Here is a 57,671-nt window from a genome sequence, read left to right on the forward strand (position 1 = left end):
CCCTGCGCGCCCTGCTGGAACACGAAGGCGCGGGTGGTCACCCCATCAAGGGGCATGCCCTTGAATGGCTTTCGCGCGACATCCAGCACCGTGTGCCCAAGGCCGCCAAAATGGCATCTCTGGGCCAGAAGATGCAAAACAAGTTTCTTGGTTTTGTGCCTGAAATGTGGAAGCGGCGCATAAAGAGCCCGCTGTTCTCCGGGCGTGGCCCCAAGATGGGCTATACCAACCTGTACGAAGCCCTCAAGCTGCACAGGGGTTCCATCTTTGCGCCTGCCGAGCCCACGCCCGGCATGCCCTGCGTGCTCTACTTCCCCGGTTGCGGCGGTGCGCTGTTCTATGACCGCATCGGTGTTTCGTCTGTCATGCTGCTGCTCAAGGCGGGCTTTGCCGTTGCCGTACCGCCCAGGCACCTGTGCTGCGGCTTCCCCCTGCTGGCGGCTGGCATGGATACGGCCTTTGAAGACAACATGGCCCAGAACCGCCAGTATCTGGCCTCCATGCTGCGCAATCTCGCCAAGCAGGGCTTTGACTGCAAGCACATGGTCACTGCCTGCGGCTCGTGCCGTGATGGCCTTGAACGCCTGCACATGGAAACGCAGTTCCCGCAGCTTACCCTGCGCGATGTGGGCCAGCTTACCCTGCCCCTGCTCGACAAGGATGCCCTCAAGGCTCCTCTGGCGGAGGGATCGCAGGTTGTGTACCACGGCGCCTGCCACTGTGAATGGGCCGACGTGCACAAGATCAAGGGCCAGAAGCAGATCATCAAGGCGCTGGGCGACTTCAGCGGAGCAAAAATCTCCCTCAACCCCGGTTGCTGCGGCGAATCAGGCATGGGCGCCATGACCTCGCCCGACATCTACAACCTGCTGCGTTCGCGCAAGCAGCAGCGCCTTGGCGAAGCCTTTGAACAGGCCAACGACGCGCCGGTTATCGTGGGTTGCCCCTCGTGCAAGATCGGCATCGGGCGCTGCCTTATCAACATGCACGACAAGCGCCCCGTGATGCATGTGGTGGAATGGCTGGCCGGACAGGTTGACGGCGAAGACCGCCGCCAGAGCTTCCGCAGAAAGGCCAACGACGTGCGCGGCGAAATCCGCGTTGTAGACGTAAAGTAAGCTTACGGTTTAACACTGCCCCGCCCAACGCTCGTCCAAGAGCACACCGGGGCCGCAGCCTGCCCACTTCTGGCAGGCAACCAGCATACCGACATAACGCGCGGGGGGCTCCCAAGGGGGTCTCCCGCGCAAACACAAGGTCTGTCAGCACATGGCGCAGCCTGCCAACACTGCCGCGTCACAAGGCGACGCTTCTCCGGCCTTTTCTTCCTCCGACCGTCCTGTTTTGCCCGCTCCCGGCTGGGTGTGGTGGGTGCTGCTGCTGGCCCTGCTGCTGCCCTTTGCCTACGCCTTTGGCTTTCTGTTTCCACGTGGAGACGACTTTGATGAAGTCACACGGGCCATGTTCCCCTTTGACCTGCCCGGCGGCCTGTACGAAATAGTGCGCGAATGGCTCACTTGGAGCGGGCGCTACACCTATCATTTTCTGGCTGTTTTTCTTGGCAAGGCCGGTGAACTGCGCCTGCTTTACGGCCTCGTGTGTGCCGGGGTGGCAGCCCTGTACGGCTTCGCCTTTTACGGTCTTGCGCGCGTCGTGCAGGTGGGGCGCGGTGCGGCGGCGTTTTGCGGTGCATTGACAGTGCTTGTGGTACTTGCCGGCCATCTGAGCCTGCCCAATCTCTACCTGCTGACCGATGCCCTGACCATGGGCCTTTTGCAGGCCATGACCCTGGTATTTTTGTGGGCGCTCTGCCGCCTGTGGCATGCTCCCGCAGCGCAGGCCCCCAGGGCGCGCAAGCTGGCAATCATTGCAGGCGTGCTGACCGTAGGCGTATTTGAGCATTCTGCGCTGGCGGCATTGACGATCTGCACGGTGGCCGTGATTCTGGCCCTTGTGGACAGATTTCCGGCGCGCGAAACAGAGCCCGACGCCTCGCAAAATGCCCGCACCCGGCTGCGGCACATGGGCATTTTGTGGGTGTGGATTCTGGGCGCGGTGCTTGTGTCGTTCCTGGCGTTGGGCAATCAGGTGCGCCGGGCCACGCGTCATATTGATGCAGAGGTGCAGATGCGGCAGCTGGCCGCCGCATTTGACGAATGGTGGCAGGTAGCTTTCTGGTTTTTTGACAGCTTGTGGCCATGGGCTGTGCTGCTGCTTGTGCTCTTGCTGCGCGGCCTGCGCGGTCAAACCCCGCTGCTGACTCGCGCCAAAACTGCCCGCACCGGCCTGCTGCTGGCATGCATGGCCATTGCCGCCTATCTTGGGCTCTCTGCCCTGCTCACCGTACTGCACGCCCTGAGCGACGTGACCATCAGCTCTACGGGCAAACTGCCCGCGGGACTGGCTGTTTTTGCGGCCTATGCCTTTGGCTTTGCCTTGTGGGGTATGCTGGATGCCTGCCCCATGGCAGAGCGCACCCTGGCCCGCCTGCCCGGGCAGGCCACGATGATTTTGCTGCTCGTGCCCCTGTTTGTCATGCTTGCCAGCAGCGCCAACTGGCGCAGCACGGCGGCAAATGCCGCCAATGGCAGCATTGTGCAGCTTGGGCTGCAATTGCAGGAACGTTACGACACTCTGCGCACCATCGGGCAGAGCGCACAACCGCAGGATGCTCCACCGCGCTTTGGCCTGCTGGGCGAGATATACCGCCCCGGAGCGCGCAAAAGGACCGTTGATGCCAGCCTGCCCCAGCCAGTGGTACAGCGCAGCATCCCGGATACGGTCTTTCCCGTGCAAACAGGCGAAGCCCTGCCCGCGCAGCCGGAAACCTGGCCCAACCTGTGGGTAGCCTGGATGTTTGGCCTGGGCAGCGTACACAGCGCACAGCCCCATGCGGGTGCGGCTGTTGCAGCCCTGCTGGCCCCCGTAGAAGCTTCTGCCCAAAGGCCCTTGCGGCTGGTAACGCCAGAGACACTGCGCGCTGTGGGAATTGACGGCGCATGGCTTGTGCGCGCCAGCGGTGTGCCCGCCAAGGCCCCACCGGCCAGCGCAGCAACCTTCAGCAACCTTTGGCTGGTGTTACACGGGCAGGACATGGCACAAATCAAGCGCATTGCGGTTCTACGGATCAACAGGCAAGACTGGCGCAGGCTCATGCCCGTGTTTCTGCAAAAGCAGGCCGCCGATCTTGCGCTGACCTTGCCGCAGCTGGATCTGAACCGCAAGGCACCGCGCCAGCAGGCCGATGTCTATGGCCGAACCCTTGCCGCCCTGGCAGGCGAGATGCTGCACTTTGAGGCTGCCCCGTGGATGCAGGGAGAATACGTAGCCGTACCGGTAAGCCAGGCCGTCAGTGCCCCACTGGGACTTTTTGTGGGGATAAACGATGGGGCAATGGCCAGGCTTGACCTGTCAAATCCCTGACCGTTATGGCCGGGGGCAGCCTCGCGGCCTTATGCGTAATGCGCCCACGGGACAGCCTGCAACACCGTGGTCACACTGCGAAAAAAGGCCTGCGCGTCGGCTGCAGAAGGTTGGGCTGGCAGCGGGTAGCGCTCGCTGTACCACGACAGGGTGAGCCGCAACGCAGCCTGCAAACATTCCTGCCCCGGTTGCAGCACATGCAAGGGTCGCGTCTGGGTGGGGTCTTCGCCCCGCGCGCAAGGCGTCTCGAACACGATGAACCGCCTGCACGCCATGGGGCGCACAGGATACGCTGCGCATCGGCCTTCATGCAGAAATGGGCAAGCTGCCCCAAGAGTTGCCGCATCGCCCAGGAACTGTGCAAAGCCCGCAGCCAGGGCTTGCCGCACGGCTGATGCCGGTGCAAGTTCCTGCTGCACAAACATGCGCAGGCCCAGAATTTCCAGCGGTGTCACCGGTATGGGCTGTATGCAGCACTGGTAGCAGTTTGGCCCGCAGGCAGGGGCCTGGCTCCTGTGGGCAATGGCCTGTGCCACGCCGCAATCCACAACCGCAAAGGCGTCAAGCAACAGATCCAGGCCTGGCAGCGCCCGCTCCAGACGACGGTTATGATACCTGTGAGCCTTTGTGTCTGCAGCCACGTCGCCAGCCATCACTCTGCCCCTTCGGGGCGTCTGCTTGCACCTGTTCTCACCCTGACAATTCAGCGGCCCCGCAGCAAAATGCCTTTTGGCATTCCGTTGCGGGGCCGGATTTTTCTTACTTGAGTCGCCGCGTCCACTCGGTCATGGCCTGCATGACCGCTGCGGCCTGTTTTACAAGGGCCTCATCCTGTACATCGCCGTTGTCGGCAAAGGCCGGGGTAAAGGCATTGGAGAACAGTTCCGGCTTGTTCAGCACGTGCAGGTTCAGGTACACGCATACCTGACGCAGATGGTACTGCGCACGCGACGTGCCCATGCCGCCGCCTGCGCCCACAATGCAGGCAGTTTTGCCCGTAAGGGGAGCAAGGTCGGGCTCACGCGAAAGCCAGTCCAGCGCGTTCTTCAGCGCCGGAGCCAGCGAGTAGTTGTATTCGGGGCAGGCCAGAACCAGCCCGTCTGCCGCGCTGACCTGATCAACGAGCCGCTGCACCACAGCGGGCTTTTCCATATCTGCATTATAGAAAGGCAAGGCGGAGATATCCACGATTTCCAGGCTCACGCCCTGTGGTAGATTCGCCGCGCAGCACCGCAAAAGTCCGGAATTACGCGAGGCCTTGCGCAGGCTGCCCGATATGCCGACAAAGGTAATGTTTCCCATACAAAGCTCCTTAAAGTTGTACAGACACTAGCAGTTTACTGTGTTTTTATTCAAAAGCCCACAGGTAAACAGCAGGGTCAATGGGTACGGATATCAGCTGCCGGGGCAAAGCCCTGATGGATTACACGCTGCCAGACCCGAGGAACTTGCAGGCAGCGACTTGAAAAATTGGCAGGCCAAAACAGGGAGTATGCACACCGGGCTGCCGGACAGACGATTACGCCTGCCCCTTGGCTCTGGCCCTGCTTTCAAACTTTTCCCTGTCCACCACCACGCGCTCGTGCGTACCTTCGCCGATGAGGCCAGCCTCGTCATAGGCGGCAACATTGAAACTCAATCCTTTGCCGTTGGCAGAAACTGCCGTGAGCTCGGCGCAAAACCGCACCTTCATACCCAGTGGCGTTGCGGCCACATGGGTCACACTTATACCGGTTCCAACGGTTGTCAGCCCTTTATCCAGCACGGCCTGGGCTACCTCCACGGCTGTGGCTTCCATCCATGCCACCATCATGGCCGTGGAAAAAACACAAACCTTGCCGCTGCCCACGCTGCTTGCCAGCATGGATTCGCTAACCGTTGTTTCCTGCGTACCCTTCATGCCTGGCTGTAACATAGTGCTCATTGTGCCTCTCTGCCGAATGGATGCTGATGGTGTGAAACGCCGCTGCGACGCTGCCGGTGAAGTAACCGCAATACAGCGGCACGATCATGCAAGGACGATAAATGACATATCGAGCGCTTTCAATAGCCCTAGAAGTACGCCGAAAGGAACATGGAGGCAGAAAATGAAAAAGCCCTCTCAGGAGGGCCGTTTCATGTGGAGGTTGCGTTTGCCCGCGCACAAGCGCCAGCATCGGCTATATGGAAATATCAGGCATTGGCTGCCTTAAGCATTTCTTCGACCATGGAGAGCGAAGGGGTCGCGCCAGAATCAAGCCCGCACAGGCCGCGCACGGCCAACATGAGCATGTCGAACTGGAGAGCCATTTCGGTAACTCCGTTGTGGATCACGCAAACATCACCGCGCATGAACAGCTTGTAGGCGTGGCGGCTGCGTTCCTGACCGCTGGAACGAACAATGTAATAAACCTGTTCGTTATTTTCGGTCACATAGAGTTTTTGGCGGGTCAGTGTACCCTGCGATTCATCGTACCATGAGCATTCTGAAAAAAGACGGCCGCTAAAGGCAAAATCGCAGCCATTGTCCTGCTTCAGGCAAATGTCTTCCATGGTTTTCTGCGCGTTCATTCAATATCCTCCGCAGGGTCTGACCAGACAGTGGTCGCAAAATCCCCAAGCAACGTTGGGGAAAATTAGCACTGCATCAGAAGCGTTGTCAATAAAGCGCATCCAATGAACAACAAAATCGCATGCGCAAACAGCAAACAAAATTTGTAATATTCTAATTTTATTAATTAAAAAAGATGCGTTTTCTTTTGCGGTTTGTCGTTTGACGAGGCTGATGCGGGCAGAGCTGCAGCCTCGCCCCAGCCCCGCTACCCTGCATTTTTGAGCGCGGGCAAGCACCCGGGCGGATTTGGCGCATTGCGGTTGTGTGCAGCCCGGAAGATACATTTAACTTACTGTAATTTTTATTTTTGCTGCCTCTGGCGAGCAAAACGGGCATATGCGCGCGCAACGGGCGAGCATGGATCCATAGCTTCAAGGTAGAGGCCATGCGCCTTGGGCGGTTCCGGATTCGGCCTGGGGGCACGAGCAGGCGCGGCAACACGAACTGCAGTTTTATCCAGTCCGGCCTTGCCCATGAGCAGGCTGACCTTTATGGCGCTGAAAAATTCCTGCTCCATAAAAGCGTTAACCCGCTCAAGTATTTCGTCTGCCATAAGGTGCAGCTCCTGCGCCAGCATGGCATCCTCTGCGCCGATAAGCAAAAGATCACGGTGATGCCCCATGGGGCGGGCCAGAGGAGCCAGATCAGGCCCCATGACCATAGCCCAGTTGAGCCAAAGCTGCTGCAAACGCGCCCTGCCCTCTCCCTGGCCGGGGGTCGCGCCAAGCCCTGCCAGCACAGAGGCCATAACCTCCACGGCTGGTACGGGCTGCGCATCCTTCTGGCGCTTGCGGAATACTGCCATCACGGCTCCAGGGCTGGTAGGGGCTGTTGGGTGCGGCTGGGCTCGCCCCAACGGGGCCGCCAGACAGGACAAAATGGACTCATTGACTATATGTAGATATATTGATACTTACATCAATCAAATTTGATTTAAGGGAAGCCATGGCACTTTTATTTTTCAAGGCTCTTTCAGACGAAACACGTCTGCGGCTAGTGCACATCTTGCTGCATTACGAACTTTCGGTCAACGAGCTGGTCAGCATACTCGATATGGGGCAGTCGCGCGTTTCGCGCCACCTCAAGATTCTTACCGAGGCAGGGCTGCTCACATCGCGGCGCGACGGACTGTGGGTTTTTTACGCCACCCCGCGCTCTGGCGAAGAGCGCGAGTTTTTGCGCGCCATCACGCCCTTTGTGCACCCAGATGCGGCCATGCGCGCCGACCTCAACATGGCCGCCCAGATTCTAGAAGAGCGCGCCCTCAAGACACGTCAGTTTTTCAACGCCATTGCGGAAGACTGGGACGAACTGAATCGTGAAGTACTTGGATCGTTTGATCTTTCTGAAGCTGTTTGCGAAGCGGTGCCCGAAGGCTGCGGAACAGCCGTGGATCTTGGTTGCGGAACGGGGGCGGTGTTGGCCCGCATGCTGCCCAAGGTGCAGGGGATCATCGGTGTGGATGGCTCTGCCCGCATGCTCGAGATATGCCGCCGCCGCTTCACGCCCGAAGATCTGGCCGCTGGCCGGGTTTCGCTGCGTATCGGCGAACTGAGCCACCTGCCCCTGCGTGACCACGAGGCGGACTTTGCCTGCATCAACCTTGTGCTGCACCACCTTTCCGACCCGGCAGAAGGCCTGCGCGAAATACGCCGCATCATGACCGTGGGCGGCAGACTGTTTGTGGCCGATTTTCAGCGTCATGCGGATGAGACCATGCGCAGCCGCTACGGCGACCGCTGGCTTGGCTTTGACGAACATCAGCTTGGCATTGATCTGGGAGCTGCGGGCTTCAGGGTATTGCACTGCAAGCACATGCCTGTCGACCGCAACATGACCCTGCTGCTGCTGAGTGCAGAGGCCTGCTAGAAATACCGAGTTCCAAGCCAGCACAACCGCTGGCACAGATACATACTTTTTACAGACAACGATAACAAAATTGCGGATAGGAGAACACCATGATCAAACCTCTTGACCTCAGCCTGGAATACAAGGTTGCCGACATGTCGCTGGCCGACTTTGGCAAAAAAGAAATGCAGCTTTCCGAGCGCGAAACCCCCGGCCTGATGGAATGCATCAAAAAATACGGCCCCACCAAGCCCCTCAAGGGCCTCAAGGTTACCGGCTCGCTGCACATGACCATTCAGACTGCCATGCTCATCAAGACCCTGCACGCCCTTGGCGCAGACATCCGCTGGGCTTCGTGCAACATCTTCTCCACCCAGGATCATGCCGCCGCCGCCATCGCAGAAACCGGCATGGCCAAGGTTTTTGCCTGGAAGGGCGAAACCCTTGAAGACTACTGGTGGTGCACCGAAATGGCCCTTACCTGGCCCGACGGCAGCGGCCCTGACCTTATCGTGGACGACGGCGGTGACGCCACCCTGCTGATCCACAAGGGTTTTGAGGCAGAAGACGACCCCTCCATCCTTGATCAGCCAACCGACAACAAGGAATTTCAGTGCATTCTTGACCGCCTCAAGCTGCGCCTCAAGGAAGACCCCCAGCACTGGCACAAGGTTGCCGCCAAGGTAAAGGGCGTTTCGGAAGAAACCACCACCGGTGTGCACCGCCTGTACCAGCTTGAAGCCGCCGGAACCCTGCTGTTCCCCGCCATCAACGTCAACGACTCGGTCACCAAGTCCAAGTTCGACAACCTGTACGGCTGCCGCGAATCGCTGGCCGACGGCATCAAGCGCGCCACCGACATCATGGTGGCTGGCAAGGTCGTTGTGGTTGTGGGCTACGGCGATGTGGGCAAGGGCTGCGCCCAGTCCATGCGCGGCTTTGGCGCTCGCGTGCTGGTTACGGAAATCGACCCCATCTGCGCCCTTCAGGCCGCCATGGAAGGTTATGAAGTCACCACGGTTGAAAACGCCCTGCCCCAGGGTGACATCTATGTGACATGCACCGGCAACTACCACGTCATCACCGGCGCCCATATGGAAGCCATGAAGGACGAGGCTATTGTGTGCAACATCGGCCACTTCGACAGCGAAATCGAAATGTCCTACCTCGAAAACACCTCCGGCATCACCCGCCTGAATATCAAGCCGCAGGTGGATAAATGGACGCTCAAGTCTGGCCGCAGCATCATCGTACTGGCCGAAGGCCGCCTGGTAAACCTTGGCTGCGCCACCGGACACGCCAGCTTTGTCATGTCCAACAGCTTCACCAACCAGACCCTTGCCCAGCTCAAGCTGGCCTCTGAGCCGCTTGAAAACAAGGTGTACACCCTGCCCAAGGAACTGGACGAAGAAGTGGCCCGTCTGCATCTCGACCGCCTGGGCGTCAAACTTACCAAGCTTACCCCCGAGCAGGCCGAATACATTGGCGTAAAGGCCGAGGGGCCCTACAAGCCCTCCCACTACCGCTATTAGGCCATACGTAACAACATATCAAAAAGCCGGGGTAAACCATTGCGGTTTACCCCGGCTTTTTGATTTTACGCACGCAGCACTGCACGGATGGCAGCTTGCGGTCTTGCCGATTTTTTATTGCGGGCAAACCTGTACCCACAGATCTGCCTGATCCCGCACACGCCCCGCGGGCGGGGGGGGGCTACGCCTGGTCCGGCACCCTTTCTGCTCTCCACAGGGTCAGCACCCTGTTTTTTTATTCGTTACGGCATGTCGGCAACGACCAAATCAGCAAGCTCCATAAGGCCCTGATGAGTCGTTTAGGCTATATCTAGCCCCAAGACCTGTGGGCCAGGAAAAACAAAAGGGCGACAAACGGCCAAATACTTACACAAACCTAGATAGCACCTCGGCATTTTATGTGGCCATCTGTGACTGCCACAGTTATACAAATAATTTTAGGCAAATATTTTTGTGACGAAAGCACACCCTGAAGACTAAACGTCAATTCCTTGTTGAAAATTGAAAGTGGTTCACTACACTTAATAAATGCATTACCAAATTTTGTATTACAAATTTTGGGCTGAAAATATTTTTTGTATTGCAAACATACGCATTACAATCGATTAAAAAACATTATGCTATATTAATAATCGAGAATGCAATTCCATTTCAAAGAATTAACGACACAATACAACGCTTCAGTTAATGACAAGCAATCATAAAATTAAATCACATGTTCTATTGAAAAACACTATAGTGCCGATAATCATTAAGTCACATCGAGCAAATTGAAAAGCCTTCAGTAATTTTAAACTATTTGGATATGGCACCGGTGTACTGCTGGATAGATATAAGAAAAAATTTTAACGGAAAAAGCATCTAGTGGAGAGGAATCATGAAATTGAGTGTAAAGTTATCTCTGATGGCCGGGTTCTTAATGCTGCTTACAGTTGCAGTTGGCTTGTTCAGTCTTCTGCAGATGGCAAAAATGAATTCTGGAACGGAAGAAATAAACAGCAACTGGCTCCCCTCCACAAGATATGTACTGAGTATGAGCGTAAATACTTCTGATTATCGTGCATTACAGGTTCAGCTTGCCAGCAGCACCTCTGCCGATGACTTCTCGCGCTTCAAGAGCCGTATGGACACCGAGCTCAAGGAATTTGAAAGCAACAAGTCCAAGTACGCACCGCTTGCTTCTACGCCAGAAGAAAAAACGACCTACGAATCGTTTCTGCGCGAATGGCAAGGCTACATGGATGCTTCCAAAAGTGTGGGGCAGCTGGCGGCAGACGGAAAGAACGAAGAAGCTCTCAACCTTTTACGCGGCAACACGCGCGCTCTTTTTGACAAGAGCAGCGATCTGCTTGAAGAACTTGTGCGCATTAATACCAAAGGCAGTCAGCAGGCAGGCAAGAGCTGTGAAGAGCTGTACACCTCGGCCAAGCTGCTAGTTACGTGTATGCTGGCTGCGGCGCTGCTTGCGGGCATAACCATTGCCGTGATTATTCTGCGAGGAACCCACAAACAGCTTGGCAAAGACCCCGGAGAACTCAACACCATTGCCCTGCGCGTTGTGGATGGCGACTACAACATAGACGACGGCAGCCCCAAGGTTGGCGTGTACGAATCCATTGTTGCCATGGTGCAGGCGCTCAAGGGACATATAGACCACGCCAAGGAAGAATCGAGCAAAGCCCAGCTGGCGGCAGAGCAGGCCCGCCAGGCCCAACTGGTCGCCGAGGAGGCAACTGCGCGTGCGGAATCGGCCCGCAGGGAAGGACTGCTTGATGCCGCCGCCCAGCTTGAGGGCGTGGTTACCGTCGTAGCTTCCGCGTCAGAAGAGCTCTCTGCCCAGATCGAGCAGTCTTCTCGCGGCGCAGACCAGCAGGCGCACCGCATTGCAGATACGGCAACCGCAGTAGAAGAAATGAACGCCACTGTCATTGAAGTGGCCAAAAATGCGGGTGCTGGTGCCAACCTTTCTGCCTCTGCCCAGAACAAGGCGCGCGAGGGTGAACAGATCACCGCCAGGTGTCGCCAGGCCATGGACGATGTACAGTCTGAAACCATGGGGCTCAAATCGAGCATGGACGCGCTGTCTGACCATGCGCAGGCCATCAATGAGATTATGACCGTTATCTCGGATATCGCCGACCAGACCAACCTGTTGGCCCTCAACGCAGCCATTGAAGCGGCGCGGGCTGGTGAAGCCGGGCGCGGCTTTGCGGTTGTGGCTGACGAAGTGCGCAAACTGGCAGAAAAAACCATGGCCTCGACCCAGGATGTGGGCAAGGCAATCCAGGCCATTCAGAGCAGCACCAAGGAAGGTGTCAAGCGCATGGACATGGCCGTGGACAAGGTAAATCTGGCGGCAGGACTGGCCGCCGACAGCGGCAACGCCCTCACCGAAATTCTGGACCTCTCAGAGCAGACCGCTGATCAGGTGCGCAGCATCGCCACCGCCAGCGAAGAACAGTCTGCCTCGTCGGAGGAAATCGCCCGCTCGGTGGAGCACGTCAACACCATCGCGTCAGAGACGTCCCAGGCCATGGGTGAGGCCAACAAGGCAGTTTCAGAGCTTGCGGCCCAGGCGCAAAACCTGTCGAGAATCATCGACCAGCTCAAAAATTCCTAGGCACGACAGCACGCCTTTATCTTTGCACGGGCCGGTTCTGCATTGCAGGACCGGCTTTTGCTTTTGCGGCCCCCTGCAACGGCAGCGCATTGCCCAGCGGGGCGTTGACGTGTATGCTCGCCGCACGCCGTAAAAGCTGCGGCAGGAACAAGTGCAAAGGAACCCAATGCAAAAAGTGACCATCCATACTGACGGCTCGTGCCTTGGCAATCCCGGCCCCGGCGGCTGGGCCGCAGTGCTCAAACTTGACGGACAGGACTACCGCAAGGAATTTGCCGGTGGCTACAAGCTGACCACCAACAATCGCATGGAAATTCTGGCCGTAGTGGAAGCCCTGAGCCAGCTGCAAAACCCCTGCGAGGTAGAGCTGTACTCTGACTCAAAGTACGTGTGCGACAGCATCGAAAAACGCTGGGTCTGGGGCTGGCAAAAAAAAGGCTGGATCAAGAGCGACAAAAAACCCGCCCTCAACGTAGACCTGTGGCAGCGGCTGCTGCCCCTGCTTGCCAAGCACAAGGTGCGCATGCTCTGGCTCAAGGGCCATGCGGGGCACCCGGAAAACGAACGTTGCGACGTTCTGGCCCGTGCCGAGGCTGGCCGCAGAGACCTGCCCCCCGACACAGGCTACAAGCCCTAGGGGCGCAAGCTCCGTACCGTCTGCCCTTGCGGACACATCCGCAGGGGCGCGCAAGCCCCCGGCGTTTCCCCTTTTTTTCAGCTTTTCAGGCCAGCTGCCAGAACCACCCGCATGACACCAACTACCCCGGACACCGCACTTTCTCTTGCCACTCTCTGGCATTCGCTTGGCTGGCCGCTGCTGCGTCTGTTGCTGGGTCTGGCTGTGGGCCTGCTGGTGGCAAACCTGCTGGAAGCCCTGCGCTGGACACGCCATCTGGCCCGTCTGGCCGCACCGCTGGCGCGGACCGCCCACCTGCGTGATGTGGCGGGCGCGAGCTTTTCACTGGCGTTCATCTCGCCCGCAGCCGCCAACGGTCTGCTTTCTGACAGCCACAACATCGGCGAACTCTCAAACACCGAGCTCATGCTGGCAAACCTGTTCAACAGCCTGCCCGCCTATCTTGTACACACGCCCACCATTTTTCTGCTCACGTGGCCAGTGCTGGGAACCCCCGCCCTGGTGTACGTGGCCCTGACCCTTGTGGCGGCTGCCGGGCGCACGGGCTTTACCATTCTGCTGTCGCGCCAACTTTTGCCACCACCACCGGCGGGCTGTATTGCCTGCAAGAGCCTCAAGGAGCAGGGTACTTCGTGGGGCGATGCCCTTCGCAAGGCATGGCAGCGCTTTTTACGCCGCCTGCCCAAGCTGGTGTACTTCACAGTGCCCATCTACGTGCTTATGTTCTATTTGCAGCGGTATGGCTATTTTGCCCTGGCCGAGGCATGGCTGGCCGACCACATGGGCTGGCTCTCCTTTTTGAAGCCGCAGGCCATGGGCATTATTGTGCTGCATCTGGCGGCAGAACTGGGAGCGGCCCTTGGTGCTGCTGGCAGTGTGCTGCAAACCGGCGGGCTTTCGCCGCGTGACGTGGTGCTGGCCCTCATGGTGGGCAATATTCTCTCCACGCCCATGCGCGCAATACGGCACCAGTTTCCGTCGTACTCGGGATTTTTCCGGCCCGCACTGGCACTGAGGCTCATTCTGGCCAATCAGGGACTGCGGGCCGCAAGCATGGCCGTTGTTACCGTTGCCTATTACTTTTGCTCGTAAGGATGGGGAGATGAGCCAGACACCAGAGCTTGAGGAAGTGCAGGAGAATTTCAACATGGGCATAATCTGCGCCCAGCAGGTGCTGGCCCATTTTGCCGACCGGCTTAACCTGCCTGAAGAAACCGCCCTCCGCGTGGCATCTGCCTTTGGCGCAGGCATGGGCAAGGCCGAAGTATGCGGCTGTGTTTCGGGCGCGCTCATGGTGCTGGGCCTCATGCACGGGCCAAGCGGCCCCTGCCCCCGCCCGCAGAAAGAAACCTTTTACGCCCGGCGCGACGCCTTTACCGAGGCATTTGCCAAGGCTCACGGCAGCATGCAGTGCCGGGGCATTCTGGGGCACGACCTCACCACGCCCGAGGGCATGGCCGCCGTGCGCAAGGAAAACCTGTTCATAAAAACATGCGCGCCCATTGTTTGCGCAACCTGCGCGCTGCTTGAAGAATACCTTTAGGAGCATCACAATGACCGACACCACCGCCATGGCTGCCGAAACCCCGGCCACCGAACCAGTCGCCCCCGTGGCAGCCGCCACGTACGCCCCCCATATTCAGGTTATCAAACCCGAACACACTGGCGCACGCGTCACCGTGCTGGTGCAGCCGGAAGAAAAGCATCTTTCCATGCCCCGCCCCAAAACCTCGCGCCAGCTGCTTGCAGCCCTTGGCCTGGCAGAGGAAACAGCCCTTGTGGCCCGCGAAGGCCAGCTGCTTACCCCTGACCGCCATATATGGCCTGGCGACAACCTGCTTGTGCGCAAGGTGGCCTCTTCTGGCTAGCTCTGCCTTGCCGCCACAAGCGGAAAATGGTAACCGCAATATATGCTAAACCTAGATATTTCTCAGGTGCTGAGCACCCTGGCTGTGGCCGCTGTACCCGCTTTGCTGGGCATCATCCTGCACGAGGTGGCCCACGGTTGGGTGGCCTATCGCTGTGGCGACCCCACGGCCAAGTTCATGGGACGCCTGACCCTGAACCCCCTGCCGCACATCGACCCCATGGGGCTGCTGGCCTTTGTGCTCACCAGCCTTTCCGGGGCCTTTGTCTTTGGCTGGGCCAAGCCCGTGCCAGTCAACCCCCGCTACTTCCGCAATCCCGCAAAAGAGATGATGCTGGTGGCACTTGCCGGACCACTCACAAACTTTTTGCTGGCAACACTTTTTGGTCTTTTGCTGTGGGCGGTGATTCACATTTTCCCACCACAGCAATGGCTTCACAGCAGCAGCTACGTTTTTGCCCTCAAGACCATACAGACCGGCGTTATCATTAATTTTGGTCTGGGCTGGCTGAATCTGATTCCCATTCCTCCACTGGACGGCAGCAAGGTCGTGGCCTATTTTTTGCCCCCAAACGCCTCATATCGTTACCTGAGCATTGAGCGTTACGGCTTTGTCATTCTTTTGTTGTTGCTGTTTACCGGTGCGCTTGGTCTGGTGCTGGGGCCGCTGGTCAGTGGAAGCGCCGTAGGTCTGCTCTCGCTTTTGGGCATAATCTAGGCCACCACTCCATGAACGGTACTGACGTGCACTTTTTCCAGCAACACGCGCAATTGCGCGCATAAGAGGCCTGCAGTGAAATTCGTTGGCGTAGACTACGGCCTGGCCCGCACCGGGCTTGCCGTATCCGACCCGGAAGGACGGCTGGCCTTTCCCCTGATGACCTTGCGGCTCGAGGATTTTTCTGACCGCAAAGCCTTTCTGGCAGCTCTGGCCGAGCGCATTGTCGAAGCCGGAGCCGAGGCTGTTGTGGTGGGCCTGCCCCTTACCCTTGATGGCGAGGAAAGCCTCACCACCCGCCAGATCCGCAATGTTACCGAGCGCCTAAAGCGCCGGGTATCTCTGCCTTTTTTCTTTATGATGGAAGCGCTGAGCTCTCAGGAGGCGTGGTCAGACCTGCGTGATGCCGGTCTGAAAGTGCGCAAACGCAAGGCCGTGCTTGACCAGCAGGCCGCCGTGCGCATTCTTTCCTCCTTTCTTTCGCTTGCGCCGCAAGACCGGAGACCCGCATGAAAATACTGATGCGCACGCTTGGGCTGCTCTTTGTGCTGGCCCTGGCAGGTGGGGGCTGGGTGGCCTATGAGGCCCACACCTTCCTCAACACCGCGCCCGAAACCCCTGGCCGCGACGTTTTTTATGATGTTCCCGCCGGGGCACGACTGGCGCAGGTGAGTGCCGGGCTCGCCAAGCTGGGTGTGGTAACCGATGCCCGCAAACTTGACCTGCTGGCCCGCTATAAAAAGTGGGAGAACCGCCTTCAGGCTGGCCGTTTTGCGCTCAATACCGGCTGGCTGCCCGAAAAAGTGCTGGACGAGCTGGTCAACGGGCACCCGGTGCTTTACCGCGTTACCGTGCCAGAGGGTCTGTCCTGGTGGCAGACAGGCAAGGTGCTTGAAGAAGCCGGACTTGTCGTTTTTGAAGATTTCCGCAAGGTTGTGACCGACCCGGACTTTTTGCGCCATTACGGCATACCCTTTGCCACGGCTGAGGGTTTTTTGATGCCCGACACGTATCTGCTCAAAAAAAATGAAGTTATCGACATGGCTCAGGCCAGGGCCGTGGCCGGACGCATGGTGGACAACTTCTGGCGCAAGACGGCGGCCGTATGGCCCGATGGCAAAAAACCGGGGCCGGGACAGGCAGACCAGCTCAAAACGTGGATGATTCTTGCTTCCATAGTCGAAAAGGAAACCGGCATTGATGCCGAGCGCGCCCGCGTGGCGGGCGTGTACCAGAACCGCATCAACAAGGGCATGCTGCTTCAGGCCGACCCCACGGTGGTCTACGGGCTTGGCCCGGCATTTGACGGCAACTTGCGCCGCCGCGATCTGGACGACGCCAACAACCTGTACAATACCTATCAGCGCCCCGGCCTGCCGCCGGGGCCCATCTGCTCGTTCGGAGCGGCCGCGCTGGCGGCAGCCGTGCGCCCCGAGGCGCACAACTATCTGTATTTTGTGGCTAAATTTGATGGTGGCGAGCACGTATTTTCCACCAACCTCACCGACCACAACAAGGCTGTGCGGCAGTACCTGCAAAACCGCCGTAGCGCCAAGCCCGCCGCGCCCGACGCGCGCTGAGGAGGCTCCTGTGAAGTACCTCATCGTTGAAGATTTTTCCGGTCAGGAAGTCCCCTTTATCTTTCCCCGCCGTGTAGACCACAGCGACATGCGCGAACAGCTGCCCTACAGCCGCGTGGTCTCCGCCGGTTTTGTGGAGCTGGGTCCCTCCGGCTTTGCCTGCACGGGTGGCAACCCCGAGTTGCAACTCAAGGCCAGACCGCAAGAGGACGCGGCCATCATAGCCGAGGCCCTGCGACAACGCTGACCAGCTGACCGCCCGGTCATCTGACAGCAAGCACCATTGGCCGAACCTGCACGGAGAGCACCATGCCCAAGCCGCAGCCGAGCATGCCCGGCCTTGTCATAGGCGGCACGGGCAGCAATTCCGGCAAAACCACACTTACCCTGGCCCTGCTCTGCGCCCTGCATGAGCGGGGTCTTGTGGCGCGGGCTGCCAAAACAGGGCCAGACTACATTGACGCGGCTTTTCACGCCAACCTCACCGGCCAGCCCGCCGCCAACCTCGACACGTGGATGTGCCGCGAATCAGCGCCCTCACCCGCAGAGAGGCCTCTGGGTGGTGGTCGTAGTTCATCAACCGGGCTGCCTGCCGGTTTGAAGCGCATTTTTGCGCGCATGGCAACGCCAATCCAACCGCAGACAGTCCCCTTTGCTCTGGGCACGCCCGATGTTCTCGTTGTTGAAGGGGCCATGGGTCTGTTTGACGGCGGACACAAGGGCGTGGGCAGCACGGCCCATCTGGCTGCCCTGCTGGGCCTGCCCATACTGCTGGTACTCAATGCCGGAGGTATGGGGCAATCTGTTGCCGCGCTGGCCGAGGGCTTTCTGCACCACCGCCCCGCCTGGGCGAGAGTACGCCCCATGCGCTTTCTTGGCATGGTCTGCACCCATGTGGGCAGCACTCGCCACGCCGAACTGTTGCGGCAGTCACTGGCCCCACTAAACAAAAGCAGCGGGGTTCCTCTGCTGGGGCTTATGCCACGGCAGGGCGCACCCACCCTGCCCGCCCGCCATCTTGGACTGGTTGAAGCCCGCGAGGTATTGCCCGGCGTAGACAGAAAAGCCCTGGCCCAATGGGCGGAAGACAACTGTGATATCGACCTGTTGCTGCGCAGGGCTGGCGCAGCTGCGCTGCGACGGATTCCGCCCGTAAAGGTCGTCACACCTGTTTCCCTGCCCCAAAAACAGCCTGAAATGCCGCCAGCCAACAGCCCCGCGGCCCGGTTCTTTCCCGCCAGCACTGGCACAAGGCGCGGCAAGCGCTGCCTGCGCATCGGTATGGCCTGGGACGAAGCCTTCAGCTTCTGCTATGCCGACCTGCCCGCCGTGCTGGGCGAGCTCAAGGCCGAAGTGGTTCCCTTTTCTCCCTTGCGGGATACCAGCCCCCCAGCCGGTTGCGCGGGTCTATACTTTCCCGGCGGCTACCCCGAGCTGCACGCGGACCGCATTGCGGACAATGCTGCAATGCGCGCGACCCTGCACAGCCTTGCCGCCCAGAGCATGCCCATTTATGGCGAATGCGGGGGCTACATGTACCTTATGCGCTCGCTGCTGCTGAACGGGCAGCAATACGCCATGAGCGGCCTGCTTCCCCGTAGCTGCATTCTGGGGCAAACCAAGGCCGCGCTGGGCTACCGGGCCGCGCTGGCACTGGCCGACTGGCCTACGGCCAGCAACCGCACTTCCAGCCCCCCTGAAAACAGCGCACCAGCCCGCCCCCTGTGGGTGCGCGGTCACGAATTTCATTATGCGCAGGAACAACCAGACCCCCTGCCAGCCCAGTGCAGCCTCCTGTGGCAGCTGCACGACAGCCAAGGCCGCCTGTTGCGAGCCGACGGCTGCCGCACGGGCTCTGTGGCGGGCTCGTGGCTGCACTGCTACCCCGAAGGCTCACGCCGCTTCTGGCGGGCATGGTTGGGCCTTTGCTCGGCTTACCTTTCAGCCCAAGGCACGTAAGGACATCATGACGCACACCACCACTTGTGCTCCCTCTGTGGAGCTCGACCCGGCATGCACCCCGGCCCATATCGAAAATCGTTCGTTTGAAATCATTGATGCCGAAATTCCTGAACCACGCCCCTTTGAAGGCGCTCTGTGGAGCGTGGCCCGGCGCTGCATCCACACGCTCGGCGACACAGACATCCTGCGCGACCTGCGCCTGAGCAGTCAGGGTCTTGAGGCTGGCGTGGCAGCCCTGCTGGCGGGCTGCACGGTATACACCGACACGCGCATGGCTGCCGCCGGGCTACCCATGCGCCGCCTTGAACCGTTGGGCGTTACCGTTACGCCGCTCATGGCCCTGCCCGGTCTGGCAGAGCTTGCCGCAAGCCGCGGCACCACGCGCTCACGCGCGGGGCTTGAAAGCATTGCCCAGAACATGGGGGGCAATATTGTGGTGATCGGCAACGCACCCACTGCCCTGCTGGGACTGCTGGACGAGCTGGCCCAAGGGGCGCAACCGCCGGCCCTCATTGTGGGCATGCCCGTGGGCTTTGTGAATGCAGCCCAGTCAAAGGAGCTTCTGCGCCAGAGCCCGTGGGCACACTTTACCCTGCTGGGGCGCAAGGGTGGCTCTGCCGTGGCTGCAGCCTGCATTAACGCACTGGCAGATATTGCGCTGGAAAAGCGCGGCCTCCGGGATGTGGCAGCGCTGTAAGCCAACCCGCCCAACGCACATCATCACGGCACCTGACCAAGGGATTATCTGCAGACCAAGCCTTTAGATGCCTCTGTGCTGCTCTTGCTATTTTTTTAATAGCGCGCTATGAATTCCATAGCGCGCGCAAGAACAATCACCAACCGCGGCCCGCAACACGCATGCCGTGAGGGCGCAGGTCACAGAGTCAAACAGCAAGGAGAATCCCATGCCTGTCATCACCATAGCCATGCACAGCACCACTGAAGAAGTGAAGAAGAACCTGATCGAAGGGCTGACTGCGGCCGCAGTGGCGGCCACGTCTGTCCCGCAGGAGAAGTTTGTGGTCTTTGTTGAGGAATATGAAACCGACGCCATCGGCATCGGCGGGCGTACACTCAAGGCAATCAAGGCCGCCCAGTAAGGCGCGGGATTGAATCTGCCGGTCAGACAAACCTAACTGGAAGAGGTATCCCCGGGGGAGGTTGCAGAAGCGAGCCTTTTGCTGAGCAGTTCGTTCCAGCGCTCGGCTTCCTCCGGGGCCACTTCCATGGCCCAGGCAATGGCCCAGGTTCCAAAGGGTTCCAGCAGCTGGTTCAGCTCAAGGCCCATATCGGTAAGGGCGTAGCCCTCGTCCGTGACGCACACAAGCCTGGCTTCGCGCAGTTCCTTCAGGCGGCTGTTGAGCACAGCCGGAGATATGGTTTCGCATACAGTCTGGAGGGCACGAAAGGTAGCAGGCCCATGCCGCAGCTGCCAGATGACGCCCATGGCCCAACGCTTGCCCAAGAGGTCAAAAAGCGCCATGAGCGGCATGCCGCTACGTGAACCGCGAACGGGTTTGCCTGGTTTGGGTATGCTCATCTTTCTGCCATAATATGCTTCGCCGCCAGATGGTTGGTCGGCGCTAGCCCTGCTTTTGAGGCTTTTCTGCCTTGTCGGCGTCAGCGGCATCCACAGTCTGCGCCTCAGCACTTGCCGGTTTTTCGGCATGGTCAGCGGCATCAGCCGCCTCGGGGCTGATAATCTCCGCGTCTGTCACATCGTCATCGTGGGCAGCAGGCTCAGGCTGACTGCCAGCGGCATTGTCCGAACCCGTTTCAGCATCAAGCACCGGCGGCAGGGCCTTGGCCTCCACCACCTGCCCGCCAAGGGCCAGACGTTGCATTTCGTTTTGCGGCAGGGGTATGCAACCCTTGTCCACCAGCACTATCCCCGTGCGTTCCAGCACTTCGCGCCGGTATTCATATTCTTGCTGCATGCGATGGTGGCGGTACATAAACCAGCGGTGCACCAGATAGCACACGGCAATCATGGCGGCCAGACTACCAGCAATCCAGGGGATATAATCGGTCAGCGCGCTGCCAAGGCGCATGAGGGCAGAAAAAGCCCCGTCCACAAAAAACAGGCCCGCGCCTAGCAGCATGATGCCCAGCAGCAGAACCACCGTGGGCGCATTGCGGATAATGGCGTAAAAACGGCGCAGCCGTTCAGGAACCTGCTCGTCGTCCACATTTTTTCCGCTGCCCTGCGCCTCTGCATGCAGGCCGTCTTCACGCCCCAGATAGCGCGAAACCCATGTTCCAGAAAGGTGCACAATGAGCATGAGCCCCACGGGGGCAAGTACCGCGGCCACGGCCCAGCCCAGCCAGGGGAAACGCGCCAGCGGCGGCCCGCCGGGCACTTCGGGTGCCGCGTGCATGACGCCGTAAAAAAAAGACACGCCGCCAACCACCAGCTCCACAAAAAAAATGGCGACCATTAGATATATGAGCGCATCCTTGTACGGCCCTGCGTACCAGGCTGCGCCTTGTGCGCTGCGGCTTTTGCCAGCAGTTTCGGCTGGCTGACCTTGCGCGTCTGATCTGTTTTTCTCTGTTTTCTGCATTCGTTACCTCGGTTCCCGAAACATACGATGTGGCGCTTTTTCCCGCAAGCCCCCATTCCCCGGAACAAGGATTTCACGCCAGAGCATCGCCCTTGCTCAGAAGGCGCATCTGGCTTACCTTGCGTGCATGCACTCTGGGAGGTTCTCATGCATGTTCTGGTGACTGGCGCAGCGGGTTTTATTGGCTACCATCTTTCCCGTCGGCTTCTGGCCGATGGCCACAGCGTTGTGGGCGTTGATAATTGCAACGACTACTACGATGTGCAACTAAAAAAAGACCGTCTGGCCCAACTTGCCGCCATGCCGCAGGCGCGGAATTTTCGACATGAGCCCCTGGACATGGCCGACGGCCCCGCCATGGCTGCCCTGTTTGCCAGCGAGGGATTCACCCATGTGGTCAATCTTGCGGCACAGGCCGGCGTGCGCTACAGCCTCCTGAATCCGGAATCATACCTCAATGCCAACCTGCTGGGCTTTGGACATATTCTTGAAGGCTGCCGCCAGAACAAGGTGGGGCATCTGCTTTTTGCCTCTTCTTCTTCCGTTTACGGCATGAACGCGGCGCGGCCCTATAGCGTGCACCACAATGTTGACCACCCGGTCAGCCTGTATGCGGCTACCAAAAAAAGCAACGAACTCATGGCTCACGCCTACAGCCATCTGTTCCGCATTCCCTGCACGGGGCTGCGCTTTTTTACGGTTTACGGCCCGTGGGGCAGGCCCGACATGGCCCTGCACCTCTTTACCTCGGCCATTGTGCGCGGCGAGCCCATCAAGGTTTTCAACGAGGGCCGCATGCGCCGCGACTTTACCTATATCGACGACATCGTCGAAGGAGTGGTGCGCCTGCTGCCCCTGGCCCCGCAGGCAGACCCCGATTTTGACCCCGAAAACCCCAACCCCGCCAGCAGCTCCGCTCCCTGGCGCATCTACAACATAGGCAACAATAATACGGTGGAACTCAACGATTTCATCAGCACCCTTGAAGACGCCCTTGGCATGAAGGCCCGCAAAGAGCTTTTGCCCATGCAGCCGGGCGATGTTGAATCCACCTGGGCCAATATTGACGACCTCACAGCCGCCACCGGCTTTGCCCCCTCCACGCCCCTCAGCGAAGGCATTGCCCGCTTTGTGGACTGGTACAAAGAGTACTATAAAATATGAACGACACATTCTCCCCATCTGCGGATCATCTGAGCATATCCGCCCCCACGCCCGCCCGGCCTGAAATTCTGGCTCCGGCGGGCGACGCGCCTTCATTCCTGGCCGCTCTTGCAGCCGGGGCAGACGCCATCTATCTGGGCCTCAAGCATTTTTCGGCCCGCATGCAGGCTGAAAACTTTGGCCTTACCGAACTTTCGCGCCTCACAGACCTCGCGCACGCCGAAAACGCGCGCGTCTACGTGGCCATGAATACCTTGGTCAAGCCGGGCGAACCCGCGCAGGCCTATCGGCTTGCGGCACGTCTTGCCCGTCAGGTGCGACCCGACGGGCTCATTGTACAGGATCTGGCCATGCTCGACCTTGCGCGCCAGGCGGGCTTTGAGGGCGGACTTTTTCTCTCCACCCTTGCCAACCTCACACACCCCGAAAGCCTGATTCAGGCCAAGCAGCTGGGCGCTGACCGGGTAATCCTGCCGCGCGAGCTTTCCATCGACGAGATCCGCATGATGGGCGAGGCCTGCCCCGAAGGCCTTGACCTCGAATGCTTTGTGCACGGTGCGCTGTGCTATTGCGTTTCTGGCCGCTGCTACTGGTCAAGCTACATGGGCGGCAAAAGCGGTCTGCGTGGCCGTTGCGTGCAGCCTTGCCGCCGCGTGTACCGTCAGGGCGGCCCCGCTGCCATTGCCCTTGCCCGCAATGCGGAACGCGAGGAACAGGACCGTATGCGCCAGGAACAGTCGCGTATGGATATTGCCCGCAAAAACCGCACCGGACGCGACGGACGCGGCAGGCCCGACAGTCGTGGAAAAGCGGACGACCGCCGCAGCGAATCTTTTGACGCGCCCCGCCGCCCCAGCACGCGCGGGCAGATACGCGGCAAGGAACACAATGGCCGCTGGTTCTCGTGTCTCGACCTTTCGCTGGACGTGCTGGCAAAAACCCTGCTGAACATTCCGCATCTTGTTTCGTGGAAGATCGAAGGCCGCAAAAAGGGCCCGCACTACGTGTACCACGTGGTTACGGCCTACCGCATGCTGCGTGACAATCCCGGCGATGCCCAGGCCCGCAAGGCTGCGGAAGAAATATTGCAGATGTCGCTGGGTCGGCCCGCCTCGCGCGCGCGCTTTTTGCCGCAGAAAGATCATACAATCCCCACAACGCCGGACGGCCAGACCAGCTCCGGTCTGCTGGCAGGCAAGATTCGCATCGAGCCGGAAGGCGGCGTAACGCTCAAGCCCTTCTTTGAACTGCTGCCGCAGGACTACCTGCGCATAGGCGTCGAGGACGAGCGCTGGCACGCAACCATGCCCGTGACCCGGCGCATTCCCAAGGGCGGCAGCCTTACCCTGCGCCTGCCCAAGCACAAGACGCCCAAGGCGGGCACGCCCGTCTTTCTTATCGACAGACGCGAACCAGAGCTCATGCGCATCATCAAAAGCTGGCAGGCACGCCTTGAGGCCATGCCCTCGCGCCCCAGCAAGGCTGTGGAAAGCGACCCGCGCCTGCCCAAGCCCATCAAGGCCAAAACCCGGCCAGACATGTATGTGCGCTCAAGTGTGCCCCATGGCAAGGAAACCCGCACTGGCCGCAACCAGTTGCAGGGTCTCTGGCTTTCGGCCCGCAGCGCCGAGCTTTCGCGCACGGTGGCCCCGCGCATGTGCTGGTGGCTGCCCCCGGTTATCTGGCCTGATGAAGAAGAAACCATTCGCCGTTCAATCATGCGGCTGTGGCGTGACGGCGCGCGGCACTTTGTGTGCAACGCACCGTGGCAGCGCGGCCTGTTCCCCGAGCAGCTGGACGAAAACGCCGATCTGCTGGCCGGGCCTTTTTGCAATGCGGCCAATGCCTCTGCTCTTGGCATACTCGCCAAGATGGGCTTTGTGGGCGCCTTTGTGAGCCCCGAACTGGCGCAGGAAGACATGCTGGCCCTGCCCGCACAAAGCCCCCTGCCGCTGGGCGTGGTGCTCTCCGGCTACTGGCCCGTGGGCATCAGCCGCTTTGGCCTGCTTGGCGTCAAACCCAACGAGCCTTTCCTGAGCCCCATGGGCGAACCCTTCTGGGCGCGCCAGTACGGCGGCAACATCTGGATTTACCCCGGCTGGCCGCTGGATATCACCAGCAAAAGGCAGGAGCTTATGGCGGCTGGCTACGGCTTTTTTGCCCACATGCAGGAAAACCCGCCCGCTTCGGTACCCGACATGCGACGCAAAAGCCTGTTCAACTGGGAAGGAGCCCTGCTGTAAGCCTGCGGGCGGGCAATGGTTGATCCAGCCCGTCACCGCACCCTAACGCATACGCACGGGCCGTCGTCAGAATTTTCTTCTGTCGGCGGCCCATTCGCTGGCGCAGGAACCGCAATGCACACGCAAGATCCCTTTTACAACGCCCGCCAGCTTTTTCCACGTGGGCTTGAACAACCGCAAGGCAGCCTGCGCTTTGGCGCAGATGCCCTTCTGCTGGCAGCCTTTGCCGCGCGAAACGTGGAAAGCATGAACGGGGCGCGGCGCAAAGAGCTTGCGGCGGCAGAGCTAGGCTGCGGCTGTGGTGCGGCCCTGCTGGCGCTGGTTTTGCGTTGCGACACGGTTACGGGGCTTGGGCTGGAAAGGGAGGCACCCCTTGTGCAGGCAGCCTGCGCCAATGCCCGGCATCTGGGCCTCACCGACAGGCTGCGATTTGCGCAGGCAGATCTGGCGGATACGGCATTTATGCCTACCCTGCCCGCTACGTGGGGGTACAGGACTGGCAGCCTTGATCTGGTTATTGCCAACCCCCCATATGGCGTGGAAGGCCGCCCCTCGCCCAGCCACCTGCGCGAACGCGCACTGCGGGGCACACAGGGCAAGGAAGACCGCGCGCACGTGCTGGCGTTTTTTTGCCGGGCCGCCGCCACCCTGCTGCGACATCAGGGATACTTTTTCTGCATCTATGATGCACTGGCGCTGCCTCTGCTGAGTGGCGCGCTGGACGTGGCCGGTTTTGGCCTGCGCACTCTGCTGCCGGTCAGAACGCATGCATCACGGCCCGCTCTGCGGGTGCTCGTGCTGGCCCGCAAAAATACGGCCCACCAGTGCACCATAGAAGCGCCGCTGACGCTGCACACAGGCAAGGCACGTACTGACCAAAGCGGCAAGCCGCAGGTAGATACGGCCCAGGGCACCACGGGCGGTTCCCGCTGGTCGGCACAGGCGCTGCGATTCTGCCCCTGGCTCGCCTGAGGCCGCAAAAAAATCCGCGCCAGCCATATTTAAAACATACTATCAGATATATACACACCATTGCCGCAGGGTGAACCATGAACTTCATAGCTGATCTGCACATTCATTCCCGGTTTTCGCGCGCCACAAGCAAGGCGCTCAATCCCCGTCATCTGGCTGCCTGGGCTCGCTGCAAGGGTATCAACGTGTTGGGTACGGGCGATTTTACGCATCCGCAATGGCGGGCTGATCTGGCGGAACAGCTGGTGCTCGATGAGGAAACCGGCCTGTACCGGCTGGCCGTGGAGCCGGAACCCCTCGATTTTATGGCCGCCTCCACAGGCTCGTACCTGCCGGAAGCCCCTGCCCCACTGTTCATGCTGCAGACAGAGATCAGCTCCATCTACAAGCGCGGCGGCAAGGTGCGCAAGGTACACAACCTTGTGTTTGTGCCCACCCTTGAAGACGCGGAGCGCCTTTCGCGGCGGCTTGCGCAGATCGGCAACCTCAATGCCGACGGCCGCCCCATTCTGGGGCTGGATTCACGCGATCTGCTTGAAATCATGTTGGAATGCGCCCCTGGCTCGGTGATGATTCCCGCCCACGTATGGACGCCCTGGTTTGCGCTGTTTGGCTCAAAATCCGGCTTTGACCGGCTTGAAGACTGCTACGGCGACCTTTCGGAGCACATCTTTGCCCTTGAAACGGGGCTTTCTTCAGACCCTGCCATGAACCGCCTTATCAGCGGACTCGACAACTACGCCCTTGTGTCCAATTCGGACGCGCACTCCGGGGCAAATCTTGGGCGCGAGGCCAATCTTTTTGAGGGCCGTCCCAGCTACGCGGGCATGTTTGCGGCCCTGCGCGCCTCGGCCCGGCGCGAAGACCAGAGCGAGCTGGACTGCCGTTTTCTTGGAACCATGGAATTCTACCCCGACGAGGGCAAGTATCACCTCGATGGTCACCGCGCCTGCAACGTGGTGCTGCAACCCAAGGATTCGCTGGCCCTCGGCAATATCTGCCCTGTGTGCGGCAAGCCGCTGACCGTGGGCGTGCTGCACCGCGTGCTGGAACTGGCCGACCGCGAAACAACGCCGGAACTGCCCCGCGAACCAGAGGTACGGCCCCTCATACCGCTGGCGGAAGTTGTGGGCGAAATTCTTGACGTGGGCCCCACTTCACGCCGGGTGCAGGAGCGATACAGCCGTCTGCTGCGCGAGCTCGGACCAGAGCTGGATATTCTTTGCAGCCTGCCGGAAGCCGACATTCGAGCACACTGGGAGCCGCTGGGTGAGGCCGTGGCCCGCATGCGGCGGGGGCAGGTTTTTCGCGAAGGCGGTTATGACGGCGAATACGGAACGGTGCGTGTTTTTGCGCCAGACGAACTGGCCGATGCCCGCGGCGCCCTGCCGGGTGTAAAAGCGCCTGCCAAACGTGGCCGTAAAAAGGCTGCTGAAACAGCAGGCGAATCGGCAACTATCAGCGCCACCGCTGCCGTGCGGGTGCGCCGGGCCGCACTTCCGCTTGCGGAGAGCGCGGACACCACAGCTGCGGACAATTTTTCTGCCGTAAAATCCGCCGCCCGAACAGAAGCCCCTGCCCGAAGCTTTGCCTACTCCACCGACCAGCAGGCGGTCCTCACTGCCGGGCCAGCACCTGTGCTGGTATTGGCAGGCCCCGGTGCTGGCAAAACCCGCGTGCTCGTGGGTCGCTTGCAGTGGCTTGCCCAGCAGGGCGAAGATATGGGCCGCGTGCTGGCCGTTACCTTTACGCGGCGCGCCGCCAACGAACTGCGCGAGAGACTGGCGGGCGTGTTTTCCGGGTCCCGGGGAGCGGCACCACAGTGCGACACCCTGCACGGGATGGCCTGGGCGGCCTTACGCGCGGCCAGTGGCGACAATCCCCCATTGCTGATGGGCGAAGATGCGGCACTCAGTCTTTTTCGCCTGTCCAACCCAGAGCTGGAACCCCGCGAGGCCCGCAACCTGTGGGACCGCCTTGCACTGGCGCGCGAGGGCGCAACCCTTGACCAAGAGCCCGCCCAAAGCCCGCTGGCGCAGGCCGCAGCCAACTACACGGCCCGCAAAAACGCCAAACAACGCTATGTGGATTACGCCGATCTGCTGGACTGGTGGCTGGCACACGCTGGCACCCGGCCCGAAAGCGCCCGCCCACGGCACGTGCTGGTGGACGAAGTGCAGGATCTTTCTGCCGTGCAGCTCGCAATTGTGCGTGCGCTGCTGCCCGCTGGCGGCAGTGGATTTTTTGGCATTGGCGACCCGGATCAGGCCATTTATGGTTTTCGTGGAGTTGCAGGTCAGAGCGAGGCCAGTTTGCGTGTCTGCTGGCCGGAGCTGGCTGTGTACAGACTGGGGCAAAGTTACCGTTCAAGCCAGAGCGTGCTCGACATGGCCCGCAGCCTTCTGCAGCACAAGGGTCAGTGCGGCCCCCTCAAGGCTGCGCAGCAGCTCACGGCTGACTTGCGCCTCTTTACCGCGCCAGACGAGCACGCCGAAGCCCGCTGGATTGCTGCCCGCGTGCAGCACCTGCTTGGTGCAACGGCCCATACCCTCATGGACAGGCAGGATCCCGACGACCTGCACGGTCTGGCCGGAACCCTCGCCCCCGGCGACGTTGCGGTTCTTGTACGCCTGAAAGCTCAGATCGCCCCCCTGCAGGCGGTCCTTGAAAAGGCGGGAATACCTTGCGCCGCACCCGCTCAGGACACTTTTTGGCAAGACCCTGCCTGCGCGCGGCTGCTGGCCCTGCTCGGCTCTGCTGGCGGCTTTGCGCAGTTTTTTACGGATACCCCCGATGCCGCTGATGATGCCGAATCCTTGCCGGTGGAATGGTGCTCGGCTGTCGGCCTTCCGGCTCCCGAAGCCATGTCCGGCTGGCTGGCGGCCAGGCCGTGGGCGGGCGAGCTTTTTACCGGCGGGCACAGCTGGCGGCAGTTGTGCCGCACATGGAAGCAGAGCGGCAGCTGGTCAGCTTTTTTTGAGCAGCTTGCCTGGCTGCAAGAGGCAGAACTTGTGCGCGAAAAGGCCGAGCGGGTACAGATTTTGACCCTGCATGCCTCCAAGGGGCTTGAATTTCAGGCTGTGTTTATTCCTGGGCTGGAAGACGGCCTGCTGCCCATGCGCCGTGACATGCTGTTTGCAGGTAAGGAAGAGGGATCTGGTCAGGCAGACCCTCTGGATGAAGAGCGCAGACTGCTCTACGTGGGCCTTACACGAGCGGCCCGCGCACTCTTTTTGAGCCATTGCGAGCAGCGTACGCTCTATGGACGCACCCTGCGCCTTTCACCCTCGCCCTTCATGACCCAGATACGCGAATTCTGCCGCCATAGTTCACTGGCCGCCCACACCCGCAAGGAACACAAACAGATCAGCCTCTTTTGATGGGCTGAAGTGTTTGCGTAACAAAAAAGCGACGCAGACGCCTTGATGGGGAGCTGGCACAATGGCAGCCCCATAGCATTGAGAGACATTAGTACAAAGCCCCATGACCGCCATGGGCGGCACGGGGCTTTGACAAAAATTGGGCGCGACTTCTTTTCCGGCTGACAGACGCCATATCCGGCAAAAGCTGTTATGCAGAGTTCGTCGCCTGCACAGGCAGGCAGCGAGGCTATTCTTCCAGCCAGGAGTCGTCTTCAAGCACCTTGTAGCCGCGGACGGTGAGGTACACCACGCCGTCCGCCTCTTCCACAATGCCTGAAACTTCTACGGGCACACTGACCTCGTCATCCAGATCAACACCTGCGCCGCGCGGCATGATGCGATATTCCACATCGTCCTGCACAACAGCAACACGGGCCTGCCTGGCATCCACGGAACGCGGCACTGCCGCAACATAGCCTCTGACGGTAATGGGACTCTTGTTCATAATCTCTAACATTGCCTTCCAATGCCGTTTTTTTCGCCTATAGCCCCTTTTATTTTCTGACGCAAGCTCCCTTGGACAGATGGCCTGTTTTTCTGGCCTGTAGCGCCATTTGACGAGAAAATTTCTGCTACAAACCGATTTTTTTCATCAACTCGTACCAGTGGCCGCGTGATATACCCGCCACCTCGGCGGCCTTGCGCACGTCCTCGCCGCTCAGGTCCCAAACCTGCCGCACATAAGCTTTTTCGGCCTGCAGTTTCCACTCACGCAGACTGGGCGGATTTTGCCCCTCCACATCCTGCCCTGCCACGTCCTGTACAGACAGGCCGCAACTGGCAGCTATGCCCGGAACTGCCGCAACCGTGGGTGCAATCTCGCTTGCACCCCCTGGCATGGCAGAAGCCTGCCCCATGCGCCGCCGCACGCAATCGACACGCATGTGCGTGGGCAGATGTACGGGCAATAACAGGTCCCCCTTGCCAGCAGTCAAGCAGGCCCGCTGAATGCAGTGGATAAGTTCGCGCACGTTGCCCGGCCAGGCGTATTCCAGCAGCATGCCCAGGGTATCGTCTGAAAGATTCTTTTCCGGCTGATCGCTGCCAAGGCAAAAACGGGCAATGGCCTGCCGCGCCAGTGCCGGTATTTCGTCCAGCCTTTCACGCAGAGGCGGAATCACAATGGTGAGGCCCTGCAAGCGATAGAGCAGATCTGAACGAAAGCTGTTTTCCTTGGCCATGAGTTCCAGATTTTTGTTGGTGGCGGCCACCAGCCTGAAGTCGCTGCTGACCTCGCGCACTTCACCCACAGGGCGAAAACGGCGCTGTTCCAGCGCGCGCAAAAAAACTCCCTGCATGGGCTGGGGCAGGTCGCCCACTTCGTCCAGAAACAGCGTCCCCTTGTCGGCGGCCAGCAGCAGACCGTCCCGCGCTCTGTCGGCCCCGGTAAACGCTCCCCGGCTGTGGCCGAAGAGGTGGCTCTCTACCAGAGTTTCAGGCAACGAGGCACAGTCTACCGTGATAAAGGGCTTTGCGGCCCGCGTGCTGTTGCGAAAGAGCGCCCGGGCAAACAGTTCCTTGCCCACGCCGGTTTCGCCCAGTAAAAGCACGTTTACATCGCTTTTTGCGGCCTGCGCCAGAAGCTTGAGAGCGCGGCTGATGCCCTGCCCAGAGCCAAGTATATGCCCGCTGTCCACCACCAGTTCTTCGCTGGCCGGCGTGCGGTTTTGCCTGAATTGCAAAACCTGTTTCAGACACTGCTCAATATCACGCATCTGCAGGGGCTTGGTCAGAAACTCCCACGCTCCGGAGCGCAGGGCCGCCTCGGCATTGTCGCCATCTCCATTGCCGGTAATGACCACCACATCGGGGTTGCCGGGCAAGTGGGCAAAATCGGCCTGATATTCCAGTCCGTTGCCGTCTGGAAGCCAGACATCAAGCAGCACAACGTCCACGGGTTCAGCAACCATGCCCAAAGCTTCCTGAATGTTGCCCGCGAGCAGGGCTTCGTGCCCCATACGGTTGCAGACAACCTGCACCATGGTGCGCATAAGCCCCTCGTCGTCCACCACAAGCACTCTGGCCATCAGTCTGACTCCTTGCGCGTGCGCAGCGCATTGATTGTAGCTGATCCTTTTATTTCCCTTGCCAGCATCCGCTTACTCCGTCGCATCAGCATGCGGCCCTGCCGCCAATGCTGCGTCAGCTTCAAGCATTGCCTCGCGCAGGGCGTGGGCAGCTTCTGGCAGATGACTGGCAGTGGCGTTTTCTGCCGCTGCGGCTGCCACGCGCAAACGGTCAAGCCGCATGATACCCGCCGAATTTTTACAGGCATGGGCCGTGCGGCGTATCTGTTCCTCGTCAAGCGCTGCCATGGCGGCATCGAGCGCCACCAGCCGCTCCTGCAGCTCGCCGGCCAGCACATCCACAAGGCTTTTGAGCACTACGGCGTCGTTATCCACCGCTTCGAGAGCGGCTTTGCGGTTCCACACTGCGGGCTGGCTGGTGGAGCATTGCGGGTTGCTTGTATCATCAATGGATTTGGAAGCTTTCCTGTTTTCATTGCTCATTGCGATATTGTCCAGATTCTGCGGTTCTACCTGCTGCGCCGGTGCAGTTTGACCTGTGCCCGTCGCTTTTTTGGCAGCAACAATTTTTTCCAGCTGGCAACGCAGCTGGGCAAAGCTCAAGGGCTTCAAAAATACGCCGTCAGCGCCAAGAGACTCACATTTTTGCACAAATTCGATGCTGGCTGTGGCAGTATAGACCACCGCCAGTGTTTCGCGATGAGCCAGGGTTTCACCATTGCGCAGCCCGGCAAGCACTTCGAGCCCGCTTATACCGGGCAACCGGCTGTCGAGTATGAGCATATCCCACGGCCCCTGACGGGGGTCGCGCAATATCTCGAGCGCCTTTTCGCCGCTGGATACGGTCATGGGTTCCGCTCCCATGCCCTTGAGCATCTGTCGCAGGGCATAGGCAATGGAGGCGGTGTCTTCCGCAACCAGCACTTTTTTGTCTTGCAGGCTCATGTGTTCACACTGCATCCCATAATCAGCAGTACAGCCCGCTGGCTGCGACTGGTCGCAGGGTTGCAACAGCACATCGAGCGTAAAGCAGGCCCCCTGCCCCGGGCGTGATGCAAGCCGCACGTCGCCACCCATCAGCCGAGCCAGCGTGCGCGCAATATTCAGCCCCAAACCTGTTCCGGAAGTGTGGGCGCTGCCGCGCCCGCGCTGAAAACTCTCGAACACCCGCACCTGGTCTTCTTCGGCCAGACCAGGACCGGTATCTGTAACCGCAACGGTCAGGCGCAAGCCTTCGGCTGTGTTCTCAATAACTGTGGCGTAGACCCTTACGGAACCCGAATCCGTGAATTTTACCGCATTGCTGATGATATTGCCCAGAGCCTGTCGCAGACGAAAGCTGTCGCCCACTGCACAGGCGGGCAGGCTGTTCTCCATGCCCAGGGTAAGCGTGATTTCCTTGCTGTCGGCTATGGGTCGGTACAGATTTACGCAGTCGGCAAGGCACTGGCGCAGGTCAAAGGGAGCAGCCCGCAGGGCAGGTGTACCCTGTTCCAGCGCCGCGTGGTCCATGATGTCGTTGACCATTTCGCGCAGTGCTTCTGCCGCCTGAACCAGATAGGACAGTGCTTTTTTGCGCTCTGCTTCGGGCAGTTCCTTTTTTTGGGCCAGTTCGCTCATGCCCACTATGGCCGTGAGCGGCGTGCGCATGTCGTGGCTCAGGTGGCCCATAAACGTGCTTTTCATGCGGCTGGCTTCTTCTGCCAGCCAGCGCCGGTGTGTAAGATTGAACGTGATACCGCCGATGGCCAGCACACCGGTGACCGCAAGCAGGCCATAGAGCAGCCGCATGTTGTGCAACTGCTTGTCGAGGCTTTTCTGAAAAATTGTGGTGTCCTGGCTAACACTTATACCGCCCAGCACTTCTCCCACCTGCCTGCCCACATGGCAGCGCAGACAGCTCTGCTGGGCTATAAGAACGCTGAGCAGTCGCAGGCCCTGTTTGCCGCCGTGCTGCGGCGAGGTGAATACCTCGGGGGTTTCTTCGGCGCAGCGTGACAGTGCTGACCGCTCCCACACGTCGGCCATGTTTTCTGGCCTGAGCGGCGAACTGCTGACCACGCTGATGGTCACGCCCTCACGCGAGCTGCGCTCTGCCAGCTGCCGACTCATGTAGGCCGGATTTACCAGCACAAGGGTGCGGCCATCCTGCGTTGTGACGGTTCGCTCGGATTCCGGCAGCCAGAGATTGGGTTGCCCATATTCACTTTGCGCTACATACACGCCGCCATGTGCAGCATTCCAGTTTCTGGCGTCCATTAATTGCTGCGCCATTGTAGAAAGTCGTGTATGCTCCAGTTCGAGGCTGTGTTCGGCGTTGGTCTGCACTGCCTGTCTGTACAACACGCCAGTTAGTACCAGCCACGCCAGACTGGCAGCCAGAGCCAACCACGGCATCTTTTTTGATTTTTTTATTGATTCGCGTAGCATTGCTCACCTTCTGGTGTGAGTTGTCATATTTTTATGAATTTGTCTTATTTTTCTGATTTTTTCTGTGATAGCAATCACGTTTTCCCAGTGCATTCTGATTAACCATGTTATTTTTATACTTATTATTTTTTTAATTTATTTGCGTTTTTTGGTACGGTTCTTGTTTTCTTGACTGGGTTGCCGCCATTGGGGCGGCACGTTAGGAGCGAGTTAAGGAGGCTCTATGGGAACACCCCGCAATGGACCATGGCTTAAGGTGCTGTTGGGCGGCGTTGCGGCGGGAATGGTGCTTTTGGGTGTGCTTGCGTACGCCATGACGACAACTGACCAGCGACCGTTTTGCTCCAGTTGTCACATAATGCAGGAAGCGGCCGTAACCCAGAAAATGGGTACACATGCCAAGCTTTCCTGTAATGAGTGCCATGCCCCGCACAATCTGCTGGCCAAGCTGCCGTTCAAAGCCCAGGAAGGCTTACGTGACGTTATCGGCAACATTTCAGGCCACGACATTCCGCGCCCTCTGAGTGTTCGTACCAAGGATGTGGTTAATGCCAACTGCATGGCCTGCCATAGTCAGACCAATGTAAACGTGGCCAGCATGAACGCCAAACCCTACTGTGTGGATTGCCACCGGGGTGTTGCCCACATGCGCATGATGCCCATAAGCACAAGGACGGTAGCCAATGACTAAGAGCAACATACACAAGGCCCTGGGAGCGGCGGCCCTGCTTGGCATGGTTTTGCTTACGGGCTGTCAGGATGTTTCCACAGACCTCAAACCTCCCAAGTACAAAACCTCCATTCCTGAAAATGCCACCCGCATTTCTTCGTTCAAGGCGGAATTTCCCCAGCAGTACGCCTCGTATATGAAGAACAACGAAACTTCGGTAATGACGGAATACAAGGGGTCCATTCCCTACCACAAGAATGACAACGTCAACCCGTTGCCCAAGGGATTCAAGCACGCTCAGCCCTATCTCAAAAACCTGTGGCTGGGTTACCCCTTTATGTACGAATACAATGAAGCCCGTGGCCACACTTATGCCATCGAGGACTTTGTAAACATCGACCGCATCAACCGCTTTGCCGCCGACGGCAAGGGCGGCCTGCCCGCCACCTGCTGGAACTGCAAAACTCCCAAGATGATGGAATGGGTCAAGCAGTACGGCGATGCTTTCTGGTCCAAGGACGTCAACGAATTCCGCGGCAAGGACAAGATCGACGGCATGGACGAAACCATTGGTTGCGCCAACTGCCACGACCCTGTGACCATGGAACTGCGCCCCTACTCCGAGCCTCTCAAGGACTGGCTGAAGCGTAGTGGACAGGACTGGGCCAAGCTTTCGCGCAACCAGAAGCGTAGCCTCGTGTGCGCCCAGTGCCACGTGGAATACTACTTTACCCACAAGGACAACGGCCCCGCCGCCAAGCCCGTGTTCCCCTGGGACAACGGCTTCAACCCCGAAGACATGTACCAGTACTACAAGGGTCATGGCCCCAAGGGTGCTGACGGCAAGCCCGGTCCGTTCTCTGACTGGACGCACGCCGCTTCAAAGGTTGGCATGGTCAAGATGCAGCATCCTGACTACGAAATGTTCCAGGATGGCCCCCACGGCGCCGCTGGCGTAGCCTGCGCCGACTGCCACATGCCCTACATGCGTGAAGGCGGCAAGAAGGTTTCCAGCCACTGGATGACCTCACCTCTCAAGGATCCGGAACTGCGCGCATGCCGCCAGTGCCATGCCGACAAGACTGCCGACTACCTGCGCAGCCGCGTGGAATACACGCAAAAGAAGGCCTTTGACCAGTTGCTCAAGGCCCAGGAAATCTCGGTCAAGGCCCATGAAGCTGTTCGCCTTGCCAATGGCTACGAAGGCAAGCGTTCGCCCGATTATGACGCGCTCATGACCGAAGCCCGCGAAATGGTCCGCAAGGGCCAGCTGTTCTGGGATTATGTTTCTGCAGAAAACAGCGTTGGTTTCCACAACCCTGCCAAGACGCTTGATACGCTCATGACCTCCATGGAATGCAGCCAGAAGGCTGTTGACCTTGCCACCAAGGCCACGGAATTTGGCATTGCAGAGCAGCTTGCCAAGGACATCAAGGAAACGGTGCCCCCGATTCTTGAAATGAGCCGCAAGTTGCAGCAGGACCCCGAGTTCCTCAAGAAGAACCCCTGGACCAAGCTGCTGCCCGCTCTGCCCAAGGCAGACCAGGTATGGGATGGCCAGACCCGCATTACCTCTGAGGCCAAGCCCGCCCAGTAATCCAACTCAAATGCGAGGCCTTTGCCCGGCAAGGGCCTCGCACAGTTTCTCCGTACGCACAGGCCCTGCGCAAGTGGGGCCTGTGTGCGTTTTTGTCCTCTGGTAAATTGCTTCGGGCAATTACTGCTTTCAATTGCAAAAGTTTTTTGCTCTGTTATGCCTATCATGCTCATATCAGGCACGTTATTTGCTTAATTCTTTGCAGCACCCAGAGTGTTAAGTTTTTGACATTTGCAGATTAATCTGCAAACACGGCAGGTTGCAGCATGGAAGCAGCAATGCACACACACAATTGGCGCATTTGGCGCAACATGGCTCTTCTCCTGGTTTGCGCCGTTCTTCTGACAGCGTGCGGCGCATTCAGGTCTGCGCCAGATTCTGGCCCTGCGCCCGAATCTGCCCGCAAGGCGGTAAAAACGGCTTACACCCAGATGGGCAAAAAGTATCGGCCAGGCGGAGCTTCTCCACAAAAGGGCTTTGACTGTTCAGGTCTTATCTGGTGGGCATACCGCGAAAACGGCGTAAAGGTGCCGCGTATCACCACCGACCAGGCCAACGCAGGACAGAAGATTTCCCTTTCTGACGCCAGACAGGGTGATATTCTCGTTTTCCGCACAGGTTCCGGACCGCGCGGCTTGCACACAGGCATTTACGCCGGTGGCAATTCATTTATCCACAGCCCGCGACGGGGTGAAAATGTGCGTGTGGAAAGCCTTGAGGTTCCATACTGGCGCAACAAGCTTATTGCCGTGCGCAGGGTGGTGTACTGATTCGCAGTATCGCCACTGCGCAATGGCGCAACAACTTTCAAAGGCGGTAACGGCATTGCCTGTACCGCCTTTTCTGTTTGCTGACTTGCTATTAAATTTTGTTTGGAGTATTTCAAAAAGAATTATTTCGGAATCACTTTGTTGCTGATTTCCGCTTCTGCCCACTCCCCTCATTTTATTCAATTTGCCGGGTTACGACCTGCCAGATCGACTGGTGGTGTACCTTTACCGGTACGGGAGGAAACATGGCACGCAAGGCTGCTGTAGCTGAAAGCCTGTTGAGTATTGCGGATATTTCACGCCATTTTTCCCTGCCAGAATCCACTACCCGCTATTACTGCAAGCGCTTTGCGCAATTTATCCCCAGTGTGGGTGATGGCCGAAGAAGACGCTATAGGCGCGAAACGCTCGACGTTATTTCCGCAATACTCGAGCAGATGCAAAAATCGCGCACGGCTGCGGCTGTGGAGGATGCGCTTTCCGCGCGCTTTCCCCGTAACGCCGTGGCGGTTGCGGATACCGCACCTGCGCACGAAGTTTCTGATCTTGCGGTAGCCAACGAATTTTTTCCTTCTGCCGCACTGCAGATTCTAGAGCGGCAGACCAGCGCCATCGAGGGCATCGCCCACCTGCTACAGCTGGTGGTGCAACGCCTGCCGGTAGCAGGTAATGCGGCCCCGCCAGAAGTGGGCGAACTGCGGCAAGAGGTAGCCAACCTGCGTACCCTGCTCGACGCCTCAGAAAAAACGCAGCAGGCCGATCTTGACCAGCTGCGCACGTGGATGACCAAAGTAATCCGCAATCGCGGAAACACCAGTCAGCAATAAACACATTTGCCAAAAAAAGAGCAGACCGTTGATGCGGTCTGCTCTTTTTTTGCGTCACGTTGCGCTTTTGGGTATCACAGCAGGCACACCTGCCCCCGCATAAAAGCGTATCTGGCTATGATTGCGGCAAAGCTTGTCGAGCTGCGCTATTGATGCGGATACGTCGCCGTATGCCTTGAAATGGGTCTGGTGTTGGTTTTAAGCGCAGAACCAGGGATATCCTGAAAGCACTGTACAAACACTTTTACAGGCTGCCCTGTCCTTTTTAAGCCTGTTCTGTGTGCTGTGGTCGGGTTGCGATCAAAAACCATTTATTGATGGCGCGGTCCCGCGCCCAACCAGCAGGCCTACACCCTTTCCAGCCAGACCAGAGGAACACCGGTTGCGGTTGTGCTTTTCTTGAATGGCCTGAAACCAAACCTTCCGTACAACCGCAGGTTGCGCTCGCTTCTGGTACTGGTAAACAGCACCAGCCGGTTGGTCTGCCCCTGTTTTTTTACATGGGCAATTATGGCTTCAAGCAAGGCTGAACCACAGCCTCTGCCCTGCCACTGCGGCAGCACTGCCAGCCTACCGATATAAAAACCGTCCGAAGCCAAATGGCCCCGGACGGTTCCCACAAGTGCTCCGCCGTCATTCACGGCCTTGAGTATGATGCCCTTGCGCAAGTCTTCTGCAAGTTCATCAAGCGTCTGGGTCATGGGCGGGATATTCCAGTCATTTACCAGCTGCGCCTCGGCCGTAAAAGCAGCCTTTTGCAATGCCAGAATTCCGGACAGATCCTGCTGGCGCACCGGCAGTATGTTCATTCTCTACTTGCTGTTTTTGAGCGCCATATCAACAGCGCTCTTGAACAGGTCAAGCGGCAGAGCGCCTCGCACCACAAGGTTGTTTACAAGAAAATACGGGGTACCTTCGATGCCCAGTTTTTGCGCATCCTGCTGGTCTTCGGCTATGATGTCCGTAACCTTCTTGCTGTGCACATCCTTGGCAAGGCGCTTCATATCCACATTCAGGCCTTCGGCCGTCTTTTTCAAGAAGGCCTCGCCATCGGCAATAAGCTTGTCGCGATCAGCAAACAGGGCCTTGTAGAACTGCCAGGCCTTTTCTTCGCTCTGCTGCGATATGGCCACAAAATAAGCCGAGGCGATGTTGGCTGGGCCCTTTTCGTCCAGAGGCATGTTTTTAAAAACAAGGCTCACGTCCTTGCCGTATTCCTGCAAAAGAGCATCTACGGTTTTGGATGCCTGCTGGCAAAAATGGCAGGTAAAGTCAGAGAAAGCCACAATGCGCACCTTGGCCTTGGGCGACCCCATGACCGGACGGCCTTCGGTCTTGACCGTTTTGTTCACCTTCATGTCTGCTGCCCACTGGGCTTCAAGGCTGTGCAGACGACGCAGGTTTGAACCCTGCTGTGCTATATCAAGCACAGATTCGCTTTGCCTGCGCAAAACATCCATGACCAGGTCAGGACGCTCGCGGAACAGTTTTTCAAGGAACTGGGGCAGATTTTCTTCGGTAATCTCTACCGCGTTAGCCACAGCGCACTGCATTCCCGGTACAGCCCCAGCCAGCATGCTGGAGGCCAGAAACATGGCCGCAGCAATTTTTTTCCCACTATTCATCGTGTTCTTCCTTATAAGCAAAATTCGCTAGCCCTGCCCCGCCTCAAGGCGAACCTGGGTAACGGCGTCTTCAATTTTAAAAAGCAGCTCATCAATGTCAACAGGCTTCATCAGGTAGCCAAAAGCGCCTTCGGTCATTGCCTGTACGGCAAGCTGCATGTCTGCATGACCAGATAACAGAATCACCTGAGTTTTAGGCCAACGTGAATGGATAATCTGCAGAGCAGACATGCCATCCATTACCGGCATTTTTACATCCATTATAATTATTCCAAAGGCAAACTGGCCCATGGCGTCCACTGCTTCCTGCCCGTTGGCAGCCGTTTGGCAGTCGTATCCTCTCCGCCCAAGTCGTTTGGACAGGATACGTGTTACGTCTGATTCGTCGTCAACCAGCAGTATTTTTGTTTTTTCCATATGCGCTCCAGCCAAGGGATTGTGCCAGTTTTTCTACGCTTTTACTTGTTGTGGGCAAGTTTACGCGGCAATTTTTGGCTTTTAGCCTTGACGCTCCTTATCCACTCTTTTACAAACAACCCAGTACAGCTGCTCGTGTAGTTCATGTTTCATGTGAAACACGAAGTTTAAAAACTTCATGTACAGCCTCACAAGCTGCCGATCAGCAAGAAATTTCATGCTCGTTGACGTACCTGCTCCCTAGCCAAAAAACACATAGGTTGAAGCAGAACTTCCTCTAAATTCAGTCAACACGACTGGGAGGCCTCAATGGCGCGTATTATTTCCATTGCCAATCAAAAAGGCGGGGTCGGCAAAACCACCACTGCCATCAACCTTTCCGCCGCTCTGGCAGTTATGGAAAAAAAAGTTCTGCTCGTTGACTGCGACCCACAGGCAAACAGCACAAGCGGTATTGGCCTGCACCAGGAAGATTTGCACGGCGATCTGTACAATACTTTTTATGAGCCGGAAAAGCTCAAAGAAAACATTGCCAAGACCCGCTCACCCTTTCTCGACATACTGCCCGCCAGCACCAATCTTGTTGCCGTTGAACTTGAGCTGGTGGACAAAATGGCGCGCGAATTCTTTTTGGATGAATGCCTCAAAAGTGTGCGCAACGACTACGAGTACATTATACTCGACTGCCCTCCCTCGCTGGGGCTGCTCACCCTCAATGCACTGTGCGCATCACGCGAACTGCTTATTCCGCTTCAGTGCGAATTTTTCGCACTCGAGGGCATTGTAAAATTATTGCAGACCTACGAGCAGGTAAAAAAACGTCTGAACCCTGACCTTTCCCTGCTGGGTGTAGTTCTCACCATGTACGATACGCGCAACCGTCTTACCCGCGAAGTAAAAAACGAAGTGCGCCGCTGTTTTCCCGAGCACCTGTTTGAAACGGTCATACCGCGCAACGTGCGTCTTTCAGAGGCGCCCAGCCACGGCAAGTCCATCATCCATTACGACATCAAATCCAAGGGTGCAGAGGCTTATCTGGGCCTGGCAAAAGAAATTGTTTTGCGCAGACCCAGCAAAAAGAACACCGTGCTGCAATAACAATGCACGCAAACTAAGCCTTGGGCGTGGTGTGCTCCACTGCCATGTGCTTATGAAAATGCTTCTGGCGAATGGTTGTTCCGCACGCGCGGCAATAAAAAACCAGCAACCCGCCTATATTGGCATTGGTGAGCACGAAGGGCTGGCTGGGGTCATTGCGCCAGTCGGCAGTGGTGGCAGAACAGTGTGGGCAGGTGACAGAAGGACTGTAGGGATACTTAAAATCCCAGAACTGCATCAGTTCGTCAAAGCTCGCAAGAGGGCCAGCCGCCTGGGTAATCTCTTGCGGTGTGGATTCAACCTCAAGCAACTTGCGGACTTTGGGTTCCATTTTTTCCCACAGGCTCCACGGAATAATGACGGAAGCAACATTGCCCTTGGCATCGGTAACATACTGAAGCAACGGATTATCGAGCATATACGATCCTTGGAGTAAAACAGGCAAAACAAAGCCTGGCTTGGCGGCAGTAAAAAAGCATTGCTAACAAGGCCCGGCACAATGAGCCGTGCTCTGCTCTGCCAGTAATAGCGCATAGCCTGCCGCGCCCCAAGGGTAAATGTCAAGAACGCAAAATAAGTAAAGCCACCGCCTTAGGGCACTGACCAACAAAAGCAGAAACGGCAATGTGTATTGCCGGGCATATAGATTCAAAAATCGCACCACGGCATCGCGCCAGCAGCAAGCTTGGCAGCACAATGTCATTGCAACAAAACGCATGGCATGCCATGCGCAGCATAGCGGAAGGAGAAACCATGAGCAGCAACAAGGGATTAGGCAGAGGGCTTGACGCTCTGTTTGGCGGGTCTGCGCCAAAACAGGAACCGCAAGGACAGGAAAGCGCCGTTAACCTTGTGCCGGTTTCGTCCCTGAGGCCCAACCCCAACCAGCCTCGCAGGCATTTTGATGAAGCCGCATTGCGGGAGCTGGCAGATTCCATCAAATCGCAGGGCATTATTCAGCCTTTGCTGGTACGCCCGCATGGCGGCGAAAACACCTATCAGATTGTTGCTGGCGAACGCCGCTGGCGCGCTGCACAACTGGCCGGACTCAAAGAAGTGCCTGTCTTCGTGCGCGAGCTCAGCGACAAAGAGGTTATGGCTGCCGCACTTATTGAAAACCTGCAGCGCGAAGACCTCAACCCCATTGAAGAAGCAGAAGCCCTGCAGGCGCTGCGCGACGCTCTTGAGCTCACACAGGAGGAACTTGCCTCACGCCTTGGCAAAAGCCGCCCCGCCATCGCCAACGCATTGCGTTTGCTGCAGCTGAGCGCGGGCGCACGGGCCGACATACAGGCCGGGCTGCTCAGCGCCGGTCACGCTCGCTGCCTGTTGGGCATTGATAATGCCATGGCTTCGGATGCCTTGCGCCAGCGCATTATCAGTCACAAGCTCACAGTACGCGAAGCAGAAGACGCTGCCGCCTATTGGCGCGGGCACAACGCTCTGCCCTGGGAAGCTCAGGATGGTGAACCGCAACCCCGCACCAAAACACCCCGCAAAAAAAGCGCCCAGCTTAAAACATTACAGGTCAATCTGAGCCAGAGCCTTGGCTGCAAAACCCAGGTAAGCGGTGACGAAAACAGCGGGCGTATTGCGCTTGCCTACGCCAGCCGCGAAGAACTGGACATGCTGCTTGCCAAGCTTGGTGTCGCCCTGCCAGAAGCCCAAAACGATGCCAATAACGAAACCGAAACGCATGTGCAACCTGCTGCTGAAACTCAAGATACTTCGGACATAAGCGATTAAAACAAAACCCGCTGTACAACCAGCGGGCAATATATGCTGCCAGCCACACAACATGGTGTGGACAGGCAAAAAAAAGAGCGCAGGTGGAACTTCCGCATTGCGCTCTTTAAGTATCTATTCTTTACGAACCACAGCTCCAAACATACCTTCCAGCCACGGGTGGTTGTTGGGTGTCTGCCACTGGCAGCGTAAACGCAGACCAGGGTGATCTTTCATAACTCTGTCAATCTGCTTTTCATTTTCCTGCACCCTGAGGGTACAGGTTATGTAGGCCAGCTCGCACCCAGGGTGCAGCAAGGCAACCAGACGATCCAGAATACGGCGTTGCAACAGCTCATGCTCTACCGCCTGCTGTTGCGGTCTGCGACGAATATCTGGCCTGCGGGCAAGAACACCAAGGCCGGAGCAAGGGGCATCAACAAGTATATGACCGCCCCACTCTGCTATTGGTGGATTTGCGGCATCAACCAAAACAGTGGAAGGACAGGTCAAAGCCAGTCGACTGCATTGGCCGGGCAAACCAGCCAGCCGCTGAAAGTTGCGGTCAGTTGCCAGGGGAACCGAAATGCCCCGCTCCAGCAGGGCGACAGTTTTGCCACCAAATCCCGCGCAGGCATCCCACACCGGCTGACCCCAGTCATAAAGGCCAAGCTGCTCCAGGACAAGCTGTGAACCGGCGGACTGATACGAAACCGCCCCGCAAAGCTGCAAGTCGACTAGTGACTTGCCCTCAACAACGTTCGGCACAGTGCCAGGCGCAAAAGCGCAACCCCATTGGCCCACCGCTGCCCCACCGCAGGCAAGCAGATCCGCTAGCAACTGCTGCGCATCAGTATAAGCGGCATTAACGCGAAGGGCGCTCCAAGGTCGATCAAAGGAACGTTGCGCGAGATGTGCGGCGGCTTCTGACCCATAGTGTTTGCTCCAGTGCCCAATCATCCACACAGGCAAGGAATAAAAAAGAGCAAGCCGCTGCAGGCTGTCAGCACTTGCGCCTTCAACAGTATAAAATTCCTGATGCCGGGGGGCGTCACCGAGGCGCTGCACAGAGCGCAGCGCACCGTTGGCAACTTTTGCGAACCCTTGACCATACAGCACGCGGACAGTTTCCACAGCGCTGTGAACAGCGGCGTGGTCAGGCACGCGATCCTGAAACAGTAGCCCATATACAGCAAGGCCCAAAACATGCTGCAAGGGTGTGGGCAACGACTGAGGACGCGGCAGCACCCTGGACAAAACAAATGCAATGCGGATTTCTGCGCGCAGATAGCCGTACACCAGCTCTGAACAAAGGTTGCGTTCCACAGCGGGCAATGCACCAGCAAGAGGCACAGCCTTATCCTTGCTCCCCTGCCCACATCTGGCGTCTGCTGCACATGCGGCGGCAGCTGAAAAAACGGCTGCAAGGGCCTGCTGAGCGTTCAAACCAGCGTCGACCAGTAAAAGTGCGCACAAGGCCATATTGCGTGCGCTATGAGGCAACCTGCGAATTTTGGCAGGTAAGGCTATAAAACTGCTGTCTGTGCGAAAAGCTGTGTTGCTCATGCTATGCCCTGCCATATGGAACACGGGGCTTCAAACCCAGAAAGATGCGTACTGCGTCTTCCAGAGCGTTCATGGGAACCAGGGTATCCACACAGGGGCCATGCGGACGCTGGTTTAGCACGCCAAAAACCGGTAAGGGATAACTGTCCTGTATGCCAGAGGTAAGATCACGCTCACAGGCTACGGCTATAATGCACCGAGGTCTGGTCTGCACAACAATGCGACGCGCGATGGTCCCACCCGTGGCAATGGCAAGACGTACGCTGTATTTGTCGCGCAGATCAAGCAGATCTCCCACAGGACATTTACCGCAACGCTGGCAGTTGTCCGGGTCGTGTACAAGGCGGTGCGAGCACAGTGCCTGCTGCACGCAATGCGGCAAAAGCAGCAACAGCTTGCCGGGCTCGACTGTGCAGCCACTCGCAAGCACAAGCTCGTTATTTACCTTTATGAAGCTGCGACGCACTCTACCCCTGTCTATGCCTACAAGTTTTGCAAGCAACTCCATCAAAGGGAAAAAAAGACGAACTGTGACATGCCGCACACTGTCTACACCTGGAATTGATTTACCGGTATAAATGTGAAAAATCAGCAGAACACACAGCCACAACGATGCAATGATTATTGCCATCCCTACGGCTATGCTGAGCGACGGCAGCCACGCCTGCGTCGAAAAAAAACCTACCCAAGGGAATACAAGGAAAAAGGCGACAACAACGCATAGCAACAGACACGATGCAAGCATCAGCCCTATAAAAACACGCTTGCGCGCTCCGCCATACTGCTCGGGAGGCAGAGAAAATGGTGATTTGCGAATCATGAGGCCTCCGCTGCATCAGCCGACAAGGAAATTTTGAGAACATGCCCGAAATGGCATAAAAACGGCCTTCAGAGAAGCGCAAGTCCGCAACGCGAGGAACTAATCATAAAAAGAAAAAACGAGGCTCAAAAGAGCCTCTGTTTAAACGTGCCCGAACCGCAAAAAACTCACTCACCTGCTGCGGGTATCCGGGCAAGACCGCAAACCCCATTGGGCAGGCCGCGTAGAATTCCGTTGAGCAGATCGCGGGCCGACATGTCCTTTTTTCCCTGGGGGCGAACCGTAGAAAGAACGTACCAGCGATCGGCGCAGGCAATGCTGAGCCCGTCTGGCCCGACATGCACAGAACCTGGAGTTTCACCAGCTGTGCGCTCGCCGACCCTGCCGGGAGCAAGAATAAGCGAAAGGTGCGGCCTCTGGGCAGCGTCAGCGCCAGTTGTTTCAAAAACTGTTCGCGCTCCCGGCCATGGGGTAACGCCCCGGACACGGGCATGTACCTGCGCGGCAGGCAGGGCCCAGTCTATGAAGCCGTCTTCCTTTGAAATTTTAGGGGCATAGGTAGCGAGGGCGTCGTCCTGCTCAACAGCCATGCCCTTACCGTCCAGTATATCGTCGAAAACACGCACAAGCAGCTCTGCGCCAATACCCGCAAGGGCGTCGTGCAGGGAGCCTGCCGTGTGTTCGCCGATGGCGAGACCGTCTGTCGCAAATACAGGGCCAGCATCAAGCTTGCTGACTATGCGCATGATGGAAATACCCGCGCGAGCGTCAGGCTGCCAGCCATCTATCACTGCCCGCTGTATGGGCGCAGCACCACGCAGGCCAGGCAGCAACGAGGCATGCACATTGATGGAATCAAGACGGGGCATGGCAAGAACGGCGTCGGGCAAGATAAGTCCATAAGCCGCAACAGCCAGAAAATCTGGCTTCAGCGCGGCCAGCTTGGCCTGGGCTTCTGCACCCTTGAGGCTGGCAGGCTGCAAAACAGGAAGGCCTAGCTCAAGAGCCAGTTTTTTAACCGGTGATTCTGCGAGCTTGTGACCACGACCAGCCGGTCGGTCGGGCTGGGTGTACACGGCAACAATTTCGCCACGAGGCCAAGCCGCCAGCCTTTTCAGGCTGGCGGCGGCAAACTCGGGCGTTCCCATGAATACTATACGGCACTTTTGCGTTTGAGCCATTTTTTCACCTTGCTGTCGTACAGGGTGCGGCGCAGCCTGCTTATCTTGTCGATAAACAGTATGCCATCGAGATGATCGTATTCATGCTGAATGATGATGGCGGGAAAATCTTCAAGATCTTCTTCTATGATATTACCGTCCAGATCCATGGCGCGCAGGTGAACATTGCTCATGCGGTGTACGTCCGCACGGTAGTTCATGGGTACGGAAAGGCAGCCCTCCTGCTCGCTGATCACTTCCTCACCGGAAAGTGTCAGCTCGGGATTGATGAGCACCCGGGGTTGTTTTTCCTCATCCTTCATGGCTGGATCCATCACCAGCATCCGGATGTTGCGGCCAACCTGTGGCGCAGCAAGCCCCACACCGGGGGCGGCATACATGGTTTCAATCATGTCAGCCGCGAGCTGGCGGATTTCATCCGTCACCTCGGTTATGGGCTTGCACACTTCCTTAAGTCTGGGATCAGGATAGGCGACAATATCAAGAATCATGCAGATTTCGCCCCCTATGCTTTGTCGGCTGCTGCGCCGTCCTTTTTCTGCTCGGTGCCCGGCACTTCACGCAGGCGCAGGCCCAGTTCTCTCAGCTGACGCGAGGAAACAGCGGAAGGCGCGTCTGTCATGAGGCAGGTGGCCTTTTGCGTTTTGGGGAAGGCAATGACGTCTCGGATGCTGGGCGAAGAAGAAAGCAGCATCACCAGACGGTCGAGACCAAAGGCCAAACCGCCGTGCGGCGGAGCGCCAAGGTCAAGCGCCTGAATCAGGAAGCCAAACTGCTCTTCGGCCTGCTCGGGCGTAAAGCCAAGGGCCTCGAACATGCGACGCTGCACTTCGCCGGAATGGATACGGATGGAACCACCGCCAACTTCGCAGCCGTTGAGCACCATGTCGTACGCACGGGCGCGAGCCTTGGCAGGGTCGGTAACCATCAGTTCCATATGGCCGGGCGCGGGCGAGGTAAAGGGATGGTGGCAAGCCACATAGCGCTTGTCTTCCTCGTCGTACTCGTACAGCGGAAAGTCCGTAACCCAAAGGAAATTGAAGCTGTTTTCAGGAATCAGCTTGAGGTGGTTGGCAAGGTGCACACGCAGGTTGCCAAGAGCCGCATTGACCATGGAAGGATCGCCAGCCTGGAAGAACACGATGTCGCCGATCTGAAGATCCAGCGCTTCGGCAATGCCCTTGCGTTCTTCGTCCGAAAGGAACTTGGCAATGGGCGACTGCCATTCATCGGCCTTTATCTTGATCCAGGCCAGACCCTGAGCGCCGTAGATCTTCACAAATTCGGTGAAGGCATCGATTTCCTTGCGGGTCATGGATTCGCCGCCAGGAACCTTCATACCCTTGACCAGCTGGGCCGTGGCAAACAGCTTGAAGCCAGAACCACGCACAATGTCGGTAAGGTCGACAAGTTCAAGACCAAAACGGGTATCGGGCTTGTCCACGCCGTAGCGGCCCATGGCTTCGTCCCAGGGCATGCGGGGGAACGGCAGGGCAAGTTCCTTGCCCATGACATCTTTGAACACGCGGGCCATGAGGCCTTCGGCAATGCCCATGACCTGTTCTTCGTCGGCAAAGCTCATCTCAAGGTCAACCTGAGTAAACTCGGGCTGACGGTCAGCGCGCAGGTCTTCGTCACGGAAGCAGCGCACAATCTGGAAATAGCGCTCCATGCCGGCAACCATCAGCAGCTGCTTGAACAGCTGGGGCGACTGAGGCAGGGCGTAGAATTCGCCGTTGTTCAGGCGACTGGGCACGAGAAAGTCGCGGGCACCTTCTGGCGTGGACTTGGTAAGCACCGGAGTTTCCACTTCGGTAAAGCCGTTGTCGTCGAGAAAACAGCGGGCAGCCTGGGAAACCTTGTGGCGCAGACGCAGATTGGCCTGCATACGCGGACGACGCAGGTCAAGGTAACGCCAGGTGAGGCGCAGGTTTTCACCGGCGTCACTGCGGTCTTCAATGGGGAAGGGCGGCGTTTTGGAAGTGTTGAGCAGCTTCCACTCATAAGCCACAATTTCAATCTGACCGGTCACCATGTTGGAATTGACCATGCCATCAGGCCGCGGACGCACCTTGCCCTTGACCGCAAGCACATATTCCGAGCGCAGAATGTGAGCATTTTCGTGGGCAGAAGGAGCGATATCGGGGCTGAACACAATCTGGGTCAGCCCGTCACGGTCGCGCAGGTCGACAAAAATCAGGCCGCCGTGGTCGCGGCGGTACTGCACCCAACCCATCAGGCAAACATCTTCACCATCATTATTGATGGTCAGCTGGCCGCAGGAATGGCTGCGATGCCAGTCTCCAAGCTCAGTGACGAATTTCTGGTGCTCGCGCTGCACGTCCTGCTGCGCGTCCTGTGTCTGCATCTGTTCAGTCATTGTTGGTTCCCGGTTGCAAGAATTGGAGTACGCCTGTCTGCGGCATGGAGCTTTGCTCACCGCTTTCAAGGTTTTTGACGACCACTGAGCCCTGGGCGGCTTCATCAGGGCCTATAATCAGACAATGCTTCGCACCGGACTTACCGGCTTGACGCATGAGGCTTTTAAAGCCGCCTTCACTGAAATTCATTTCGCCGGTCAGCCCGGCATCACGCAGCTTTTGCGCAAGCAGCCAGCCCTGGGTGCGGCTTTGCGCATCCATGGCCACAAGATAAAAATCGCTGGCTGCAGCGCCACCATCGCCCATCATGAGCGCAAGACGCTCCATGCCGCAGGCAAAGCCCACGCCTGGCACATCGGGGCCGCCAAGACTTTTGACAAGACCGTCGTACCGGCCGCCGCCTGCCACAGCAGCCTGCGCGCCAATGCTGCCGCTCACAACCTCAAAGGTAGTACGGCAGTAATAATCGAGCCCGCGCACAAGCCTGTGGTCAAGCTCATAGGCAAGACCCTGACCGTCGAGAAGCTGCAGCACGGTATCAAAGTGCGCGCGGCAATCGGGACAGTTGTAATCCAACAGCTTGGGAGCGTTGTCGGTAATGGCGCGGCAGCCGGGCTGCTTACAGTCGAGCACGCGCAGGGGGTTAGTTCCAACCCTGCGGGCGCAGTCGGGGCAAAGAGCCGCGCTGTCAACACCCTTGAGATATTCGAGCAGAGCAGCCTTGAATTTGGGCCTGCACTCGGAACAGCCAAGAGAATTGATCTTGAGCGTCAGGTCGGTGAGGCCAAGATCGGACAAAAAGCGCAGCAGCATGCTGACCAGTTCTGCATCGGCCATTGGGCTGTGACTGCCAAGGCACTCACAGTTGATCTGATGAAACTGGCGCATCCGGCCCTTTTGCGGGCGCTCGTAGCGAAACATGGGGCCAGTGGTAAACAGCCGGCTCACAGGTTCGCGGTTGGTCAGGCCACTTTCAATATAGGCGCGCATAACGCCCGCCGTAGCTTCGGGCCGCAGAGTGAGCGAACGCCCCTTGCGGTCGGGAAACGTGTACATTTCCTTTTGAACCACGTCGGTTTCTTCACCAATAGAGCGGCAAAAAAGCTCGGTAAACTCCAGCAGGGGCGTGCGCAGTTCAACAAAACCATAGCGTCCAAAAACGTTGCGCGCCGTATTTTCGATGCGCGTAAACTGGTCGCTGTCAGGCGGAAACATATCCGCAAAACCCTTAATGCGTGCGATACTCATGGCTTCCTCATAAAAAACTCGCTGCCGCCTGTGGGTCAGCGTGAAAGAACTGGTCTACCTTGTGGCGCAAGCGGATTCAAGACTGAATTTGCCAGCGCAGTCGTCACACGGCACGGGGTATTCACCCGTAAAACAGGCCATGCAGTAGTGCTGCGGCTTGCTCACAGAGCCAAGCAGACCGGCAATGCTGAGATAGTGCAGCGAATCTACATCGAGCTTGCGGGTTATTTCGGCCAGATTGTGCTGGGCCGCAATAAGCTCGCCGCGCGAAGAAAAGTCTATGCCATAGAAGCAGGGAAACTTGACCGGCGGGCTTGAAATGCGGATGTGCACTTCCTTGGCACCAAGTTCGCGCAGCTTTTTTACGCGGGTCATCATGGTAGTGCCGCGCACGATGCTGTCGTCGATGATACAGATGCGCTTGCCTTCAATCATTTCGCGCACGGGGTTGATCTTAACCCGCACGCCAAAGCTGCGCATGCTCTGCGAAGGCTGAATAAAGGTACGGCCCACGTAGTGGTTACGTATCATGGCATGCTCGTAAGGCAGGCCAGAGCGCTGCGCAAAACCAAGGGCCGGGTAAATGCCCGAGTCGGGGAAGGGCATGACGTAGTCGACCTCGGGGGCCGATTCGTCAGCCAGGTTCCAGCCCATTTTTTTGCGGCACAGATAGACCTGCTCGTCAAAAATATATGAGTCGGGACGGGCAAAATAGACCAGCTCAAAGATGCACTGGCGCGGCTTTTCGGGCAGCGGGCCCATAAGATGCTCACTACGAACGCTGTTGCCGTCCACAATGACAATTTCACCGGGTTCCACAGAACGCTCAAACTGCGCTTCAAGCAGGTCAAAGGCACAGGTTTCAGAGGCAAACACCGGGCTGCCGTTCATGCGGCCAAATGCCAGCGGATGGAAACCGTGCGGATCGCGCACCGCGACCATAACACCGTCGACCATCACCAGCAGGCAGTAGGCACCGCGCACGCGGGCGCAGGTTTCCTTGACCGCACCAGGCAGGTCATTGTGCCTGAGGGCGCGCACCAGCAGGTGCATGAACACTTCCGTGTCGTTGCTGGTTGAAAAGATGGCGCCTTCGTTTTCCAGATCTTCACGCAGCTGGGCCGCGTTGACCAGGTTGCCGTTGTGCGCAAGCACCACATCGCGCCCCTTGAAATGGGCGAGAAAAGGCTGGGCATTGCTGCTGGAGGAACGCCCCGTGGTGGAATAACGCACATGGCCAATGGCAGTTTTGCCTGTCAGGGCCTTGAGAGTGGCCTCTGAAAAAACATCGGGCACAAGGCCCATGCCCTTGTGTTCGTGCACGCCGTCCGTGTCAAAGCTGACAATGCCGGCGCTTTCCTGCCCGCGGTGCTGCTGTGCGTACAAACCGAAATAAGCCAGACGAGCCGCTTCTTCATGGTCGTAAATGCCGAATACGCCGCATTCGTGCTTGATCATAGGCCTTACTTCTTCAGTTTTTTGCGCAGATGCGCAATGCGATTATCGATGACCGACGGATTGGGATAATCGTCGCGGGCCAGTTCAAAGTTTTTGAGGGCATCCTTTGTCTTGCCGAGCTGCTCAAGGGCATCAGCCAACAAGTACCCGGTCAGCCCACGCAGGGTCTTGTCCGGGTCGCTGTCCAGTATCTGCTGACAGAGGTCGGAAACTTCCTGCCAGCGTTCCCTTGCCATATTCTGGTCGGCAAGGTCGTACATGCACATTATTTTGTCGTGGTCGGCCAGGGGCAGTGCCAGGCACTGCTGCAAGGTGTCCTCGCCCGCGTCGAAACGCCGCAGGTAGAACTGCATGGCCGCCAGCCTGCGGTAACCTTCCACCGTCTGCTCTGTCGACAGGCCGCCAAGACCAATATAGGCATTCCAGGCATCGGCGGCACGGCCATAACGGCGCATACCTTCGTTTACCTCGCCCATACGGCGCAGAATCACGGCGCTGCGTGCGTCGTTGTCTGCAAATTCGGCCAGCATGGTTTCAAGATATTCCAGCGTGGCCCTCGGCTCCTGCCCGGCGGCGTTGAGCACCACCAGAAGCTGCTGCCACGCCTCCCAGCGCAGATCAGCATCTCGCGCCTCACGCAGATAACGCTCTAATAGCCTTTCGGCAAGTGACCAGTCGCGCAAAGATACTGCCGTGCGGGCTGCGGAAAGGTCGTCGCCCACCATGCTCTGGTCCTTGCAAGCGCATAGAAAGCCCGCAAAAACCACACACAGGCACAGGGCAAAGACCTTGCCGCAAACCGCACGCACTTTTTTCATCAGCCGGATTTATTCCTCGCCTTCGTCGTCGGCTTTGTCAGCGCCGGGGGTGTCGATCACCTGAGGTTCGCCCGCCGGGGCAGAAGGAAGACCGCTAAAGTCGTCGTCTTCCATTTCGGCGCTGGCATCCCTGCCGGTCTGCCCGCCTTCATCCACGCGGTCAAAGCCCACCACGTGCGCGCCTTCGTCCAGACGCACAAGCATGACACCCATGGTGGCGCGGCCCTTGCTGCGCACATCGTCAACGCCGATGCGCACGATCTTGTTGGATGAGGTCAGCAGGATGAGACCGTCGTTATCGCGCACAGGCATGGCCCCAACCACAGGCCCGGTCTTGCCGGTAACCTTGAAGTTGATGATGCCCTTGCCGCCGCGCGATTGCAGGCGATAAAGGTCAACGCTGGTGCGCTTGCCGTAGCCGTTGGCAGAAATGGACATGATCTCGGTGGTCTGATCGATATCCTTGATGATGACGGCGGCCACCACAAAGTCCTGCCTGCGCAGGGCAATGCCCTTGACGCCCGTGGCCACGCGGCCCATGGGACGTACATCGTTGCAGGCAAAACGGATGGAAAAGCCGTCTGCTGTGGCCAGAACAATGTGGCTGTTGTCGCGTATGGGGCGCACCACCACAAGTTCATCGTCCTCACGCAGGCCCACGGCCATGAGGCCGGTCTTGCGGCACTTGGCGTACAGCGAGGCAGAGGAGCGCTTGATCATGCCCCGCTTGGTAATGAACAGGAAAAACTTGTCTTCTGCAAATTCACGCAGGGCCAGCACAGTGGTAACCCATTCGCCCTCTTCGAGAGGCAGCAGGTTATTGATGTGCACCCCCTTGGCCGTGCGGCTGCCTTCGGGAACCTGATGCACCTTGAGCTGGTGCATGCGGCCCTTGTTGGTGAACAGGCAGAGGAACTGATGGTTGGTGGTGGTCAGAAATTCCTGCACATAGTCGTCGTCGGAGGTGTGCAGTGCGGCAATACCCTTGCCGCCACGTTTCTGCTGCTGGTAGTTCTCAAGCCCGGTGCGCTTCATGTAGCCACGGCGCGAAAGCGTGATGACCACTTCTTCGTCGGGAATAAGGTCTTCAATATCAATGTCGGTGAGGGCCTCACGCAGCACTTCTGTACGGCGCGGGGTAGCGAAGGTATCGCGGATTTCGGCAATCTCGCGCTTGAGCTCGCTGCGCAGCACTTCGGCATTTTCCAGAATGGAGCGATAGAATTCGATCTTCTGGAGCAGGTCCTTGTATTCGTTCATCAGCTCTTCGCGCTGCAGACCGGTAAGGCGCTGCAAACGCATCTCAAGAATGGCCTTGGCCTGTACTTCCGTAAGGGCAAAACGCTCCATCAGGGCGTTACGGGCTTCTTCCGGATTGGCAGAAGCGCGGATAAGGGCGACCACCTCGTCGATATTGTCGATGGCGATGCGCAGACCTTCCAGAATATGGGCGCGGGCTTCGGCCTTTTCCAGATCATAGCGCGTACGGCGGATGACCACTTCGCGCCTGTGGTCCACAAAGCACGAAAGGGCCGTCTTGAGGTTCAGCAACTGGGGGCGGTTGTCCACCACGGCCAGCATGTTGATACCAAAGCTCGTTTCCAGCGGCGTAAACTTGTACAGGGCGTTGACCACAATATCGGGGATGGTGCCGCGCTTGAGGTCGATGACCACGCGGATGCCCTTGCGGTCAGATTCGTCGCGCAGGTCGGTGATGCCGTCAATCTTGCGGTCGTTGACCAGAGCCGCGATTTTTTCCACCAGCGAGCTCTTGTTGAGCCCAAAGGGAATCTCGCGGATGATGATGCTCTGCGCGCCCTTTTTGCGGTCTTCAATTTCTATGCGACCACGCACCTTAACTGTGCCGCGCCCTGTGTGGTAAGCGTCGTACAGCCCCTTGCCCGCGTAAACAAAACCCCTGGTGGGAAAGTCCGGGCCTTTCACATGGTCCATGAGTTCGTCAATACTGCACTGCGGGTTGTCGAGCAACAGTTGCAGGGCATCGCACAGTTCGCCCAGGTTGTGGGGCGGAATATTGGTGGCCATACCCACGGCAATACCCGAGCTGCCGTTGAGCAGCAGGTTGGGAACCTTGCTCGGCATGACCGAAGGTTCCTGCAGGGTATTATCGTAGTTGGGCCGGAAATCTACGGTATTCTTGTCCAGGTCGTTCAGAAACTCCTGGGCAAGTTTGGACATGCGCACTTCGGTGTAACGCATGGCAGCCGCGGCGTCGCCGTCGATGGAGCCAAAGTTGCCCTGCCCGTCCACCAGCGGATCGCGCATGGAAAATTCCTGCGCCATGCGCACCAGGGCATCGTACACGGCAGAGTCACCATGCGGGTGATATTTACCGATAACGTCACCGACGATACGCGCGGATTTTTTGTGCGGACGGTTGTAGTTGTTGGCAAGCTCGTACTGCGCAAAAAGAATACGCCTGTGCACCGGCTTAAGGCCGTCGCGCGCGTCGGGAATGGCGCGTCCGATGATGACCGAAAGGGAATACTCCAGATACGATTTGCGGAGTTCTGTTTCTATGCTTATCTGCGGCTGCTGCATATCTGCCACTGCGGGCCTCGCTGCTGTTATTGCGGGGAAGGGAGGGCAAGCCCCCCGTCTGCCAGAAGGTCTATAACCTTCAGGAACCCCATTTTATATTCATGCTGCACAAATCCGCGTTAGACACGGCCTCACAGCATATCAATCAACTATCACACACAGACGCGGGTCAGACCCCACAAGGCAGCCAGACCCACGCCCGCATTCCTTAAATATCCAGATCCTGTACGGCCAGGGCGTTGCGCTCGATAAACTCGCGGCGCGGTTCCACACGGTCGCCCATAAGTTCCACAAAGGCGTCTGACGCTTCGTTGGCATCTTCAACCGAAACCTGCAGAAGCACGCGGTTTTCAGGATTCATGGTGGTGACCCAGAGCTGGTCGGGGTTCATTTCACCAAGACCCTTGTAACGCTGGATGTTGATACCCTTGCGGGCTTCATCAAGCACCATGCGTATGAGCGTAAACAGGTCTTCTGCGGCAACCTCGCCGTCTTTTTTGCGCAGGGTAAAGGCAAAAGAACCGCACTGGGTACGCAGCTCGTCAAAGAGCTGCCAGGCCTGCTTGTACAGACGCGAGGAAAAGAACTCCATGCCTCTGCGGGTATGATGGCCGCCTGTGTTTTCAAACACGGCAAACAGGCGTTCCTCCTCGTCTTCGCTCTTTTCGCGCTCGAGGGTCAGCATGTAGCCGTGCTCGTTGAGCCAGTCGGTGAATTCACTGTCCTGATTTTCAAGGCTCTGCGCGTCAATCTGCTTGGCGTAGGTAACAAGGGCCATAAAGAGATCACGCGGGGTACCCGCCATTTCGGCATCGTTCACGCGGCCTTCGAGCTTTTCAATGTGCTCCATGAGCCCGATAAGCTCCTTGCCCGTGTATTCCTTGCCGTTGGAGGCAACCACGGCCACATCTTCGCTCACGCGGCTGAGCAGGAATTCGTTGAGCGCCGGATCGTCCTTGATGAACTTTTCCATGCGCGAATTGTGCACGCGATACAGAGGCGGTTGGGCGATGTAGACAAAGCCGCGCTCCACCATTTCCTGATACTGCCTGAAGAAAAAGGTCAGCAGCAGGGTGCGGATATGCGCTCCGTCCACGTCGGCGTCTGTCATGATGATGATTTTGTGGTAGCGCAGCTTGTCGAGGTCGGTGTCTTCCTCGCCGATACCCGCGCCCATGGCGGTGATGAGGGCCTTCACTTCCTTGTTGGCAAGCATCTTGTCAAAGCGGGTACGTTCCGTATTCAGGATTTTGCCGCGAAGGGGCAAGATCGCCTGATTTTTGGGATTACGTCCCTGCTTTGCAGAACCACCTGCCGAATCACCTTCCACGATGAACAGTTCGGATTCAACGGGGTCCTTGCTCTGGCAGTCGGCCAGTTTGCCGGGCAGCGAGTTGTCAGAAAGCGCACCCTTGCGGCGCACCAGTTCCTTGGCGCGGCGGGCTGCGTCGCGCGCACGGGCTGCGTCCACGGCCTTATCGATAATGAGGCGGATATCCTTAGGATTTTCCTCAAAATAGATATTCAGACGGTCATAAACCACACCGGCCACCAGACCGGCAATTTCGCTATTGCCAAGCTTGGTCTTGGTCTGTCCTTCGAACTGGGGCTGCGGCAGCTTTACGCTGATAACGGCGGTGAGACCCTCGCGCACGTCGTCGCCCGACAGCGAGGTATTTTTCATCTTTTTGACCAGGTCTGCCTGGCCCTTGATGTAGCCGTTGATGGCGCGGGTAAGCGCAGTGCGGAAGCCCACAAGGTGTGTGCCGCCTTCCTTGGTGCGGATATTGTTGGCAAAGGTGAAAATGTTTTCCTTGTACCCGGCATTGTACTGCAGGGCAAAGTCAACGGTCACGTTGTCAACCACGCCTTCACCAAAGATAATGGGGTGAATACCCTGCTCGCCAGAGTTGAGATCGCCCACAAACTGGCGAATACCACCCTCTGCATGGAAAACATGGGTTTCGCTAATGCGCTCGTCGATGCACTCGATGGTCAGGCCCCTGTTCAGATAGGCCAGTTCCTCAAAGCGCTTCTTCAATGTTTCATATGAAAACTCGAGAACCTCAAAGATTTCTTCGTCGGGCTTGAAACGCACGGTCGTGCCGTGACCTTCCACGAAGCCCTCGCTGATAACCGTCAGTTCGTCCTGCGGTACGCCACGGGAATAGTGCTGGCGGTAGCGCTTGCCGTCGCGGCGTACGGTAACGGTAAGCTCTTCGGAAAGAGCGTTGACGCACGAAACGCCCACGCCGTGCAGACCGCCCGAAACCTTGTAGCTCGAATTGTCAAACTTGCCGCCAGCGTGCAGCTTGGTCATGACAACCTGTACTGCGGGCACACCTTCCTTGGGGTGAATATCCACAGGAATGCCGCGGCCATCGTCGCGCACGGTAACGCTGTTGTCGGCGTGCAGTATGACGGTGACCCGCGAGCAGAAGCCCGCCATGGCTTCGTCAATGGAGTTGTCCACTACCTCGTAGACCAGATGGTGCAGGCCGCGCGTGTCTGTAGAGCCGATGTACATGGCCGGGCGCTTGCGCACAGCCGAAAGGCCTTCCAGAATGGTAATGGAAGAGGCGTTGTACCCGCCGTTGCCGGTTTCAGGAGCCATTAAACGTCTTCCTCGCTATAGTAGGTCGTTTCAGAAACCTTCATGGGCATGATAATGACCGTGTAGTCGGTGTCGTCGCCGCCGCGTATGCCGCAGGGGCCTTCAGAGCCGGTAAGCATCATGTCGATCTTTGCAGAAACAAAGTGTCCCAGCACGTCAAGCAGGTTGCGCGTGGGGAAGGCAATGCGCTTTATATCGCCGTTGTAGGTAACCTCAAGGCTTTCATTGGCCGAGCCCACATCCTGCCCCTGAGCGGAAAGCAGGGCTTCGCCAGCGGTGAGGTCCATGTAGGTGCAGCGGTCGCTCTCGGTATTGAAAATAAGAATACGGCCAAGAGCCTCAATGGCTTCCTTGCGGGCCAGAGTCATGGGGTGCATGTCTTCGCTGGCCAGCTTGCTCATAAAAATGTTGTAGTCGGGGTATTCGTGCGCTGCACGGGGCAGGCTCAGCGTTTCCGCACCATCAAGGCTGCGCAGGTACAGGCGCTTGTCTGTGATGTTGAGCTCAATCTCGTCCACGCCAAGCCACTTCTTGATGTCCTGCAGGTACTTTTTCTGGATCAGCATGCCCGATTCGGGCAGGCGCTCGGCCAGCTCGTCGTGGGTAAAGGAAACCAGAGCAAACTGGTGTCCGTTGAGCCCGCACACGTCAATGCGGCCATTGCCGCGCGGTTTCATACACAGGCAGGCAAT

Annotated in this window: 51 protein-coding genes (2 of these 51 cut by a window edge); 26 read left to right on the forward strand and 25 right to left on the reverse strand. The window is 58.2% G+C overall.

Annotation, left to right across the window (positions count from 1 at the left end):
• Positions 1-1,118 carry the final stretch of an FAD-binding and (Fe-S)-binding domain-containing protein gene (locus F8N36_RS04105; RefSeq protein WP_291331529.1) on the forward strand. 2,434 nt of this gene lie to the left of the window's left edge, so the window shows 1,118 of its 3,552 coding nt (coding positions 2,435-3,552); its start codon lies beyond the left edge, outside the window; its stop codon occupies positions 1,116-1,118.
• Positions 1,119-1,269: 151 nt separating this feature from the next.
• Positions 1,270-3,423: a hypothetical protein gene (locus F8N36_RS04110; RefSeq protein WP_291331530.1), complete on the forward strand. Its 2,154-nt coding sequence runs from the start codon at positions 1,270-1,272 to the stop codon at positions 3,421-3,423.
• A 29-nt stretch (positions 3,424-3,452) separates the two neighbouring features.
• On the opposite strand, the gene F8N36_RS04115 is transcribed toward F8N36_RS04110, so the two are convergent.
• From F8N36_RS04115 to F8N36_RS04135, 5 genes are all read right to left on the reverse strand, one after another.
• Entirely contained in the window at positions 3,453-4,076 is a 624-nt protein-coding gene (locus F8N36_RS04115; protein ID WP_291331531.1) for a YkgJ family cysteine cluster protein, read from the reverse strand.
• A gap of 106 nt (positions 4,077-4,182) precedes the next feature.
• On the reverse strand, positions 4,183-4,725 hold the full coding sequence (locus F8N36_RS04120) for an NADPH-dependent FMN reductase (protein ID WP_291331532.1): 543 nt from the start codon (positions 4,723-4,725) through the stop codon (positions 4,183-4,185).
• 217 nt (positions 4,726-4,942) lie between these two features.
• Complete coding sequence (locus F8N36_RS04125) at positions 4,943-5,347, reverse strand: thioesterase family protein (protein WP_291331533.1); 405 nt, start codon at positions 5,345-5,347, stop codon at positions 4,943-4,945.
• 248 nt (positions 5,348-5,595) lie between these two features.
• Entirely contained in the window at positions 5,596-5,973 is a 378-nt protein-coding gene (locus F8N36_RS04130) for a hypothetical protein (RefSeq protein ID WP_291331534.1), read from the reverse strand.
• A 344-nt stretch (positions 5,974-6,317) separates the two neighbouring features.
• Positions 6,318-6,821: a DUF721 domain-containing protein gene (locus tag F8N36_RS04135; RefSeq protein WP_291331535.1), complete on the reverse strand. Its 504-nt coding sequence runs from the start codon at positions 6,819-6,821 to the stop codon at positions 6,318-6,320.
• Positions 6,822-6,961: 140 nt separating this feature from the next.
• On the opposite strand from F8N36_RS04135, the gene F8N36_RS04140 reads away from it, so the two are divergent.
• The 14 genes from F8N36_RS04140 to F8N36_RS04205 all read left to right on the forward strand — a co-directional run bounded on the left by F8N36_RS04140 (position 6,962) and on the right by F8N36_RS04205 (position 19,880).
• Positions 6,962-7,885, forward strand: a complete 924-nt coding sequence (locus F8N36_RS04140) for a metalloregulator ArsR/SmtB family transcription factor (RefSeq protein WP_291331536.1) — start codon at positions 6,962-6,964, stop codon at positions 7,883-7,885.
• An 89-nt stretch (positions 7,886-7,974) separates the two neighbouring features.
• Entirely contained in the window at positions 7,975-9,396 is a 1,422-nt protein-coding gene (gene ahcY / locus F8N36_RS04145; protein WP_291331537.1) for an adenosylhomocysteinase, read from the forward strand.
• An 877-nt stretch (positions 9,397-10,273) separates the two neighbouring features.
• Positions 10,274-12,016: a methyl-accepting chemotaxis protein gene (locus F8N36_RS04150; protein WP_291331538.1), complete on the forward strand. Its 1,743-nt coding sequence runs from the start codon at positions 10,274-10,276 to the stop codon at positions 12,014-12,016.
• A gap of 166 nt (positions 12,017-12,182) precedes the next feature.
• On the forward strand, positions 12,183-12,653 hold the full coding sequence (rnhA, locus tag F8N36_RS04155) for a ribonuclease HI (protein WP_291331539.1): 471 nt from the start codon (positions 12,183-12,185) through the stop codon (positions 12,651-12,653).
• A 111-nt stretch (positions 12,654-12,764) separates the two neighbouring features.
• On the forward strand, positions 12,765-13,745 hold the full coding sequence (locus F8N36_RS04160) for a hypothetical protein (RefSeq protein WP_291331540.1): 981 nt from the start codon (positions 12,765-12,767) through the stop codon (positions 13,743-13,745).
• Positions 13,746-13,755: 10 nt separating this feature from the next.
• Positions 13,756-14,196 (forward strand): C-GCAxxG-C-C family protein, encoded by a 441-nt coding sequence (locus tag F8N36_RS04165; RefSeq protein ID WP_291331541.1) that lies wholly within the window; start codon positions 13,756-13,758, stop codon positions 14,194-14,196.
• A gap of 10 nt (positions 14,197-14,206) precedes the next feature.
• Positions 14,207-14,521: a hypothetical protein gene (locus F8N36_RS04170; protein ID WP_291331542.1), complete on the forward strand. Its 315-nt coding sequence runs from the start codon at positions 14,207-14,209 to the stop codon at positions 14,519-14,521.
• Between the two features lie 42 nt (positions 14,522-14,563).
• Positions 14,564-15,238 (forward strand): site-2 protease family protein, encoded by a 675-nt coding sequence (locus F8N36_RS04175; RefSeq protein ID WP_291331543.1) that lies wholly within the window; start codon positions 14,564-14,566, stop codon positions 15,236-15,238.
• Between the two features lie 75 nt (positions 15,239-15,313).
• Positions 15,314-15,751, forward strand: coding sequence for a Holliday junction resolvase RuvX (gene ruvX / locus F8N36_RS04180; protein ID WP_291331544.1), 438 nt, complete (start codon positions 15,314-15,316; stop codon positions 15,749-15,751).
• On the forward strand, positions 15,748-16,818 hold the full coding sequence (gene mltG, locus F8N36_RS04185; protein WP_291331545.1) for an endolytic transglycosylase MltG: 1,071 nt from the start codon (positions 15,748-15,750) through the stop codon (positions 16,816-16,818). The genes ruvX and mltG overlap by 4 nt, the downstream gene beginning before the upstream one ends.
• Before the next feature lie 10 nt (positions 16,819-16,828).
• On the forward strand, positions 16,829-17,065 hold the full coding sequence (locus tag F8N36_RS04190) for a hypothetical protein (protein ID WP_291331546.1): 237 nt from the start codon (positions 16,829-16,831) through the stop codon (positions 17,063-17,065).
• A gap of 62 nt (positions 17,066-17,127) precedes the next feature.
• The gene (locus F8N36_RS04195; protein WP_291331547.1) at positions 17,128-18,777 is read left to right on the forward strand and encodes a cobyrinate a,c-diamide synthase; all 1,650 of its coding nucleotides are present in this window, start codon (positions 17,128-17,130) and stop codon (positions 18,775-18,777) included.
• A gap of 7 nt (positions 18,778-18,784) precedes the next feature.
• Positions 18,785-19,477 carry a precorrin-8X methylmutase gene (locus tag F8N36_RS04200; RefSeq protein WP_291331548.1) on the forward strand — a complete coding sequence of 231 codons (693 nt, stop codon included), beginning with the start codon at positions 18,785-18,787 and terminating at the stop codon, positions 19,475-19,477.
• 208 nt (positions 19,478-19,685) lie between these two features.
• Positions 19,686-19,880, forward strand: coding sequence for a tautomerase family protein (locus F8N36_RS04205; protein ID WP_291331549.1), 195 nt, complete (start codon positions 19,686-19,688; stop codon positions 19,878-19,880).
• Positions 19,881-19,912: 32 nt separating this feature from the next.
• Here F8N36_RS04205 and F8N36_RS04210 read toward each other — a convergent pair whose 3' ends face one another.
• Both F8N36_RS04210 and F8N36_RS04215 read right to left on the reverse strand, forming a co-directional pair.
• Complete coding sequence (locus tag F8N36_RS04210; protein ID WP_291331550.1) at positions 19,913-20,320, reverse strand: helix-turn-helix domain-containing protein; 408 nt, start codon at positions 20,318-20,320, stop codon at positions 19,913-19,915.
• Between the two features lie 43 nt (positions 20,321-20,363).
• On the reverse strand, positions 20,364-21,344 hold the full coding sequence (locus F8N36_RS04215) for a hypothetical protein (protein WP_291331551.1): 981 nt from the start codon (positions 21,342-21,344) through the stop codon (positions 20,364-20,366).
• A 147-nt stretch (positions 21,345-21,491) separates the two neighbouring features.
• Here F8N36_RS04215 and F8N36_RS04220 point away from each other — a divergent pair, with 147 nt between their 5' ends.
• The 4 genes from F8N36_RS04220 to F8N36_RS04235 all read left to right on the forward strand — a co-directional run bounded on the left by F8N36_RS04220 (position 21,492) and on the right by F8N36_RS04235 (position 29,103).
• Positions 21,492-22,508 (forward strand): NAD-dependent epimerase, encoded by a 1,017-nt coding sequence (locus tag F8N36_RS04220; protein WP_291331552.1) that lies wholly within the window; start codon positions 21,492-21,494, stop codon positions 22,506-22,508.
• On the forward strand, positions 22,505-24,751 hold the full coding sequence (locus F8N36_RS04225) for a peptidase U32 family protein (protein WP_291331553.1): 2,247 nt from the start codon (positions 22,505-22,507) through the stop codon (positions 24,749-24,751). Before F8N36_RS04220 ends, F8N36_RS04225 begins: the two co-directional genes overlap by 4 nt.
• Before the next feature lie 114 nt (positions 24,752-24,865).
• On the forward strand, positions 24,866-25,723 hold the full coding sequence (locus F8N36_RS04230; RefSeq protein ID WP_291331554.1) for an N-6 DNA methylase: 858 nt from the start codon (positions 24,866-24,868) through the stop codon (positions 25,721-25,723).
• Positions 25,724-25,800: 77 nt separating this feature from the next.
• Positions 25,801-29,103 (forward strand): UvrD-helicase domain-containing protein, encoded by a 3,303-nt coding sequence (locus tag F8N36_RS04235; protein ID WP_291331555.1) that lies wholly within the window; start codon positions 25,801-25,803, stop codon positions 29,101-29,103.
• A gap of 229 nt (positions 29,104-29,332) precedes the next feature.
• On the opposite strand, the gene F8N36_RS04240 is transcribed toward F8N36_RS04235, so the two are convergent.
• The 3 genes from F8N36_RS04240 to F8N36_RS04250 all read right to left on the reverse strand — a co-directional run bounded on the left by F8N36_RS04240 (position 29,333) and on the right by F8N36_RS04250 (position 33,569).
• Entirely contained in the window at positions 29,333-29,590 is a 258-nt protein-coding gene (locus F8N36_RS04240) for a hypothetical protein (RefSeq protein WP_291331556.1), read from the reverse strand.
• A gap of 127 nt (positions 29,591-29,717) precedes the next feature.
• Positions 29,718-31,172, reverse strand: a complete 1,455-nt coding sequence (locus tag F8N36_RS04245; protein WP_291331557.1) for a sigma-54 dependent transcriptional regulator — start codon at positions 31,170-31,172, stop codon at positions 29,718-29,720.
• Positions 31,173-31,244: 72 nt separating this feature from the next.
• Positions 31,245-33,569: an ATP-binding protein gene (locus F8N36_RS04250; protein ID WP_291331558.1), complete on the reverse strand. Its 2,325-nt coding sequence runs from the start codon at positions 33,567-33,569 to the stop codon at positions 31,245-31,247.
• 256 nt (positions 33,570-33,825) lie between these two features.
• Between F8N36_RS04250 and F8N36_RS04255 the strand changes: the two genes are divergently transcribed.
• The 4 genes from F8N36_RS04255 (at position 33,826) to F8N36_RS04270 (ending at position 37,466) form a co-directional block, all read left to right on the forward strand.
• Positions 33,826-34,293, forward strand: coding sequence for a NapC/NirT family cytochrome c (locus tag F8N36_RS04255; protein WP_291331559.1), 468 nt, complete (start codon positions 33,826-33,828; stop codon positions 34,291-34,293).
• Positions 34,286-35,869 carry an ammonia-forming cytochrome c nitrite reductase subunit c552 gene (locus tag F8N36_RS04260; RefSeq protein ID WP_291331560.1) on the forward strand — a complete coding sequence of 528 codons (1,584 nt, stop codon included), beginning with the start codon at positions 34,286-34,288 and terminating at the stop codon, positions 35,867-35,869. Before F8N36_RS04255 ends, F8N36_RS04260 begins: the two co-directional genes overlap by 8 nt.
• Before the next feature lie 311 nt (positions 35,870-36,180).
• Complete coding sequence (locus tag F8N36_RS04265; protein WP_291331561.1) at positions 36,181-36,639, forward strand: C40 family peptidase; 459 nt, start codon at positions 36,181-36,183, stop codon at positions 36,637-36,639.
• 245 nt (positions 36,640-36,884) lie between these two features.
• Positions 36,885-37,466 (forward strand): MerR family transcriptional regulator, encoded by a 582-nt coding sequence (locus F8N36_RS04270; protein WP_291331562.1) that lies wholly within the window; start codon positions 36,885-36,887, stop codon positions 37,464-37,466.
• Positions 37,467-37,813: 347 nt separating this feature from the next.
• On the opposite strand, the gene F8N36_RS04275 is transcribed toward F8N36_RS04270, so the two are convergent.
• From F8N36_RS04275 to F8N36_RS04285, 3 genes are read right to left on the reverse strand one after another with little or no spacing between them, the layout of a single operon-like run.
• Entirely contained in the window at positions 37,814-38,275 is a 462-nt protein-coding gene (locus F8N36_RS04275; protein WP_291331563.1) for a GNAT family N-acetyltransferase, read from the reverse strand.
• A gap of 3 nt (positions 38,276-38,278) precedes the next feature.
• On the reverse strand, positions 38,279-39,091 hold the full coding sequence (locus tag F8N36_RS04280; RefSeq protein ID WP_291331564.1) for a thioredoxin domain-containing protein: 813 nt from the start codon (positions 39,089-39,091) through the stop codon (positions 38,279-38,281).
• A gap of 27 nt (positions 39,092-39,118) precedes the next feature.
• On the reverse strand, positions 39,119-39,508 hold the full coding sequence (locus F8N36_RS04285; RefSeq protein ID WP_291331565.1) for a response regulator: 390 nt from the start codon (positions 39,506-39,508) through the stop codon (positions 39,119-39,121).
• A gap of 309 nt (positions 39,509-39,817) precedes the next feature.
• Here F8N36_RS04285 and F8N36_RS04290 point away from each other — a divergent pair, with 309 nt between their 5' ends.
• The gene (locus F8N36_RS04290) at positions 39,818-40,606 is read left to right on the forward strand and encodes a ParA family protein (protein WP_136398550.1); all 789 of its coding nucleotides are present in this window, start codon (positions 39,818-39,820) and stop codon (positions 40,604-40,606) included.
• Between the two features lie 13 nt (positions 40,607-40,619).
• On the opposite strand, the gene F8N36_RS04295 is transcribed toward F8N36_RS04290, so the two are convergent.
• Positions 40,620-41,024, reverse strand: a complete 405-nt coding sequence (locus F8N36_RS04295) for a hypothetical protein (RefSeq protein ID WP_291331566.1) — start codon at positions 41,022-41,024, stop codon at positions 40,620-40,622.
• Positions 41,025-41,359: 335 nt separating this feature from the next.
• Between F8N36_RS04295 and F8N36_RS04300 the strand changes: the two genes are divergently transcribed.
• Entirely contained in the window at positions 41,360-42,352 is a 993-nt protein-coding gene (locus F8N36_RS04300; protein ID WP_291331567.1) for a ParB/RepB/Spo0J family partition protein, read from the forward strand.
• Positions 42,353-42,466: 114 nt separating this feature from the next.
• Here F8N36_RS04300 and F8N36_RS04305 read toward each other — a convergent pair whose 3' ends face one another.
• The 11 genes from F8N36_RS04305 to dnaN all read right to left on the reverse strand — a co-directional run.
• On the reverse strand, positions 42,467-43,684 hold the full coding sequence (locus tag F8N36_RS04305; RefSeq protein ID WP_291331568.1) for a transcription antitermination factor NusB: 1,218 nt from the start codon (positions 43,682-43,684) through the stop codon (positions 42,467-42,469).
• A 214-nt stretch (positions 43,685-43,898) separates the two neighbouring features.
• Entirely contained in the window at positions 43,899-44,717 is an 819-nt protein-coding gene (locus tag F8N36_RS16320; RefSeq protein WP_366247030.1) for a DUF116 domain-containing protein, read from the reverse strand.
• A gap of 167 nt (positions 44,718-44,884) precedes the next feature.
• Entirely contained in the window at positions 44,885-45,898 is a 1,014-nt protein-coding gene (fmt, locus tag F8N36_RS04315) for a methionyl-tRNA formyltransferase (protein WP_291331570.1), read from the reverse strand.
• Entirely contained in the window at positions 45,871-46,389 is a 519-nt protein-coding gene (gene def, locus F8N36_RS04320; protein ID WP_291331571.1) for a peptide deformylase, read from the reverse strand. The genes fmt and def overlap by 28 nt, the downstream gene beginning before the upstream one ends.
• 14 nt (positions 46,390-46,403) lie before the next feature.
• Complete coding sequence (gene aspS / locus F8N36_RS04325) at positions 46,404-48,278, reverse strand: aspartate--tRNA ligase (protein ID WP_291331572.1); 1,875 nt, start codon at positions 48,276-48,278, stop codon at positions 46,404-46,406.
• Complete coding sequence (gene hisS, locus F8N36_RS04330) at positions 48,271-49,527, reverse strand: histidine--tRNA ligase (RefSeq protein ID WP_291331573.1); 1,257 nt, start codon at positions 49,525-49,527, stop codon at positions 48,271-48,273. The genes aspS and hisS overlap by 8 nt, the downstream gene beginning before the upstream one ends.
• Before the next feature lie 54 nt (positions 49,528-49,581).
• Positions 49,582-50,985: an amidophosphoribosyltransferase gene (gene purF / locus F8N36_RS04335; RefSeq protein WP_291331574.1), complete on the reverse strand. Its 1,404-nt coding sequence runs from the start codon at positions 50,983-50,985 to the stop codon at positions 49,582-49,584.
• Between the two features lie 5 nt (positions 50,986-50,990).
• On the reverse strand, positions 50,991-51,803 hold the full coding sequence (locus F8N36_RS04340; RefSeq protein WP_291331575.1) for a hypothetical protein: 813 nt from the start codon (positions 51,801-51,803) through the stop codon (positions 50,991-50,993).
• A 9-nt stretch (positions 51,804-51,812) separates the two neighbouring features.
• Positions 51,813-54,365, reverse strand: a complete 2,553-nt coding sequence (gene gyrA / locus F8N36_RS04345) for a DNA gyrase subunit A (RefSeq protein WP_291331576.1) — start codon at positions 54,363-54,365, stop codon at positions 51,813-51,815.
• Positions 54,366-54,573: 208 nt separating this feature from the next.
• Positions 54,574-56,979 carry a DNA topoisomerase (ATP-hydrolyzing) subunit B gene (gene gyrB / locus F8N36_RS04350; RefSeq protein WP_291331577.1) on the reverse strand — a complete coding sequence of 802 codons (2,406 nt, stop codon included), beginning with the start codon at positions 56,977-56,979 and terminating at the stop codon, positions 54,574-54,576.
• A protein-coding gene (dnaN, locus tag F8N36_RS04355) for a DNA polymerase III subunit beta (RefSeq protein ID WP_291331578.1) crosses the window boundary here: on the reverse strand, positions 56,979-57,671 show its 3' portion. 462 nt of this gene lie beyond the right edge of the window; 693 of the gene's 1,155 nt are visible here — the last part of the coding sequence; its start codon lies off the right edge, out of view — the gene reads right to left on this strand; the stop codon is at positions 56,979-56,981. The genes gyrB and dnaN overlap by 1 nt, the downstream gene beginning before the upstream one ends.

The organism is Desulfovibrio sp., assembly GCF_009712225.1.
In the GTDB taxonomy this organism is placed as follows: Bacteria; Desulfobacterota; Desulfovibrionia; order Desulfovibrionales; family Desulfovibrionaceae; genus Desulfovibrio.

Coding starts and splice junctions, on each gene's coding strand:
- F8N36_RS04110 (WP_291331530.1), top strand. CDS start 1,270: ATGGCGCAGCCTGCCAACACTGCCGCGTCACAAGGCGACGCTTCTCCG.
- F8N36_RS04115 (WP_291331531.1), bottom strand. CDS start 4,076: ATGGCTGGCGACGTGGCTGCAGACACAAAGGCTCACAGGTATCATAAC.
- F8N36_RS04120 (WP_291331532.1), bottom strand. CDS start 4,725: ATGGGAAACATTACCTTTGTCGGCATATCGGGCAGCCTGCGCAAGGCC.
- F8N36_RS04125 (WP_291331533.1), bottom strand. CDS start 5,347: ATGAGCACTATGTTACAGCCAGGCATGAAGGGTACGCAGGAAACAACG.
- F8N36_RS04130 (WP_291331534.1), bottom strand. CDS start 5,973: ATGAACGCGCAGAAAACCATGGAAGACATTTGCCTGAAGCAGGACAAT.
- F8N36_RS04135 (WP_291331535.1), bottom strand. CDS start 6,821: ATGGCAGTATTCCGCAAGCGCCAGAAGGATGCGCAGCCCGTACCAGCC.
- F8N36_RS04140 (WP_291331536.1), top strand. CDS start 6,962: ATGGCACTTTTATTTTTCAAGGCTCTTTCAGACGAAACACGTCTGCGG.
- ahcY (WP_291331537.1), top strand. CDS start 7,975: ATGATCAAACCTCTTGACCTCAGCCTGGAATACAAGGTTGCCGACATG.
- F8N36_RS04150 (WP_291331538.1), top strand. CDS start 10,274: ATGAAATTGAGTGTAAAGTTATCTCTGATGGCCGGGTTCTTAATGCTG.
- rnhA (WP_291331539.1), top strand. CDS start 12,183: ATGCAAAAAGTGACCATCCATACTGACGGCTCGTGCCTTGGCAATCCC.
- F8N36_RS04160 (WP_291331540.1), top strand. CDS start 12,765: ATGACACCAACTACCCCGGACACCGCACTTTCTCTTGCCACTCTCTGG.
- F8N36_RS04165 (WP_291331541.1), top strand. CDS start 13,756: ATGAGCCAGACACCAGAGCTTGAGGAAGTGCAGGAGAATTTCAACATG.
- F8N36_RS04170 (WP_291331542.1), top strand. CDS start 14,207: ATGACCGACACCACCGCCATGGCTGCCGAAACCCCGGCCACCGAACCA.
- F8N36_RS04175 (WP_291331543.1), top strand. CDS start 14,564: ATGCTAAACCTAGATATTTCTCAGGTGCTGAGCACCCTGGCTGTGGCC.
- mltG (WP_291331545.1), top strand. CDS start 15,748: ATGAAAATACTGATGCGCACGCTTGGGCTGCTCTTTGTGCTGGCCCTG.
- F8N36_RS04195 (WP_291331547.1), top strand. CDS start 17,128: ATGCCCAAGCCGCAGCCGAGCATGCCCGGCCTTGTCATAGGCGGCACG.
- F8N36_RS04200 (WP_291331548.1), top strand. CDS start 18,785: ATGACGCACACCACCACTTGTGCTCCCTCTGTGGAGCTCGACCCGGCA.
- F8N36_RS04205 (WP_291331549.1), top strand. CDS start 19,686: ATGCCTGTCATCACCATAGCCATGCACAGCACCACTGAAGAAGTGAAG.
- F8N36_RS04210 (WP_291331550.1), bottom strand. CDS start 20,320: ATGAGCATACCCAAACCAGGCAAACCCGTTCGCGGTTCACGTAGCGGC.
- F8N36_RS04215 (WP_291331551.1), bottom strand. CDS start 21,344: ATGCAGAAAACAGAGAAAAACAGATCAGACGCGCAAGGTCAGCCAGCC.
- F8N36_RS04220 (WP_291331552.1), top strand. CDS start 21,492: ATGCATGTTCTGGTGACTGGCGCAGCGGGTTTTATTGGCTACCATCTT.
- F8N36_RS04225 (WP_291331553.1), top strand. CDS start 22,505: ATGAACGACACATTCTCCCCATCTGCGGATCATCTGAGCATATCCGCC.
- F8N36_RS04230 (WP_291331554.1), top strand. CDS start 24,866: ATGCACACGCAAGATCCCTTTTACAACGCCCGCCAGCTTTTTCCACGT.
- F8N36_RS04235 (WP_291331555.1), top strand. CDS start 25,801: ATGAACTTCATAGCTGATCTGCACATTCATTCCCGGTTTTCGCGCGCC.
- F8N36_RS04240 (WP_291331556.1), bottom strand. CDS start 29,590: ATGAACAAGAGTCCCATTACCGTCAGAGGCTATGTTGCGGCAGTGCCG.
- F8N36_RS04245 (WP_291331557.1), bottom strand. CDS start 31,172: ATGGCCAGAGTGCTTGTGGTGGACGACGAGGGGCTTATGCGCACCATG.
- F8N36_RS04250 (WP_291331558.1), bottom strand. CDS start 33,569: ATGCCGTGGTTGGCTCTGGCTGCCAGTCTGGCGTGGCTGGTACTAACT.
- F8N36_RS04255 (WP_291331559.1), top strand. CDS start 33,826: ATGGGAACACCCCGCAATGGACCATGGCTTAAGGTGCTGTTGGGCGGC.
- F8N36_RS04260 (WP_291331560.1), top strand. CDS start 34,286: ATGACTAAGAGCAACATACACAAGGCCCTGGGAGCGGCGGCCCTGCTT.
- F8N36_RS04265 (WP_291331561.1), top strand. CDS start 36,181: ATGGCTCTTCTCCTGGTTTGCGCCGTTCTTCTGACAGCGTGCGGCGCA.
- F8N36_RS04270 (WP_291331562.1), top strand. CDS start 36,885: ATGGCACGCAAGGCTGCTGTAGCTGAAAGCCTGTTGAGTATTGCGGAT.
- F8N36_RS04275 (WP_291331563.1), bottom strand. CDS start 38,275: ATGAACATACTGCCGGTGCGCCAGCAGGATCTGTCCGGAATTCTGGCA.
- F8N36_RS04280 (WP_291331564.1), bottom strand. CDS start 39,091: ATGAATAGTGGGAAAAAAATTGCTGCGGCCATGTTTCTGGCCTCCAGC.
- F8N36_RS04285 (WP_291331565.1), bottom strand. CDS start 39,508: ATGGAAAAAACAAAAATACTGCTGGTTGACGACGAATCAGACGTAACA.
- F8N36_RS04290 (WP_136398550.1), top strand. CDS start 39,818: ATGGCGCGTATTATTTCCATTGCCAATCAAAAAGGCGGGGTCGGCAAA.
- F8N36_RS04295 (WP_291331566.1), bottom strand. CDS start 41,024: ATGCTCGATAATCCGTTGCTTCAGTATGTTACCGATGCCAAGGGCAAT.
- F8N36_RS04300 (WP_291331567.1), top strand. CDS start 41,360: ATGAGCAGCAACAAGGGATTAGGCAGAGGGCTTGACGCTCTGTTTGGC.
- F8N36_RS16320 (WP_366247030.1), bottom strand. CDS start 44,717: ATGATTCGCAAATCACCATTTTCTCTGCCTCCCGAGCAGTATGGCGGA.
- fmt (WP_291331570.1), bottom strand. CDS start 45,898: ATGGCTCAAACGCAAAAGTGCCGTATAGTATTCATGGGAACGCCCGAG.
- def (WP_291331571.1), bottom strand. CDS start 46,389: ATGATTCTTGATATTGTCGCCTATCCTGATCCCAGACTTAAGGAAGTG.
- aspS (WP_291331572.1), bottom strand. CDS start 48,278: ATGACTGAACAGATGCAGACACAGGACGCGCAGCAGGACGTGCAGCGC.
- hisS (WP_291331573.1), bottom strand. CDS start 49,527: ATGAGTATCGCACGCATTAAGGGTTTTGCGGATATGTTTCCGCCTGAC.
- purF (WP_291331574.1), bottom strand. CDS start 50,985: ATGATCAAGCACGAATGCGGCGTATTCGGCATTTACGACCATGAAGAA.
- F8N36_RS04340 (WP_291331575.1), bottom strand. CDS start 51,803: ATGAAAAAAGTGCGTGCGGTTTGCGGCAAGGTCTTTGCCCTGTGCCTG.
- gyrA (WP_291331576.1), bottom strand. CDS start 54,365: ATGCAGCAGCCGCAGATAAGCATAGAAACAGAACTCCGCAAATCGTAT.
- gyrB (WP_291331577.1), bottom strand. CDS start 56,979: ATGGCTCCTGAAACCGGCAACGGCGGGTACAACGCCTCTTCCATTACC.